This is a genomic window from Sinorhizobium mexicanum (assembly GCF_013488225.1).
GTDB classification, from domain to species: domain Bacteria; phylum Pseudomonadota; class Alphaproteobacteria; order Rhizobiales; family Rhizobiaceae; genus Sinorhizobium; species Sinorhizobium mexicanum.
Window position 1 is genome coordinate 940,034 of record NZ_CP041238.1, and the last position, 56,430, is coordinate 996,463.

Annotated in this window: 52 protein-coding genes (2 of these 52 only partly in view); 31 read left to right on the forward strand and 21 right to left on the reverse strand. The window is 61.4% G+C overall.

All coding sequences use genetic code 11. The features are described from left to right. Window positions 1-38, forward strand: partial view of a tetraacyldisaccharide 4'-kinase gene (gene lpxK / locus FKV68_RS04380; protein WP_180940311.1) — the end only. The gene continues 1,009 nt to the left of window position 1, outside the view; the window shows 38 of its 1,047 coding nt (coding positions 1,010-1,047); the start codon falls outside the window, past its left edge; it ends in the stop codon at window positions 36-38. Window positions 39-77: 39 nt separating this feature from the next. Here the strand turns inward: lpxK and FKV68_RS04385 are convergent, their stop codons facing one another. Beyond that, on the reverse strand, window positions 78-311 hold the full coding sequence (locus FKV68_RS04385) for a DUF2093 domain-containing protein (protein ID WP_180940312.1): 234 nt from the start codon (window positions 309-311) through the stop codon (window positions 78-80). Window positions 312-522: 211 nt separating this feature from the next. Beyond that, window positions 523-2,322 carry a DNA mismatch repair endonuclease MutL gene (gene mutL, locus FKV68_RS04390; RefSeq protein WP_180940313.1) on the reverse strand — a complete coding sequence of 600 codons (1,800 nt, stop codon included), beginning with the start codon at window positions 2,320-2,322 and terminating at the stop codon, window positions 523-525. A 359-nt stretch (window positions 2,323-2,681) separates the two neighbouring features. Here mutL and FKV68_RS04395 point away from each other — a divergent pair, with 359 nt between their 5' ends. Both FKV68_RS04395 and FKV68_RS04400 read left to right on the forward strand, forming a co-directional pair. Continuing rightward, complete coding sequence (locus FKV68_RS04395) at window positions 2,682-4,406, forward strand: response regulator (protein ID WP_180940314.1); 1,725 nt, start codon at window positions 2,682-2,684, stop codon at window positions 4,404-4,406. 272 nt (window positions 4,407-4,678) lie between these two features. After that, window positions 4,679-6,022, forward strand: coding sequence for a putative bifunctional diguanylate cyclase/phosphodiesterase (locus tag FKV68_RS04400; RefSeq protein ID WP_425347589.1), 1,344 nt, complete (start codon window positions 4,679-4,681; stop codon window positions 6,020-6,022). Here the strand turns inward: FKV68_RS04400 and FKV68_RS04405 are convergent. Further along, the gene (locus FKV68_RS04405) at window positions 5,995-6,966 is read right to left on the reverse strand and encodes a LysR substrate-binding domain-containing protein (RefSeq protein WP_180940316.1); all 972 of its coding nucleotides are present in this window, start codon (window positions 6,964-6,966) and stop codon (window positions 5,995-5,997) included. The genes FKV68_RS04400 and FKV68_RS04405 overlap by 28 nt on opposite strands. Window positions 6,967-7,056: 90 nt before the next feature. On the opposite strand from FKV68_RS04405, the gene FKV68_RS04410 reads away from it, so the two are divergent. Both FKV68_RS04410 and FKV68_RS04415 read left to right on the forward strand, forming a co-directional pair. Then, complete coding sequence (locus FKV68_RS04410) at window positions 7,057-8,604, forward strand: trimethylamine methyltransferase family protein (RefSeq protein WP_180940317.1); 1,548 nt, start codon at window positions 7,057-7,059, stop codon at window positions 8,602-8,604. 28 nt (window positions 8,605-8,632) lie between these two features. After that, window positions 8,633-10,681, forward strand: a complete 2,049-nt coding sequence (locus FKV68_RS04415) for an NADH:flavin oxidoreductase (protein ID WP_180940318.1) — start codon at window positions 8,633-8,635, stop codon at window positions 10,679-10,681. 73 nt (window positions 10,682-10,754) lie between these two features. Here the strand turns inward: FKV68_RS04415 and FKV68_RS04420 are convergent, their stop codons facing one another. The 6 genes from FKV68_RS04420 to FKV68_RS04445 form a co-directional block, all read right to left on the reverse strand. After that, window positions 10,755-11,390, reverse strand: coding sequence for a PRC-barrel domain-containing protein (locus tag FKV68_RS04420; RefSeq protein ID WP_180941403.1), 636 nt, complete (start codon window positions 11,388-11,390; stop codon window positions 10,755-10,757). A 580-nt stretch (window positions 11,391-11,970) separates the two neighbouring features. After that, window positions 11,971-13,695 (reverse strand): IlvD/Edd family dehydratase, encoded by a 1,725-nt coding sequence (locus FKV68_RS04425; RefSeq protein ID WP_180940319.1) that lies wholly within the window; start codon window positions 13,693-13,695, stop codon window positions 11,971-11,973. An 84-nt stretch (window positions 13,696-13,779) separates the two neighbouring features. Continuing rightward, complete coding sequence (locus tag FKV68_RS04430) at window positions 13,780-14,664, reverse strand: SMP-30/gluconolactonase/LRE family protein (protein WP_180940320.1); 885 nt, start codon at window positions 14,662-14,664, stop codon at window positions 13,780-13,782. Beyond that, window positions 14,664-15,299, reverse strand: coding sequence for a 2-dehydro-3-deoxy-6-phosphogalactonate aldolase (locus FKV68_RS04435; protein ID WP_180940321.1), 636 nt, complete (start codon window positions 15,297-15,299; stop codon window positions 14,664-14,666). The genes FKV68_RS04430 and FKV68_RS04435 overlap by 1 nt, the downstream gene beginning before the upstream one ends. A 13-nt stretch (window positions 15,300-15,312) precedes the next feature. Next, window positions 15,313-16,230 (reverse strand): 2-dehydro-3-deoxygalactonokinase, encoded by a 918-nt coding sequence (locus tag FKV68_RS04440; RefSeq protein WP_180940322.1) that lies wholly within the window; start codon window positions 16,228-16,230, stop codon window positions 15,313-15,315. Then, window positions 16,230-17,000: an SDR family NAD(P)-dependent oxidoreductase gene (locus FKV68_RS04445; protein WP_180940323.1), complete on the reverse strand. Its 771-nt coding sequence runs from the start codon at window positions 16,998-17,000 to the stop codon at window positions 16,230-16,232. Before FKV68_RS04445 ends, FKV68_RS04440 begins: the two co-directional genes overlap by 1 nt. Before the next feature lie 128 nt (window positions 17,001-17,128). Between FKV68_RS04445 and FKV68_RS04450 the strand changes: the two genes are divergently transcribed. From FKV68_RS04450 to FKV68_RS04505, 12 genes are all read left to right on the forward strand, one after another. Then, on the forward strand, window positions 17,129-17,941 hold the full coding sequence (locus tag FKV68_RS04450) for an IclR family transcriptional regulator (protein ID WP_180940324.1): 813 nt from the start codon (window positions 17,129-17,131) through the stop codon (window positions 17,939-17,941). 198 nt (window positions 17,942-18,139) lie between these two features. Then, the gene (locus FKV68_RS04455) at window positions 18,140-18,880 is read left to right on the forward strand and encodes a helix-turn-helix transcriptional regulator (protein WP_180940325.1); all 741 of its coding nucleotides are present in this window, start codon (window positions 18,140-18,142) and stop codon (window positions 18,878-18,880) included. A gap of 138 nt (window positions 18,881-19,018) precedes the next feature. Further along, window positions 19,019-19,792, forward strand: coding sequence for a LuxR family transcriptional regulator (locus FKV68_RS04460; protein WP_425347587.1), 774 nt, complete (start codon window positions 19,019-19,021; stop codon window positions 19,790-19,792). A gap of 593 nt (window positions 19,793-20,385) precedes the next feature. Continuing rightward, window positions 20,386-21,543 carry an iron-sulfur cluster carrier protein ApbC gene (apbC, locus tag FKV68_RS04465; protein ID WP_180940327.1) on the forward strand — a complete coding sequence of 386 codons (1,158 nt, stop codon included), beginning with the start codon at window positions 20,386-20,388 and terminating at the stop codon, window positions 21,541-21,543. Window positions 21,544-21,845: 302 nt separating this feature from the next. Further along, entirely contained in the window at window positions 21,846-22,823 is a 978-nt protein-coding gene (locus FKV68_RS04470; protein ID WP_180940328.1) for a magnesium transporter CorA family protein, read from the forward strand. 17 nt (window positions 22,824-22,840) lie between these two features. Further along, entirely contained in the window at window positions 22,841-24,742 is a 1,902-nt protein-coding gene (locus tag FKV68_RS04475; RefSeq protein WP_180940329.1) for a potassium transporter Kup, read from the forward strand. A 250-nt stretch (window positions 24,743-24,992) separates the two neighbouring features. Beyond that, complete coding sequence (locus tag FKV68_RS04480; protein ID WP_180940330.1) at window positions 24,993-26,135, forward strand: cell wall hydrolase; 1,143 nt, start codon at window positions 24,993-24,995, stop codon at window positions 26,133-26,135. 294 nt (window positions 26,136-26,429) lie between these two features. Next, window positions 26,430-26,789, forward strand: a complete 360-nt coding sequence (locus FKV68_RS04485) for an AtpZ/AtpI family protein (protein ID WP_180940331.1) — start codon at window positions 26,430-26,432, stop codon at window positions 26,787-26,789. Between the two features lie 60 nt (window positions 26,790-26,849). Beyond that, the gene (locus tag FKV68_RS04490; protein ID WP_180940332.1) at window positions 26,850-27,602 is read left to right on the forward strand and encodes a F0F1 ATP synthase subunit A; all 753 of its coding nucleotides are present in this window, start codon (window positions 26,850-26,852) and stop codon (window positions 27,600-27,602) included. 85 nt (window positions 27,603-27,687) lie between these two features. Further along, window positions 27,688-27,915: a F0F1 ATP synthase subunit C gene (locus tag FKV68_RS04495; protein WP_012707029.1), complete on the forward strand. Its 228-nt coding sequence runs from the start codon at window positions 27,688-27,690 to the stop codon at window positions 27,913-27,915. Window positions 27,916-27,992: 77 nt separating this feature from the next. Then, window positions 27,993-28,604, forward strand: a complete 612-nt coding sequence (locus FKV68_RS04500; RefSeq protein WP_180940333.1) for a F0F1 ATP synthase subunit B — start codon at window positions 27,993-27,995, stop codon at window positions 28,602-28,604. 13 nt (window positions 28,605-28,617) lie between these two features. Further along, window positions 28,618-29,103: a F0F1 ATP synthase subunit B gene (locus tag FKV68_RS04505; RefSeq protein WP_180940334.1), complete on the forward strand. Its 486-nt coding sequence runs from the start codon at window positions 28,618-28,620 to the stop codon at window positions 29,101-29,103. A gap of 365 nt (window positions 29,104-29,468) precedes the next feature. Here FKV68_RS04505 and FKV68_RS04510 read toward each other — a convergent pair whose 3' ends face one another. Beyond that, window positions 29,469-30,119 carry a ribonuclease HII gene (locus tag FKV68_RS04510; RefSeq protein ID WP_180940335.1) on the reverse strand — a complete coding sequence of 217 codons (651 nt, stop codon included), beginning with the start codon at window positions 30,117-30,119 and terminating at the stop codon, window positions 29,469-29,471. A 200-nt stretch (window positions 30,120-30,319) separates the two neighbouring features. After that, entirely contained in the window at window positions 30,320-31,477 is a 1,158-nt protein-coding gene (locus tag FKV68_RS04515; protein ID WP_180940336.1) for a PA0069 family radical SAM protein, read from the reverse strand. Window positions 31,478-31,656: 179 nt separating this feature from the next. On the opposite strand from FKV68_RS04515, the gene FKV68_RS04520 reads away from it, so the two are divergent. Further along, window positions 31,657-32,187: a glycosyltransferase family protein gene (locus FKV68_RS04520; RefSeq protein ID WP_180940337.1), complete on the forward strand. Its 531-nt coding sequence runs from the start codon at window positions 31,657-31,659 to the stop codon at window positions 32,185-32,187. 484 nt (window positions 32,188-32,671) lie between these two features. Here FKV68_RS04520 and moaB read toward each other — a convergent pair whose 3' ends face one another. The 4 genes from moaB to FKV68_RS04540 form a co-directional block, all read right to left on the reverse strand. Further along, a complete protein-coding gene (moaB, locus tag FKV68_RS04525) occupies window positions 32,672-33,214 on the reverse strand; it encodes a molybdenum cofactor biosynthesis protein B (protein ID WP_180940338.1) in 543 nt (180 codons plus the stop codon). Between the two features lie 81 nt (window positions 33,215-33,295). Beyond that, on the reverse strand, window positions 33,296-34,231 hold the full coding sequence (locus FKV68_RS04530; protein WP_180940339.1) for a 4-(cytidine 5'-diphospho)-2-C-methyl-D-erythritol kinase: 936 nt from the start codon (window positions 34,229-34,231) through the stop codon (window positions 33,296-33,298). A gap of 4 nt (window positions 34,232-34,235) precedes the next feature. Further along, window positions 34,236-36,059, reverse strand: a complete 1,824-nt coding sequence (locus FKV68_RS04535) for a tetratricopeptide repeat protein (RefSeq protein ID WP_180940340.1) — start codon at window positions 36,057-36,059, stop codon at window positions 34,236-34,238. Window positions 36,060-36,209: 150 nt separating this feature from the next. Beyond that, complete coding sequence (locus FKV68_RS04540) at window positions 36,210-37,226, reverse strand: polyprenyl synthetase family protein (RefSeq protein ID WP_180940341.1); 1,017 nt, start codon at window positions 37,224-37,226, stop codon at window positions 36,210-36,212. Window positions 37,227-37,335: 109 nt separating this feature from the next. On the opposite strand from FKV68_RS04540, the gene FKV68_RS04545 reads away from it, so the two are divergent. The 5 genes from FKV68_RS04545 (at window position 37,336) to FKV68_RS04565 (ending at window position 40,779) form a co-directional block, all read left to right on the forward strand. Continuing rightward, window positions 37,336-37,557, forward strand: a complete 222-nt coding sequence (locus tag FKV68_RS04545; protein WP_180940342.1) for a putative signal transducing protein — start codon at window positions 37,336-37,338, stop codon at window positions 37,555-37,557. Window positions 37,558-37,609: 52 nt separating this feature from the next. Further along, on the forward strand, window positions 37,610-38,383 hold the full coding sequence (locus FKV68_RS04550) for a tRNA1(Val) (adenine(37)-N6)-methyltransferase (RefSeq protein WP_180940343.1): 774 nt from the start codon (window positions 37,610-37,612) through the stop codon (window positions 38,381-38,383). An 85-nt stretch (window positions 38,384-38,468) separates the two neighbouring features. After that, a complete protein-coding gene (locus FKV68_RS04555; RefSeq protein WP_180940344.1) occupies window positions 38,469-39,335 on the forward strand; it encodes a S49 family peptidase in 867 nt (288 codons plus the stop codon). 198 nt (window positions 39,336-39,533) lie between these two features. After that, complete coding sequence (locus FKV68_RS04560; protein ID WP_180940345.1) at window positions 39,534-39,725, forward strand: hypothetical protein; 192 nt, start codon at window positions 39,534-39,536, stop codon at window positions 39,723-39,725. A 91-nt stretch (window positions 39,726-39,816) separates the two neighbouring features. After that, the gene (locus FKV68_RS04565) at window positions 39,817-40,779 is read left to right on the forward strand and encodes a glycine--tRNA ligase subunit alpha (protein ID WP_180940346.1); all 963 of its coding nucleotides are present in this window, start codon (window positions 39,817-39,819) and stop codon (window positions 40,777-40,779) included. A 37-nt stretch (window positions 40,780-40,816) separates the two neighbouring features. On the opposite strand, the gene FKV68_RS04570 is transcribed toward FKV68_RS04565, so the two are convergent. Next, entirely contained in the window at window positions 40,817-41,020 is a 204-nt protein-coding gene (locus FKV68_RS04570) for a hypothetical protein (protein ID WP_180940347.1), read from the reverse strand. A 248-nt stretch (window positions 41,021-41,268) separates the two neighbouring features. On the opposite strand from FKV68_RS04570, the gene FKV68_RS04575 reads away from it, so the two are divergent. From FKV68_RS04575 to FKV68_RS04605, 7 genes are all read left to right on the forward strand, one after another. Beyond that, window positions 41,269-41,817, forward strand: a complete 549-nt coding sequence (locus FKV68_RS04575) for a LemA family protein (RefSeq protein WP_180940348.1) — start codon at window positions 41,269-41,271, stop codon at window positions 41,815-41,817. A gap of 22 nt (window positions 41,818-41,839) precedes the next feature. Continuing rightward, on the forward strand, window positions 41,840-43,780 hold the full coding sequence (locus FKV68_RS04580; protein ID WP_180940349.1) for a DUF2207 domain-containing protein: 1,941 nt from the start codon (window positions 41,840-41,842) through the stop codon (window positions 43,778-43,780). Window positions 43,781-43,883: 103 nt separating this feature from the next. Continuing rightward, a complete protein-coding gene (glyS, locus tag FKV68_RS04585) occupies window positions 43,884-46,049 on the forward strand; it encodes a glycine--tRNA ligase subunit beta (RefSeq protein ID WP_180940350.1) in 2,166 nt (721 codons plus the stop codon). Between the two features lie 92 nt (window positions 46,050-46,141). Next, window positions 46,142-47,008 (forward strand): AraC family transcriptional regulator, encoded by an 867-nt coding sequence (locus FKV68_RS04590; protein ID WP_180940351.1) that lies wholly within the window; start codon window positions 46,142-46,144, stop codon window positions 47,006-47,008. 103 nt (window positions 47,009-47,111) lie between these two features. Continuing rightward, window positions 47,112-47,492 carry a cupin domain-containing protein gene (locus FKV68_RS04595; protein ID WP_180940352.1) on the forward strand — a complete coding sequence of 127 codons (381 nt, stop codon included), beginning with the start codon at window positions 47,112-47,114 and terminating at the stop codon, window positions 47,490-47,492. Between the two features lie 16 nt (window positions 47,493-47,508). After that, window positions 47,509-48,096 (forward strand): LysE family translocator, encoded by a 588-nt coding sequence (locus FKV68_RS04600; protein WP_180940353.1) that lies wholly within the window; start codon window positions 47,509-47,511, stop codon window positions 48,094-48,096. Between the two features lie 43 nt (window positions 48,097-48,139). Further along, a complete protein-coding gene (locus tag FKV68_RS04605; RefSeq protein ID WP_180940354.1) occupies window positions 48,140-48,625 on the forward strand; it encodes a 2-thiouracil desulfurase family protein in 486 nt (161 codons plus the stop codon). Between the two features lie 282 nt (window positions 48,626-48,907). On the opposite strand, the gene FKV68_RS04610 is transcribed toward FKV68_RS04605, so the two are convergent. From FKV68_RS04610 to FKV68_RS04630, 5 genes are all read right to left on the reverse strand, one after another. Then, the gene (locus FKV68_RS04610) at window positions 48,908-49,426 is read right to left on the reverse strand and encodes a plant virulence effector HPE1-like domain-containing protein (protein ID WP_180940355.1); all 519 of its coding nucleotides are present in this window, start codon (window positions 49,424-49,426) and stop codon (window positions 48,908-48,910) included. A gap of 299 nt (window positions 49,427-49,725) precedes the next feature. Further along, window positions 49,726-50,997, reverse strand: coding sequence for a phosphoribosylamine--glycine ligase (purD, locus tag FKV68_RS04615; protein WP_180940356.1), 1,272 nt, complete (start codon window positions 50,995-50,997; stop codon window positions 49,726-49,728). A 104-nt stretch (window positions 50,998-51,101) separates the two neighbouring features. Next, window positions 51,102-53,474 carry a putative bifunctional diguanylate cyclase/phosphodiesterase gene (locus tag FKV68_RS04620; protein ID WP_180940357.1) on the reverse strand — a complete coding sequence of 791 codons (2,373 nt, stop codon included), beginning with the start codon at window positions 53,472-53,474 and terminating at the stop codon, window positions 51,102-51,104. After that, window positions 53,471-54,511 (reverse strand): polyamine ABC transporter substrate-binding protein, encoded by a 1,041-nt coding sequence (locus tag FKV68_RS04625; protein ID WP_180940358.1) that lies wholly within the window; start codon window positions 54,509-54,511, stop codon window positions 53,471-53,473. Before FKV68_RS04625 ends, FKV68_RS04620 begins: the two co-directional genes overlap by 4 nt. Before the next feature lie 126 nt (window positions 54,512-54,637). Then, window positions 54,638-55,834 (reverse strand): MFS transporter, encoded by a 1,197-nt coding sequence (locus tag FKV68_RS04630; protein WP_180940359.1) that lies wholly within the window; start codon window positions 55,832-55,834, stop codon window positions 54,638-54,640. A gap of 109 nt (window positions 55,835-55,943) precedes the next feature. Here FKV68_RS04630 and FKV68_RS04635 point away from each other — a divergent pair, with 109 nt between their 5' ends. After that, window positions 55,944-56,430 carry the 5' portion of an AraC family transcriptional regulator gene (locus FKV68_RS04635; protein ID WP_180940360.1) on the forward strand. The gene runs 329 nt beyond the window's last position, so only the first 487 of its 816 coding nucleotides appear in the window; its start codon is at window positions 55,944-55,946; its stop codon lies beyond the right edge, outside the window.

Genomic DNA, 56,430 nt, shown 5'->3' on the forward strand with positions numbered 1-56,430 from the left:
CGCGCAAGCTGCGGGAGGCCAAGGCAATCACTCCGTGACGGGGTCTTTACCCACGATTTAAGGAAACATGCGGTAAATCAGCGTCGCTGATTGGGAAGCGCACCGGCGCGTTTTTCCGCGTCGAGGGAGGCAGCCGCGTCGACATAGGGTTCCTGCCGGGCAACGCTCCAGTAGCGCAATTCGTCCACGGGGATCGCTTTGCCCGTCATGGCACATACGACGTGTGATCCGGCGAGCACGATCTGGAAGTCGCCGTCGAGATAGCGGATCTTCGCCTCGCGCGAGGGACTTCCTTCAAATCGGTTCATCATTGCCAGTGTCTGCCTTCTCAATTCGATCGCTTCTTGGTCTAACCCAGTGCCCAGTAAAACTCCAGTGCCGGCAAGACATCACAGCGCCGCGCGTCTCACAAGACGCGCAAAGGACGCTGTAGCACTTTGAATTGCTGCATGGTCTTTGTCCTTAAATCGGCTACGATTTAAGGAAGCATGCAGTAGTGCAATTCGGCGGAACGACCGCCCGTCAGCTGCGGCCGAAGAGACGCTCGATGTCCGAGAGCTTCAGCTCGATATAGGTTGGCCGGCCATGATTGCACTGGCCGGATCCAGGTGTTGCTTCCATCTGGCGAAGCAGCGCGTTCATCTCCTCCGTCCGCATCCGGCGGCCTGAGCGAACCGAGCCGTGGCAGGCCATCGTCGCAGCGAGATATTCGAGGCGCCCCGCAAGGCCGTTCGCCGTATCCCATTCCGCAAGCTCGTCGGCGAGCTGTCGCACCAGGCCGACGGCATCCATTTCGCCCAGCATCGCCGGCGTTTCGCGTACGGCGATCGCCCCCGGCCCGAAGCGTTCGATCGCGAGGCCGAGGCGGGTGAATTCCTCCGCATGTGCCATCAGTCGCTCGCAGTCATCCTCGGGGAGATCGACGATCTCCGGGATGAGCAGGGTCTGTGCGGGCACCGGGCGGGAATGCAGCGCCGTCCGCATCGTCTCGAAGACGAGGCGCTCATGCGCGGCGTGCTGATCAACGATGACGAGGCCATCATCCGTCTGCGCGACGATGTAGTTCTCATGGAGCTGCGCACGCGCGGCGCCGAGCGGGAAGGATGGCGGAGTTACGTCAGAAACGCGTGTTTCTTCGGCCGGAGCGGTGGAACGCGCCGACGGCTGCGAGAATTCCACAAAGGCTCGCTGCGGGGCCTCTGCGAAGCCGTTCGCAGTTTCGCCGAAATCTATCGGCCGGTAGGGCGAGGCTGCAGGCGTCCAGGGTTGCGGCGGCCTCTGCATCTCCGGCCGGAAGGCACGCATCATCCCGCTCGCGCCGGTGGTCGCGGCACGGTCTCCGCCGCGCGCGAGCGCCTCGCGGATCGCGCCGATAAGCAACCCTCGGATCAAGCCCGGATCGCGAAACCTGACGTCCGACTTCGCCGGATGGACATTGACATCGACGAGCGCCGGCTCGAGTTCGATCGACAGGACGGCAACCGGGTAGCGTCCTTGGGGGATGGTTTCGGCATAGGCGGCGCGGATTGCAGACAGGATGAGCTTGTCCTGCACCGGGCGGCCGTTGACGAAGACATATTGCTGAAGCGAGTTGCCGCGATTGAAGGTCGGCACGCCGGCAAAACCCGTAAGCCGGGCATCCTCCCGTTCGGCGTCGATCTCGATCGCATTGTCGCGGAAATCCTTGCCGAGCACCTGCGCCATCCGCGCCAGCCGGTCCTCGCCGGTGGCCGGGAACTCAAGTGTCGTGCGATCGGAGCCGGAGAGTACGAAGCGCACCTTCGGGAAGGCGATCGCCATACGGCGGACGACCTCGGAAATCGCGGCAGCCTCGGCCTTTTCCGACTTCATGAATTTGAGCCGCGCGGGGGTCGCGAAGAAAAGATCGCGCACCTCGACGACGGTCCCGACATTGGCCGGTGACGGGCGCACGGCTTCGGTCTTCCCGCCTGCGATTGCGATCGCCGCGCCCTCGTTGGCGCCGGCCGTTCGCGTCGTGATCGACAGGCGCGCGACCGATCCGATCGAGGGCAGGGCCTCGCCGCGAAAGCCGAGGGTCCGGATATCCGTGAGGCTATCGCTGATCTTGGAGGTGCAATGGCGCTGAACGGCCAGGGCGAGGTCGGCGGGTGACATGCCGCCGCCGTTGTCGGTCACCCTGAGCAGCGTCTTGCCGCCGCCGGCCGTCGCGATCTCGATCCTGGTCGCGCCCGCGTCGAGCGCATTCTCGATCAATTCCTTGGCCGCGCTGGCAGGCCGCTCGAGGACCTCACCGGCCGCAATCTGGTTGATGAGCGTTTCTGAAAGTTGCTTGATGATCATGGCTCATTTTCCCGGATTCGGCGCGCGAGGGAAAGGGGTGTTTGCGATTGGTCCGCCGCGGTAAGAGCGGTCATGGGGAGATAAGTCTCGGGAAAAATGAGACCATGATTTAATTCCCCTTTAACGTTCTGCTGCGATTTTCCACAACAACCTGAATGAGCAGGGGTTTTGTCTTTGGAGCTCCGCGGCGTTGCTGGACGCCGCCCCGCATTCCGCCCGAAGAGACGCCTTCGGAGGCCAGCCAGCATGTCCCGGAATGAAACCGCCGCGCCGGCGCCGCGGGTCTTTTCAGACGCGCAAGGGCCGCTGTGAAACTTTAGATTGCTGCATCATGCAGACGGCGAAATGAGGACAGCGCAATGAGCGATGTGGCGTCGGGCGGCGCAGACATCAACAGGATCATTCTCGAGTCGAGCTGCGATGCACTTGGCCTCGCTTTGCTTGTCTGCGGTCGAGACGATACGATCTTGTTCGCCAGCCCCTCGATCCTGCAGTTCTTTCCGGTACCAGCCCGCCTGTTGACGCCCGGCACTCGCCTCCGCGACTTTCTCGGCGCAGTCTACGATACGGGTGTGCGCCCAGGGACATTGCCTGAGAACAGCCGAAGACGAGCGAACAGGGAAGACTGGATCGCCGAGCACATGGCGCTTCATTGGCGCGAGCGCTACGAGAGTGTCGAGCGGGCCGGTCGCACGCGCTGGGTCTCGTTGCGCAAGCGCCGGCTGTCGAGCGGTATCGGCATATTGTCCGTCATCGATGTTTCCGAACAGAAGAAGCGCGACGAACAGCTTCAGACCGACCTCGAACGCGTGGAATTGACGGAAGAAATCCTCGACGCGCAGCCCAACCCAATCTGCATCAAGGATCGAAACCTCAACTACATCGCCGTCAACAAGGCGTTCTGCACGATCCATGAGCTTTCCCAGGACGCGATTCTCGGGCGCTCCGCGTGGGATCTCGTCGATGCCGAACTGGCGGAGCGGTTCGAACAGTCGGACCGATCGGTGCTCGAAACCGGCAAGCCGCATTCGGAAGCCGAGCACATCGTTCGTGCCGACGGCAATGATCTTTGGGTCGTGACGCGCAAATATCGTATCGGCATGCCCGGCCGTCATTTTGTCGTGACCTGCATGAACGACGTCACCGATATCGCGGCCTGGTATCACGGTACGGGCGACAACACGGGTAGCAGCGGCCTCCAGATTCTGGACTACAGCATTTTTGCGCCGGCACAGAATTTCTACGATCCCTTCCGGGCGTTGAATGTACAGCAGCTGGTCGAGGCGGGTTCGATGATCGAGACCCTGCCCGCGCGCGGACTGCGCGTGCTGCTTGCGACAGGCGACCGAGACGCGGAGCAGCGGCTCGTGGCGCGCCTGCGCGGTTCCGGTCTCGACGCCTGCGCCGTGCGCAACGGCAACGAGCTTGAGGCTTTCGCGCTGGCCGCCGACCGTTCCGGGGTAAAGCTCGACATCCTGGTGCTCGATGGCGCATTCCCGGACGTCGAGCGTGTCCTTGCGGGCTGGCATGCAAGCCCCGTCCTCAAGGTTTCCACCGACATCGATGCCGGCAACCTGCTTGCGGAGATCTTTCGCGTTTGCGCCGAGCGTCCGCAGCCGCGGTCGTCGGTTCCGCAAGCGGACTGGGGGATCTCCTTCGAAGGCGACGTTGCGACCGGGACGCACGCGCCGGATATCGAAGTGTTGGTCGCCGAGGACAATCAGATCAATCAGTTCGTCTTCGCCCAGATACTGGAGGGGCTCGGGGTTTCGCACCGGATCGCCGCGAATGGCAGGGAGGCATTGGAGCTCTGGCACGAACTTCAGCCGGCATTGGTTCTCATGGACATATCGATGCCGGTGATGAACGGCTTCGACGCCGCAGTCGCCATCCGCGACGCCGAAAAGGGGACAGGGCGGCGGACTCCGATCATCGCGGTGACGGCGCAGGCGCTCGACATCGACCTTAGGCAATGCGAAGCGTCGGGGATGGATGACCACATCATGAAGCCGGTGAGCCCGGACATGATCGAGGCTGTACTTAGAAAATACATGCCGGCGGGGAACATGCGTGCCGCCGGCTAAGCCCTGGATCTTGTCAATTCGCTAGAATTGGGGAGGCTGGCGAAAGATTTGATAGTGCGTCGATATGGGATTGTTAACCCCCGATTGTCATCGTCTGCGTCGAACTGCCAGAAAGTGTAGAGCCTCGCAGCAATGTATGCGCTTCGTCCAGCCGCCCAGCCCCTTCCTACCCCGATGCGAGAGATGCGTCTCGACGGGCGAGAGCCGCGGCATCTTTGCGCATCTGATAAGACACGCGGCGCTGTAGTCTGCAGCGGGAGCTTGCGGCCATGATGTGGAGGCAGGTCGCGGGGCATGAGATCATTGACGTGCCGCACTCGGTGGCGCTTCTTGATGAACTCACCGGCCTCGGCAATGGCCGGCATTTGCGCCAGACGGTTTGTGAACTTGCCGCGGAACGCGCGAGCGACCCGGCACCCTTCACCATCGGCCTTGCCAATCTCGATGGTTTCAAGCCGATCAACGACCTGTTCGGGCCGGAGGCCGGCGATCAGATCCTCCGCCAGGTCGCGCACCGTCTCAAAGCCTGCGTTCCGGAAGGTGCGACCGTGACACGCACCAAGGATGACGAGTTCGCCTTCGTGCTACCGCTGATCTTCGAGCGCAAGGGCGCCGAAAAACTGGGCCGGGTGCTGAAAGAGGTACTATCGGCTCCCTTCGATCTCGGCGACCGGAACGTGCGCCTGTCTGCGTCGTTCGGTTTCGCGGTCTACCCTTTCGCGGGCAACAGCTTTGAAGACCTGCTGAAGAGCGCCGACACCGCACTCTATCGGTCGAAGCGGCGCGGGCGTGGCCAGATCACTGTCTACTCGCAGGAGATCGCCCAGGAAATGAAACGCGCGACGCAGATTGAACAGGCGCTGCGCAACGCGATCATCGCCGACCAGGTCGATGTGCATTTCCAGCCCATCGTCGATCTTCGCAGCGATTCGGTCGTCGGCTTCGAAGCACTGGCAAGATGGTGCGACGCGGATCTCGGCTATGTCTCGCCCTCGATTTTCGTGCCGCTTGCCGAAGAGCGCGGTTTCATCGAGTCGCTGGCGGAAACGTTGTTGCGCAAGGCAGCGCAGGCGGCCCTGTCCTGGCCGAAGGAACTCTTCCTCTCCTTCAACCTGTCCTCGGCACAGCTGATGGACCCAGCGACCAGCTCACGCCTGCTGTCGATCATCCATCAGGTCGGATTCGACCCCCGCCGACTGGAACTCGAGATTACCGAGACAGCGGTGATGGCGGACGCAGATGTGGCGCAGAAGATCGTTTCCGAATTGCGGGCGGCCGGCGTGCGCGTGTCGCTCGACGATTTCGGGACGGGGCAATCGAGCCTCGGCCGGTTGCGCGATTTTTCCTTCGACAAAGTGAAGATCGATCGCGCCTTCGTTTCCCGTATCTCGGCCGACCGCGCATCGGAGCATATCATCAAGGCCATCGTTTCGATGTGCGAGGGGCTGGAGCTTGAAGTCGTCGCCGAAGGCATCGAGGATTTCGCCGAAGCGCTGAAGTTGAAAGCGCTCGGCTGCGGCATGGGGCAGGGCTATTTCTACGGCAAGCCGGCGGACGCCGTGGCGACGATGCGCTATCTTTCGGATCGCTATCGGGACGTTGCAGCATCCCGCTGACGGTAGCTTTCATCGGCGCCGCCCGCATCGGAGCGGTCACGCAATCCCTCGTCCAAGAGCCAGTCCCTGATGCGCCGTGCCTGGCTGTTGAGTTCGCGCGATCGCGGCCAGACGACGTAGAATGCATGCCCGGTCTTCAGGACGTGCCCGCCCACCGGAACAAGCGCACCGGAACGGACCTGCCGCTCGATCAAGTGTTCCCAGCCGAGCGCGATTCCTTCGCCGGCAAGCACTGCCTGGATCACCAGCACGTAGTCGTTGATCGACAGCCGTCGTCCCTGGGCCGGGTAGGCAAGGCTCGCACTCGCGAACCACTCTGTCCAATCGCAAGCCCGCCGGACGGGTTCCTCGAGATGGATCAGATTGTGTCGCAACAGGTCGGCCGGCGTTTCCGGCAGGCCGTGCGCCTCGATATAGGCGGGTGTCGCGACGGCATTGACCACTTCCTCGGCCAGAAGAGCCGCATGATAGCGGGGCCAGTGACCAGGGTCACCGCCGCGGATGCCCAAGGGAATAGGCTCGTCATCGAGGTCGAGATCGCGCACGCTGGTCTGGATGCGGAGATCGATTTCCGGCAAGTCTTCCCGCAGCCGATTCAGCCGTGGAAGCATCCACATCGAGGTGAAAGCGGTGGAAGCTGCGAGCGTAACGTTCGTCTCGCGGCCCTTCGAGCGGATATCTTCGGCTGATTTCTGGATCCGCGACAGGCCGACCGAGACATCCGCATGGAATTTCTCGCCGGCCTCGGTCAATTCGACCGCCCGGTGCACGCGGTGAAACAGCGGCACGCCAAGTTGGTCCTCGAGGCCGCGGATGGCGTAGGATACGGCTGCTTGCGTCATCCCGAGTTCGTTGGCGGCACGGGTGAAATTCTGATGGCGGCCGGCCGCCTCGAAAACGATGAGGCTGGCGGCGGAGGGAAGGAGGCGGCGCAGGTTTTCCATAAATACAGCTTATAGCATGCGTCGAATTTTTCCACCGTTACAACGATCTTGATCGTCACTAGCATCACCGCAAATGATGGGAGGCTTGCAATGGAATCGACGTCGGGAGCAACGGTTGAGGCACCTCGGAGAACACGGGGTACGAGAGCACAGCGACGGGAAGGGGGCAGCAATCTCGGCGTTCCCTATATCGTCCGCAACATACCGACCTACGATATCCTCGGCGAGGAAAGCCTGCAGCGCGTCGAGCAGACCGCGGATCGCATCCTCGCCGAAGTCGGCATCGAGTTTCGCGATGATCCTGTAGTGCTCGACCATTGGAAGCGCGCCGGCGCGAAAATCGATGGTGTCCGCGTAACCTTCGAGCCGGGCATGCTGAACGAGATCGTCCGTTCCGCACCGTCGCAGTTCACCCAGCATGCCCGCAATCCCGCCCGCAGCGTCGAGATCGGCGGCCGCAACGTCGTCTTTTCCCCGGCCTATGGTTCGCCCTTCGTCATGGATCTGGACAAGGGCCGACGCTACGGCACGATCGAGGATTTCCGCAATCTGATCAAGCTCGCTCAGTCGAGTCCGTGGCTGCACCATTCGGGCGGAACGATCTGCGAGCCGGTCGACGTGCCGGTCAACAAGCGCCATCTCGATATGGTCTACAGCCACATCAAGTATTCCGACCGTGCCTTCATGGGCTCAATCACGGCCGAGGAGCGCGCCGAGGATTCGATTGAGATGGCGCGCATTCTCTTCGGCGTCGATTTCGTCGACAAAAATTGCGTTATCCTCGGCAACGTCAACGTCAATTCGCCGCTCGTCTGGGACGGGACGATGACGAAGTCGTTGCGCGCCTATGCGCGTGCCAATCAGGCGGCGGTCATCGTGCCCTTCATCCTGGGCGGGGCCATGGGGCCCGTGACCAATGCCGGCGCCATCGCCCAATCCTATGCCGAAACGCTCGCCGGCTGTGCGCTGACGCAACTCGAACGAAAAGGGGCGCCCGTAATCTTCGGCAACTTCCTTTCGTCAATGTCGCTTCGCTCCGGCTCGCCCACTTTCGGCACACCGGAGCCGGCGATCGGCAGCATGGTCGTCGGTCAGCTCGCCCGCCGGCTGGGCTTGCCGCTGCGTTGCGCCGGCAACTTCTCCAACTCGAAGAGGCCGGATGCGCAGGCGATGCAGGAAGGCGTCATGTCGATGCTGTCCGCGGTCCACTGCGGTGCCAATTTCATCCTGCATTCCGCCGGGTTCGTCGATGGCCTGCTCGCCATGTCTTACGAGAAATTCGTGATGGATACCGATTTCTGCGGGGCGCTCCATTCCTATCTTGCCGGCGTCGTCGTCGATGACAATGCGCTTGCCATGGACGCCTTCCTGGAGGTCGGGCCGGGCAGCCATTTTCTGGGCTGTGACCACACCATGCGCAACTATCAAACCGCTTTCTGGGACTCGGCACTTTCCGACAACGAGCCGTTCGAGAAATGGGTCGAACAGGGCGAGACGGACATGGCGACGCGCGCCAACCGGCACTGGAAAAAGACGCTTGCCGAATACGAAGCGCCGCCTCTGGATATAGCAATCGACGAGGCTCTGGTGGACTATGTCGCCAGACGGAAAAACAGCATGCCCGACGCTTGGTACTGACCGGCATGAAAGCCCCAAGGACCGTTGAATGACCCTCTCGAAGGACCCGCTGCTCCAGCCATATCGTCTAAAGCACTTGACCCTCAAGAACCGGATCATGTCGACGGCCCATGAGCCGGCCTATTCCGAGGACGGCATGCCGAAGGACCGCTATCGGCTCTATCATCTGGAAAAGGCCAAGGGTGGAATAGCGCTGACGATGACGGCCGGATCGGCGATCGTTTCCGAGGACTCTCCGCCGGCTTTCGGAAATCTCCACGCCTATGCCGATGAAATCGTGCCCTGGCTCAAGAAGATCGCCGACGACTGTCACGAGTACGGCACCGCGGTCATGATCCAGTTGACCCATCTCGGTCGCCGCACAAGCTGGAACAAGGGCGACTGGCTGCCGGTGCTGAGCGCCTCTCCCGTCCGGGAACCGGCGCACCGGTCGTTTCCGAAGGAGATCGAGGAATGGGATATCGAGCGGATCGTGAGCGACTATGCAACGGCCGCCAGCCGCATGCAGGCCGCCGGTCTCGATGGTATCGAAATCGAGGCCTATGGCCATCTGATCGATAGCTTCTGGTCGCCAGCCACCAACCATCGTGACGACGAATATGGTGGTTCGCTCGACAATCGCCTGCGCTTCATGAATCTGGTTGTTGACGCCGTGCGCAAGGCGGTGGGTCCGGATTTCATCGTCGGCACGCGCATGGTCGCGGACGAAGACTGGGACAAGGGCCTGTCGAAGGAAGAAGGTGTGGAGATCGCGAGGCGACTCGCCGGTTCTGGCAAGATCGACTTTCTGAACATCATTCGCGGCCATCTCGAGCACGACGCCCCGCTCACCAAGGTAATCCCGATCCAGGGCATGGCTGCCTCGCCGCACCTCGATTTTGCCGGAGAGGTTCGGGCAGCGACGAAATTTCCGGTGTTCCATGCCGCCCGTATCGCCGATGTGGCGACGGCGCGGCATGCGATCGCCGAGGGCAAGCTCGACATGGTCGGCATGACGCGCGCCCATATCGCCGACCCGTATATCGTCAGGAAGATCGAAGAGGGGCGCGAGGCCGAGATCCGTCCCTGCGTCGGCGCGACGTACTGTCTCGACCGCATCTATGAAGGCGGAGGCGCGCTTTGTATCCACAACGCGGCCACCGGACGCGAGGCGGTCGTGCCGCACATCATCTCGAGAAGTGATGGCGCCCGCCGGCGTGCGGTTGTCGTCGGGGCGGGACCAGCCGGCCTCGAGGCGGCGCGCGTGCTCGCCGAGCGTGGTCACTCGGTCGAGCTCCTGGAGGCGACTAGCGAGGCCGGCGGCCAGATCCTGCTTGCGGCACGAAACCCGCGTCGCAAGGAAATGATCGGCATTGTCGACTGGCGGCTTTCCGAACTTGAACGGCTCGGCGTTCCGATCCATTACAATGTCTTTGCCGGCTTGGAGGACGTGCTGGCACGCGAGCCGGATCTCGTTGTCGTTGCCACCGGCGGCATCGCCCAGAATCCGGCGCTTGAGACAGGCGGCGACCTCGTCGTTTCGAGCTGGGATATCATCGCGGGAGCAATGAAGCCCGAGGGACCGGTTCTGCTCTATGACGACAACGGCGCGCACAGCGGCATGACCGCTGCCGAACTGATAGCCAGGGCGGGCATCGAACTCGAAATCGTTTCGCCAGAGCGCATGTTCGCACCCGAGATCGGCGGCATGAACCATGTTCCCTATGCGAAGATCTTCGCCGAGAAGAATGTGCGGGTAACGATCAACACGCGGCTGAAGTCGGTAAGACGCGACGGCAATTCGCTAGTTGCGACCTTGTTTTCGGATTTTTCGGAGACCGTTTCGATTGAGCGTCGGGTGGCGCAGGTGGTGGTCGAGCATGGCACAGTGCCGATGGCCGACCTCTATCTCGATCTCAAGCCACTATCCCGCAACCTTGGCGCGGTCGACTACAAGGCTCTCATCCGTCGCGAAAACCCGATGGCCGTGCGCAATCCGGAGGGGACGTTCGACCTCATTCGGATCGGCGACGCGGTGGCGAGCCGCAATATCCATGCCGGCATCTACGATGCATTGAGATACGGCGTTCTGTTCTGAGGTGATTCTGTTTGACGCACGAGAAAAGCGGCGCAATGCGCCGCTTTTCAGGCTTGGGAGCAGGATGCTCAGTTTACTGCTGAGGTGACGGCTGCGTCGGTGCTGCCGGCGTTGTACCGGTCGAAGAAGTCGTCGATGTGTCTACCGGCTGCGCTGCATTGCGCTCGGCCATCATCTGCGATTTCGTCTTGAACTCCGGCGCTGCCTTCAGCGTGTCGGCCGTTTCGGTCGTGGTCAGCTTCAGCGCTGCTGTATCGGCCTGCTCGGAAATCTCGATCCGGTCGAATGGGACAGCAACGTTCTTCTCGCCAATCCCGAGGAAGCCGCCAACACCGATCACGGCTGCTTCGACACCACCATCCTTCTTGATGAGCAGATCGTCGATTTTGCCGATGCTTTCATCGGCCGCATTGTAAACCGATTGGCCTACATAATCACTGGTAGCGATCTGATCGTCCGCCTGCTCGGTGAGATAGTCCGATTTGGCCGTTTTATCCGCAGGTGCCTCATTGCCAGCCGGTGGAGGAGTCTGGGCCTGATCGGCCGGAGGCTCCGTGGCAGGCGGTGTAGTGCCGCCCGGCTGCGTCTGCGTGGGTGCTGCCGGATTGGCCGGAGGTGTTGTTGTCTGCTGCGCGAAACTTGTCGGGGCGAAGGTAACGCCCACGAGAAGCGCGCCAGCCGCAACGGAAGATACAAGTTTCTTTGTCATATCAGACTGCCTTTCGTTGACGTTGTCGACCACCCCGCGGCGTCGGGCGAGCGGCCTGCCCCACCGCGCTGGTGATACTCAAGCAACGTCCGGCAGCGAAATCAGTTCCGTAAAAAATGCAAACGTCCGTACTAGGCAATTGACGGCGATTCTACCTTAGGACGCTTTGTCTTGGCAGCATCGATCGGACGGTCACTGTATTTCGCAAAGTCGGCTAATAAAGTTGTTGCTTTGTTTAGATGTGGCTAAAACTAGCCAGGCTGGCATGTGTTCTCCGGTCATCCTTGCGAAATACTTGAGAGAGCGACGAAAATCACTTTATAGATCCCGGATAGAGATTGATCCGGGATCTTCAAGTGCTGCCGCAAATGGGGTCGCCGTGGTAGCGTCTGATGACGTTCTGGGTCACTATGACTTAGTCTAATACGCCAGAGCGGGATGCGGGCGGAAAACCGCACACACGGTTCCTCATCGCGCACCGGAGCAATTCCAGGAAAAGTGTGTAACGTTTTTCCGTCCGGAATTGAGTGGTTTCAAAGAGTTAGATCATTTCACTGCTTCAATGAAACAATGAAATGCTCTAATGGCTCTCGCGTTGCACGTCGCTGCCGCTCTTGCCGACGAGGAAGTCGAGGTCGGCGCCCTTATCGGCCTGCAGCACGGTCTCGTGATAAAGCTTGTAGTAGCCGCGTTGCCATCTCTGCTCCGGCGGCTGCCAGGCGGCCATGCGCGCCGCGAACTCCTCCTCGCTGACGAGAAGATTCAACTCGCCCTTCATGGCATCGAGACGGATGCGGTCGCCGGTCTTGACGATCGCAAGCGGACCGCCGGCATTGGCTTCCGGGCTCACGTGCAGGACCACGGTGCCGAAGGCAGTGCCCGACATGCGTGCATCCGAAACGCGCACCATGTCGCGAACGCCCTTTTCGACGAGCCGGCGCGGGATCGGCATGTTTCCGACTTCCGCCATGCCGGGATAACCCTTCGGGCCGCAGCCCTTGAGCACGAGGATCGTATCCTCGGTTACCGGCAGGTCCGGGTCATCGATCTTGGCCTTGAGGTCTTCAATTGTCTCGAAGACATAGGCCGGGCCCTCGTGCGCGAGCAGGTGCTCGCTCGCTGCCGACGGCTTTATGACCGCGCCGTTCGGGGCGAGGTTGCCCTTCAGCACGCGAATGCCGGCGGCGGCGCGCAGCGGGTTATCGAGCGGGCGGATGACGTCGTCATTGTAGACCTCGGCACCTTCCCAATATTTGCTGATCGGCACGCCAAAAACCGTCGGCGCGTCTGCATGAAGCAGATGCCGGATACGGTTCATCACCGCCGGGAGGCCGCCCGCATAGGCGAGATCCTCGATAAGATACTTACCCGACGGCATGCAGTTGACGATGCAGGGAACCCGGCCGCCGACGCGATCGAAGTCTTCAAGACAGAGGTCGACCCCGGCGCGTCCGGCAATTGCGAGCATGTGCACGACGGCGTTCGTCGATCCGCCGACGGCGGCGTTTGCGATGATGCCGTTTTCGAAGTTATGCTTCGTCAGGATTTTCGACAGTCGAAGATCCTCGTGCACCATCTCGACGATCCGCTTGCCGGTCATGTGTGCAAGCGCCATGCGGCGCGCGTCGACAGCGGGAAGGGCTGCGTTGGTCGGGAGCGAAAGACCCATCGCTTCCACCACCGAGGCCATGGTAGTCGCGGTGCCCATCGTCATGCAGACGCCGGGCGAACGCGACATTCCGCTTTCGGCAGCCATGAATTCCTGCAGGCTCATTTCGCCCGCCCGCACGGCTTCCGAGAATTTCCAGACATCCGTGCCCGAGCCGATGTCCTTGCCCTTCCACTTGCCGTTCAGCATCGGCCCGGAGGAAACGACGATCGTCGGGAGGTCGACGGAGGCGGCGCCCATCAACTGGCCCGGGGTTGTCTTGTCGCACCCGCCGAGTAGCACCACGCCGTCTATCCCGTGGGCGCGGATCGCTTCTTCGACGTCCATCGCCAGAAGGTTGCGGAAAAGCATGGCGGTCGGGCGCATCTGCGTCTCGCCGAGCGAGGAAACGGGAAACTCGACCGGAAAACCACCGGCCTCCCAGACGCCGCGTTTGACGCCTTCGGCCAGAACGCGCAGGTGGCTGTTGCAGGGGGTGAGCTCGGACCAGGTGTTGCAGATGCCTATGATCGGGCGCCCGTCGAAAGCATGATCCGGGAACCCCTGGTTTTTCATCCAGGACCGATGGATGAAGCCGTCCTTGTGCGTCCCGCCATACCAGTGGCGGCTTCTCAGTTCCTTTTTCTTTTCGCTCATCCGAGCCCTCCCTTCCATGGCGATTCATCGCATGGCGAAATTGTATGACTTTTTGGCGGCCCGAATACCAGCACTTGTTATAGGTCAGAGCAGAAACGCCGGCTCGAAACGGCCTTTGACCTCGATGCCGAGATCGAAAGTTTTTCCGGCATCGGGATCGGCCGCCCGCGCGGCCTCGTCCAACCCCTGCGAGGCCGAGGTTATGAGCAGCCGGTCAGCCTTCGCTCCGATGAAGGCCGGGCAGCTTGGTTGCGTCGCGGGAACGGCGTAGCGGGCGATCCTCTGGCCGTCCGGCTTATAGACGTCGACGGAGCTTGCGCCCCAGCGGGCGTTCCAGATCAGCCCGTCGGCATCGCAGACCGCGCCGTCGACGTCTCCGGGAGACGTGCTCTCGTCGGAAAGGATAACGGCATCCCCGATCGGAAGGGCGGTCGCGGGATCAATATCGACGCGCATCAGACGGTTGACGACCGAATCGGTGAAATAGGCCGTGGCGCCATCGGGCGAGAAACAAATGGCGTTTGGAATGCTGATATTGCTGTAGAGCTTGGTCACGCGATTGCCGGCGACATGGTAGATCGCACCCGAATTCCTTTCGGCCTTCCGTCCCATCGTGCCGATCCAGAGAGCGCCGGATGGATGGACGCGACCGTCATTGGAGCGGTTGACCGGCTTGTCTTCAAGCGTGGTGAAAAGGGAGAGCTTGCCAGTTTCCGTGTCGCGAAGGAAAAGCCCCTGGTCCGACGCGATCAACTGCCGGGCGGGATCGATGACGGCAAGCACACTGCCAAGAAAGGGCAGGGTGTGAACCGTCTTTCGGCCGCTTTCGACATGCAGCTCATGCAGTTCCCGGCCCGTGATATTGAACCACCAGGCGGTGCCGCTGCCGGGATCGAAGGTCGGACCTTCGCCGAGCTCGGAGCCGAAATCGCAGAGGACGCGGCCGGAGAAGGGAACGGGATCTGTCATCACCGGCCTCCATAAACAGTGTCATAGGCTTCGAGCGTCGCCTTCGCCCGCTGTTCAACCTCCGCTGCATTCATGCCAGGCTTGTAGAGGCTAGAGCCGAGGCCGAAGCTGCGAATGCCGATCTTGGCATAGTCGGCGAAGTTGCTCTCCGACACGCCGCCGACGGCTGCGACCTCGACATCGGTTGGAAGAACGGTGCGGATCGCCGCGATGCCCGAGGGGCCGAGTACGCTCGCAGGAAAGAACTTGAGAGCGGTCGCACCCGCGCCTGCGGCTGCCAGCGCCTCGGTCGGCGTGAACACGCCCGGCATCGTGACCATGCCTTTCGCCGCGGCAAGCCTGATCACCGACTGTTCGACATTGGGGCTCACCATCAACCGTCCGCCGATGTCGGCGAGTTGTTCCACCTGCGCTGTCGTCAGCACGGTTCCTGCGCCGATAAGGCAGCCGGCCGGTGCCATCTTCACGGCCATTTCGATGGAACGGAACGGGTCGGGCGAGTTCAGCGGGATTTCAATTGCAGTGAAGCCCGTCTCGATCAGCGCGCCGACGACGCCTTCAGTTTCGGTTGGTTTGAGCCCGCGCAAGATGGCGACCAGCGGATATTTCATCGGTGGGAGGGGGATGCGATTCATCTTCTTTCTTTCGTCAAAGGGGCCAAATGGCGCCGGCGGCGGCGGAGAGGCCGGCCCGCACCGCGTCATCGGCGTCGACATGCTGAACTTTGAGGCCCTGGCTTTCGAGGGCCGCATGATAGAGTGCGCCGAGCGGGCCCGATGCGACGAGGCAAATCCCGTCGATCGATCCCGCCGTTGCAAGGGCGCCTGCGATCTCGACGCCGATCATGGTGCCGGAGAGCCGCGCCTTGGCGTCGGTGGCGCTGATCCCGTGGAGAAGCTGTCCCGCCCGGACTGAAAAAAGCAGGTTCGTGGCGAGAGCCGGATTCCGCGTCGCCTCTGACACGGCTTCGAGAAAGGCGGGATCGTTGCCGGCGAGCGCGCCCCCGTCCGATACGGAATTGCTGAGAATTGAGTGACGCGAGACGACATCGAACAACTCGCCGGTCATGAAGGTGGAAAAGCCCTCGACCGTCTCGCCGCTCAAGCGGACCCATTTGCTGTGCGTACCTGGCATGCATACGAGGTGCCGACCGGTGCCGAGCGTACCGGCGGCGCCGAGAAGCTGGGTTTCTTCGCCGCGCATCACATCCGGATGGCGCATGTCGCGCTGGGCAAGGCCCGGTAGTATTCGGATATCGCGGTCGACGTCCGGGACGGAAATAGCGCTGCCGGCAATCGCGCTTAGGGCGGCCGGTGTATCGAGGTAACCCGCCTCCCTCCAACCCTGGCGGGCACCGGCCATTCCGCAAATGACGATCGGGAGATGGCCGGGAGCATCGGTCGCGGCGAGATGTGCGTCGAGAACTGCGTGGAAACCGACCTTCGCCGCCGTTGTCATGCCTTCCGCACTGCGGCGTTCCGCAAGGACGGCGCCATCTTCGCCGATGATCCACAGCCGGAAGCTCGTGGTTCCCCAATCGACCGCAGCATAATAGCCTGCCGTCATCAAAATACGCCTCCATCGATGATCATGGTCTGGGCCGTCATCGCCGCCGAGCAGTCCGAAGCCAGATAGAGGCAAGGCCCCACGAGGTCGTCGGCGGTCAACATGCGTTTCAGGCACTGTTTCTCTTGCATGCGCGCAATCGCGTCATCGTCCAGCCATAGCCGCTTCTGCCGTTCGGTAACGATCATGCCGGGCAGGATCGCGTTGACGCGAATATTGTCCGGGCCGAGTTTCCCGGCGAGCGACTTGGTGAGCCCGACGATGCCGGCTTTCGCCGTCGCGTAGGCGGGTACATCCGGCATGTTGAGCATGAAGGCGATGGACGAGAAGTTGATGATCGACCCGCCGCCGGCGCGCCGCATGTGGGGCGCCACTGCCTGGCTCATGAAGAAGAGGTGCCTGAGATTGACGGACAGGCTTTCGTCCCAGCTCTCTTCGGTGACCGCTTCCAATGGCTGGCGGTCGTCGCGTGCGGCATTGTTGACGAGCACACGGATCGAGCCGAGCGTGCTGGCCGCGGCATCGACGGCCGCTTTCAATGTGGGGACCTGTCTGAGATCGGCGCGAATGAACAGCGGTTTTCTTCCCGTTTCGGCGGCCAGCTTCTCGCAAAGCGCCAGGCTCTCTTCCTCTGCGATGTCGATGAAGGCGACGCGCGCACCTTGCCGCGAGAAAGCTTCCACCAGGGCGGCGCCTATGCCCGACCCTCCACCGGTTATGAGCACGCCGTTGTTTTGCAGGTCGGGAAACTGACCGCTCGGCAATGGCATGATTTCCCCCGTGTAGATATTGGGATGGAACAGTTCCATTATGTGGAACGCTGTTTTATTATCTGGAATTATCGCGCCATTGCTTTTATCCTGTCAAGCCGCGATGCCGCTGATCGAAGCCTGATGATATGAACGAAACCAAGATAACCGACGCAGAGATTGAAATCGCCGGAACCGGCACGCTCGGCAAGGCCATGGCGGTCCTCGAGGCGGTCGTGACGGCCGGCAACCCGCAGCGGTTCACGGATATCGTTCAGTCCGTCGGTCAGCCTCGCGGCACGGTGCACAGGCTGCTCAGTCACCTGGTCGAGGAGGGGCTGCTCGTCCAAGGGCGTGACCTCGCTTACGAGCCGGGCCTTCGCCTGTTGAAGCTCGCCTATCGTTCCTGGTCCGGCAACCGTTTCCGTGACGTCGCTGAACCGCATCTGTTGCGGTTGCATGAACTGACGGGCGAGACGGTTCACCTCGGCGTCCTGCAGGAAACGGAAATCATCTACGTCGACAAGGTCGAGAGCCGGCAGACGGTGCGGATGAGCTCGCAGATCGGCAAGGCATCGCCGGCCTATTGTACGGGCATCGGCAAGGCGGCGCTGTCGTCGCTGCCGCAGTCGGACTTGATGCGCATTGCCGCAAAAACGAGGTTCCACCCGTTCACGGCCCATACGCATCGTTCCGCCGCTGGCCTGCTTGCGGAAATCGACGAGATTCGCCGTGATGGGCACGCGTTCGACCGGGAGGAGCACGAGGCGGAAATCTGCTGTGTCGCCGCCCCGATCTTCGTTCCGGAACACGATCTGGTTGCGGGCGTATCTGTCACCGGCCCCGCGTATCGGGTCAACATGGCACAGCTGGCGGCCTGGGCCAACGTCGTCCGGGAGGCAGCAGGAAAGATCGAGGACGAGGTCCGAATGCGCCTCGGCCCTGGGCGCAATGGACGTTAACTCCGCTTTACGGTAAATTAGGAACCTCGACTGGACGAGGTGTTTCGAGATCGTTAGCTTGCGATATATCAGACACGCCGCTACGGCCGGTTGCAAGCACCGGCAGCGGAATTTGATTTTTGGCGGACGTTTTGACGTAGTTGTATCACGGCGAAAGCGGCCTCGCTCGATCGGGCGCGGGATGTGGGAGACGAGCGGGTGGTAGATTTCAGCGCGACTATATCCTCTTTGATTCTCCCGGGCGGGCGGTCAGTCGCGGGAGCGCTGGGCAATGAAGACGATATCAGGCGGGTTCTTGCTCAGATATCGGACGCTTACGGCTTTCGTGGATTCCTGGTTTTGTCGATCCCGGATGCCGGATGCCACAGCCTGGGCGCCCAGGCGCTGATGACGACCTGGCCGTCGGAGTTCCTCAGGCGCTACGACAGCGCCCGTCTGATCGATGGCAGCCCTGTCGTCCAGCGACTGCGCCGGAGCACCATTCCCTTCACCTACGATGCTCACCAGCTTGCGCGCAGGCGGCTCGACGGCAAGGGTGATGCCGCGGTTTGCGTGTTCGAAGCGGCCGGACTGCCGCGTGGTCTTTATCTGCCGGTTCACAACGCATCTGGACGCCGCGCCGCTATCGCCTTTGGCGGAAACAGAGAGCTGGTGTCCAATGACGAAATGCAGGCGCTCAACCTCTGGGCAGGCCTTCTCTACAGCCGGCTGAGCGAGGTGCGAGGGCGCGACAGCCGGGGAGCCGGCAGCCTTTCCCGTCGCGAGATCGAGTGCTTGCGCTGGGCTGCCGCGGGCAAGACGACGATGGAGATGGCGCGAATCATGGCGCTCTCCGAATACACGGTGAACCATTACCTCAATCGCGCGACGCGCAAACTGGATTCCGTCAACCGTGTTCAGACCGTTGCCAAGGCCATGCGTGCCGGGCTGATCAACTGAATTTCGTTTTCGGAGAGGTTCGACGGACTATGCGGCTCGCAAAGCAGGGAAATACACAGCCTTTTGCGCATGAATAGCGCCGAATGTCGATCGCCTGTTGGCATTGGTCGACTGCTCGGGCTATTTGATTGTTGATGAATGCCATGGAACGCGCGAATGCAAGATACGATGACGGCCGGGATGACTGACACCGATCTGCCCCGGGGCGGTGATTTCGCGTCTGAAATCGCAAGGCTTGAGACCCAGTTCGACATCATCCGCTACATGCGGCGGGTCACGCAGCTCTTCGGTTTCAAGGTTTTTCTTATCTGCTCGATTCCTGCGATCGAGGTGGAAAGGCTGGCGGCGACGACCGTCATATCCAACATGCCGGCCGAACTGCTCAACAAGTACGACAGCCTGTCGATGCTGCGCTTCAGCACGGGCGTCCGTCGCTTGAGGGAGACCACGACGCCGTTCCAGGTCATGCTCGAGGACTGGGAAAACGAGGGTGGGAAGCCGGCATCGGCCGCAGATTACATCGCCATGCTGCGCGAGAACGGCATTTTCCAGGCAAACTACTTCCCGGTCCACGACGCCGAAGGCGGTCGCGGTGCGGTCATTCTCATGGGACCGGAGATGGACTTGCCGATGACGGCGGCGATGGAATTGCAGATGATCGCGATCCACGTCTACAACCGATTGGCAGAGATCGGCTCCGTCTGGAAGAATACCAACACTGCCCTGTCCGAGCGGGAAATCCAGTGCCTGAGCTGGACGGCGGCCGGCAAGACCAGCGCCGAAATCGCCGGTATCCTCGGTCTCTCCGAGCACACCGTCAATCACTACCTCAATCACGTTACCAAGAAGCTCGACGCGGTAAACCGCACGCAGGCGGTCGTGAAGGCGATGAAAAAGGGCTACATCAGCTGATCGCTGGCGTGTGCTCTACAGCGCCGCGCCTCTAAACCAGGTAAGGCGCGCTCCGGTTCTGCAGCATGCCCCCATTGTGCGAAAATAGCATGCTTGCTCAGAAATAGTGCAGCCGACACGGTCTGCATATTCAATGCGCGCAAGCTTCATCCACTTGAAATGATTACATTTTCGAGCAAAGCGGGAATCTGGCACGCGTTGTGCATATGTGCTCTCGTGTCCAGAGGGGACTACAATAAAACAGCGCCCAAGAAGGTTGCGAGGAAGCAGGGCCGCCGCCAGTCGCTCGTGATCCCGGATGTACGGATGCGACGATCGGCTGGCGGCCCTGTTTTTCCTAATCTGTCGCATTGGCGAACCGCTCCGCCTCGACTATCTACAGCATAGTTCCTTAAATCGGGTCAGATTCTGGGATAGATTATCCACTGCATGTTTCCTTAAATCTTAGGCGATTTAAGGAAACAACATGCAGCAATTAAAAGTGCTACAGCGTCGTTTGCGCGTCTGAAGAGACGCGCGGCGCTGTGGTGGTTCAAAGTGTTACCGCCTGAACGACTCCAGGCGCCGTAACGAAGACAGATGAAGAGGGCGGCATGCCGGACGTAACCAGGGAAACGGTTCTTGAAAAGCTGCGGAGCGTGCGCGGCCCGGACATGGAGGGCAACATCGTCGACCTCGGCCTTGTCTCCGATGTCTTCATTTCCGACGGCAAGGCCTATTTTTCGATCACCGTGCCGGCCGATCGGGCGAAGGAACTCGAGCCGATGCGTGCCGCGGCGGAGAGGGTCGTGCGCGAAATACCCGGCGTCAAGGCGGCGATGGTCGCGCTGACGGCCGATCGCAAGGCAGCGCCGCAGGCGGCGCCGGTTCAGACACCGCGGCAGGTTCCGCCAGCGACCCACGGGCACGGTCAGCGTCCGGCCGGCGGCGCTCCGGCAAAGGCGGGTATCCCCGGCGTCGGCGCCATCATCGCTGTTGCTTCCGGCAAGGGCGGTGTCGGCAAATCGACGACATCGGTGAACCTGGCGCTCGCACTGCAGGCAAACGGCTTGAAGGTCGGTCTGCTGGACGCCGATATCTACGGCCCCTCCATGCCACGCCTGTTGAAAATCAGTGGCCGACCGCAACAGATCGAAGGGCGGCTCATTCGCCCGATGGAAAACTACGGGCTGACGGTCATGTCGATGGGATTCCTCGTCGACGAGGAGGTTGCCATGATATGGCGCGGTCCGATGATCCAGTCCGCCCTGCTGCAGATGCTGCGCGAAGTGGCCTGGGGCGAGCTCGACATTCTCGTCGTGGACATGCCGCCCGGCACCGGTGACGCACAACTGACCATGGCCCAACAGGTGCCGCTGGCCGGTGCCGTCATCGTCTCGACACCGCAGGACCTCGCACTCGTCGATGCACGCAAGGGCCTCACGATGTTCCGAAAGGTGGAAGTCCCGGTTCTCGGTATTGTCGAAAACATGAGCTACTTCGTGGCGCCCGACACGGGCAACCGTTACGACATCTTTGGTCACGGCGGCGCGCGCAAGGAAGCCGAACGCATCGGTGTGCCATTCCTCGGCGAGGTACCCTTGACCATGGGCATTCGCGAAACCTCCGACGCGGGCACGCCGGTGGTGGTTTCAGAACCCGAGGGCGAGGTCGCGCGCATCTACCGGAATATCGCAGCGAAGGTGTGGGAGCAGGTTTCGGCGGCCCGGCAGAGCAAGAGCAGAACCATGCCCGACATCGTCTTCGAATAGATTTGCGTCGCTCGGCCGCGCAGGCTAGTTTGCGCCGAAATGAAATCCTGCAGGGACAGGCATGCGCAAAGGAGCATTGATTTTGCGTGCGTGTTGCGCCATATGCCTTGCCGCCCCTGTGCAGGGTGATCGGCTCAGCGCCTCTCGCCGGAGACCATGGCCTCCCGCGACAAACGATTGAGGATTTGTCGTGCAGGGCGGACGCTTCATCTGATGAATCTGCATTATGGAAATCGTGTGGCGATTGATCGCTTCAGAGCCTCGTGGGTTGCTTTTGTCGGCCGCATGAAAAGGGCAGCGGCATGATCACGGGATACTGTAAGAACGGTGACGCCGTTGCCTTGTCGGCGGCAGAGCCGCCGGCGTCCCTGCGGCCCGATATCGTCTGGATCGATCTCGTCGAGCCGAGCAAGGCCGAAGATCTGATGATGGAGGAATTGCTGGGGATCTCCATCCCGACGCGGGACGACCTGAAGGATATCGAGCCGTCAAGCCGCCTCTATACCGAGAACGACACCGTGTTCATGACGGCGTCGCTGGTCTATCGCAGCGACACGGAAATTCCCGGCCTGACCGATGTCGGCTTCATTCTTTCGGGCGGCCGGCTGGTGACGATTCGTTACGCGGAACCCAGGGCGTTCGGCTTGTTCAAAACCGGCATGCATCGGATTCCCGGCGGCTGCCGCAACGGCGCCATGCTTCTCACCCGGCTGCTCGAGACGATTGCCGACCGGACGGCGGAAATCCTGGAACAGGCCGTGGACAAAATAGACGATCTGTCGATCGAGGTTTTCGGTGACAAGGCGGCAGCCAGACGCCGGCCACCGCACTTGCTCGAGGCTCGGCTACGCGATGTCGCGGGTCACCACAGGCTCGTCGCAAAAACGCGTGACAGCCTCGCCTCGCTTTCAAGGCTCCTGACCTTCGTCTACACTGTACCCGTCGTGCAGGAAGACAAGGACAGCCGCGAAATCTGCCGCTCGATATCTCGGGACATACAATCGCTCTCCGAGCACGCGGCGTTTATTTCCGGAAACATCACGTTTCTGCTGGATGCCTCGCTTGGTCTTATCAATGTCGAGCAGAATGCGATCATCAAGATCTTCTCGATCGCCTCGGTTGTCCTCTTGCCGCCCACTCTCGTGGCTTCCATTTATGGAATGAATTTCCGCGTGATGCCGGAGCTTGATTGGCAGCTCGGCTATCCGTGGGCGCTGGCGGCGATGGTGATTTCGGCCGTGATACCCTTCTTCTTTTTCCGTTGGAAAGGCTGGCTTTAAGAGCCTGTTGGACACGTATGTCTCAATCGTCTGCCCCTGCCGTACAAGGGTCCGAGAATGTGCGCCGCCTGCTCGTCCTCGGGCTCGGATCGATCGGCGTCGTCTATGGCGATATCGGCACCAGCCCCCTCTACGCATTCCGCGAGGCGCTGCGGCCCGTTTCGCACGACGGTGTCACGGACGTTGAGATCATCGGGTTGATCTCGTTGATGATCTGGACGCTGACGATCATCGTCACGATCAAGTACGTGCTCTTTCTGTTGCGTGCCGATAACCAGGGGGAGGGCGGCACGCTCTCGCTACTCGCTCTGCTGATGAAGACCGCCAATGGTCATGCGTCGATCCTTTTCTTCATGGGCATTGCCGGAGCGGCCCTTTTCATCGGTGATGCGATGATCACACCGGCATTGTCGGTTCTTTCGGCGGTTGAAGGGCTCAGGCTGGTGACGCCTGCGCTTACGGACTATGTCGTTCCGATCGCCGTGGTTATCATGCTGCTGCTGTTCGCCGTGCAGTCGAAAGGTACCGCCGCGGTTTCCAATTTCTTCGGGCCGATCACCCTCGTCTGGTTTCTGGTGATGGGCGCTGTCGGTCTGATGCACATCGCCGACGACATGTCGATCTTCGCAGCGTTCAATCCGCTTTATGCCGCCACGTTCATGCTGAACGAGGGCTTCGTCGGCATGATCGTGCTCGGCGCGGTCTTTCTGACCGTAACCGGCGCGGAGGCGCTCTATGCCGACCTCGGCCATTTCGGTCGCCGGCCGATCCAATGGGCATGGTTCACTGTCGTGTTCCCTGCACTCACGCTGAATTATCTCGGTCAGGGTGCGTTCGTGCTCAAGAACCCGGACGCGATGTCCGATCCGTTCTTCCTGATGTTTCCGAAATGGGCGCTGCTGCCGGCCGTCCTGCTGGCGACCGCAGCGACGATCATCGCCAGCCAGGCCGTGATCACCGGTGCTTTCTCCCTGACGCGTCAGGCAATCCATCTCGGCTTCCTGCCGCGGATGGCGATCTTCCATACGTCGGAAACCCACACCGGCCAGATCTATCTGCCGAACGTAAATACGCTGCTGATGTTCGGCGTCATGGCTCTGGTCTTCATGTTCGGCTCCTCCGAGGCCTTGGCGACCGCCTATGGTATCTCCGTCACGGGCGCCATGGTCGTGACGACGATCCTTTCCTTCGAGTTCCTGCGTGCTCGCTGGAACTGGTCGGCCTGGTGGGCAGCCGGCGCGCTGTTTCCGCTCTTCATGCTGGAGTTCTTCTTCCTCGGCGCCAACATGCTGAAAATCCATGATGGCGGCTACGTGCCGATATTGATCGCAGCGACCTTCATCATAGTCATGTGGACCTGGAAGCGAGGCACGGAACTGCTGCATGCCAAGACGCGGCATATCGACATTCCGCTGTCGAGCTTCATCAAATCGATCGAGCGCAAGAGCGAACATGCGCCGGTGGCCGTGCCCGGCACGGCGATCTTCCTGACGAGCGACCCGGACTCGACGCCGGCGGCGCTGCTTCACAACATCAAGCACAATCACGTGCTGCACATGCAGAACTTCATTCTGACGATCCGCACGGCCAATACACCGAAAGTGCCCAAGGAGGAACGCGTCAGTGTGAAGCCTCTGTCCGAACGCTTCACCCTTCTCGAGATGAAGTTCGGCTTCATGGAGACCCAGAACGTCTCCCAGGCGCTTGGTCTCTTCCGCAAGTCGGGGCTGAAATTCGACATCATGTCGACGTCGTTCTATCTCGGTCGCCGCAAGCTTGTGCCCGACGCCCAGTCCGGCATGCCGCACTGGCAGGATCGTCTGTTCATCGCGCTCGCCAGTGCGGCGATCGACCCGTCGGACTATTTCCGTCTGCCAACAAACCGCGTGGTCGAACTCGGCTCTCACGTGATCATCTGAGTGCGCCGAGACAGCATCTTCCTCCGACTGAAACGTCACAGCCGCATTAACCAAACATCAAGGTTAATGCTTCATTTTCTAAGCTCGAACGAAGCGGTTCCGGTGCCCTGTCCGGCCGCTTCCAAATCTTAGCTTCCTGCACGGAATCCTGGAGCTGGTCTTTCGCCGGCTTGCGAGAACGCGTGCCCGAGTAAGTGTTGCGTGGAGCCGTTTGGTGCGTAAGAGCCAGAAGTCGCGTTGCAAGTCTCGTATGTCTTTGCCGGCCTGGGCTGCGTCCGCGTTGATCGGCATTGCCATTTTCCTGAGCTTCCCTTCAGCGGTCGCCTATTCCGACCTGGCGACTTTCCTGTCGGGCATCAACCGCGGTGGCGAGCGCTGGCGGATGTATCTCACGCAGTCGCCTGCCGGTTCGCTGCATGAGGTCGAGATGGTGTTCGCCGATCCGATCACCACCGGTGCCCTGGACGGCGGTGCAGGCGTCACCATGCCCGACGGTAGCCATGTGGCGCTGACCGCGGAAACCAAACATGAGGGCGCGACGCCCGACGAAGACCGCGTGACCCGCAAGCTCAAGAAGGGTCGGATCATTGCCGTTACCCCGGTGACGCCGCCGAAGGACTTTACCGCCGGTTCGATTCTCCAGCGGACGAGCTCGCTGATGGAGCCGGACTTCGACGGGGCCGAGAAGATGGTTTTCGCCAAACCGCGCATCATGGGCAAGGAGATCGAGATCGCCACGGCTTTCTACCGAAAGAAGCCGCCAAAGGCCGAGCCCGGCGTTTCGCCGATGCTCGCCAAGCTGATCACCAACGACAAGGCCGATATTCTTGCGACCGCCTATGTCCGGCCCGAGCCGGACTATGCGCGTGAGTCGCCCTTCGATTCGATCCTCAGGCAAGACAAGAACGGCGGGCGCTTCATTCCGGACATCGCGCCCGACGACCATGCCTGGGCGGCCACCGTCTTGCCGGCTACGGTCTTCAGCAAGGAGGAGCAGACCTGCCTCGCCGAGGGGATCTACTTCGAGGCCCGCAGCGAGTCCGTTAAGGGCCAGGCGGCGGTTGCGCAGGTCATTCTCAATCGCGTGCGCAATCCGACCTACCCGAAGACGATTTGCGGCGTCGTCTACCAGAACAAGGCCTGGCGCAATCGCTGCCAGTTCTCGTTCGCCTGCGACATGATCCGTGACCTGATCTATTCGCGCTCCCACTGGAAGACCGCCAAGGAAGTCGCGATGGCCGTCACCGCCGGCAAGATCTGGTTGCCGGAGGTGGGGTCGGCCACGCACTATCACGCGACCTATGTGAAGCCAGCCTGGGCGAAAACCATGAAGCGGGTTGGCAAGATCGGGTTGCACGTCTTCTATCGCACTTACGGCGGCGGCTGGAGCTGATCGAACAGCCTCGATTCCGCCGGGTGACTTGGCGCCGAACGGCCAGCTGGAACCGTCCGGTCGCGGCCGATTCCCGTTGCCGCTTTGCCGCAGCTCGCCAAATTTGTGGCTAAGCCACTGAAATCCCGACGAAATATTGTCCACGTCGAAGGTGTTCCCATGCCTTGACTATGCGGGTGCCTAAAACTATGTTGCGCGCGACTTCAAATGGGGCCGAAGCGTGGCTTGAACACCGGCCGTTTGTATGACCGAGATCGCGTTTAAGACCGCGTGGGGGCTGCAAAGGGGAGCCATGTGACGGAGAAGCCGGAAGAAAGTCTGGAAGAGCGGCTGAAGCGCCTTGGCGACGACATCGCGTCCAAACGGACGGACAAGTCGGACGACGTCGAGACGCGCGCCGCGGAAAGCCGGCAAGGTTATGCGGCGGCGATGAAGCTCTCGAGCGAGTTCATCGCCGGGATCGTTGTCGGGGCGTTTCTGGGCTATCTTTTGGACCATTTTGCGGGTACAGGGCCGTGGGGCATGATCGTCTTGCTCCTCCTGGGGTTCTGTGCCGGCGTCTTGAACGTGCTGCGGTCGGCCGGGCTGGTGGCGACGCCGGATCAGGGACGACGCAGCCCTGGAAATGACAAGAAGGACGGGGATGGCGCCTGAGGCGCCGCCCGAAAGAACACGGTTTCCGCTTGCGGGCGGGCAAAATGAAAGAGAAGCGCGGTGTCAAACGATCCGACCCACCAGTTCCTGGTCAACAAGATTGTCCCGATCGAAATTGGCGGAATTGACTTTTCCTTCACCAATGCGTCGCTGTTCATGGTCGCGACCGTCGGTGCAGCCGCCGGCTTTCTCTATCTGACGACCTCGCAGCGCGGCCTGATCCCGACACGCATGCAGTCGGTTTCGGAAATGTCCTACGAATTTATCGCCTCGATGCTGCGCGAGGGCGCCGGCAGCCACGGGATGAAATTCTTCCCGATGGTGTTCTCGCTGTTCATGTTCATCCTGACCGCGAACCTGCTCGGCATGTTTCCGTATTTCTTCACGGTTACCAGCCAGATCATCGTGACCTTCGCTCTCGCCGTCTTCGTGATCGGCACGGTCCTCCTCTACGGCTTCTACAAGCACGGCCTCGGCTTCCTGAAGCTTTTCGTGCCGCATGGCGTGCCGGGCGCGCTGCTGCCGCTGGTGGTGTCGATCGAAATCATCTCGTTCCTTTCCCGTCCCATCAGCCTCTCGGTCCGTCTGTTCGCAAACATGCTGGCCGGCCATATCACGCTGAAGGTCTTCGCAGGCTTTGTCGCCTCGCTCAGCGCCTTCGGCGCGCTCGGCATCGGTGGCGCGATCCTGCCGCTCCTCATGACCGTCGCTCTCACCGGTCTTGAATTCCTGGTCGCCTTCCTCCAGGCCTATGTCTTTGCGGTGCTGACCTGCATGTACCTCAACGACGCCGTCCACCCGGGAAGCCACTAAGGAATAACAGTCGCTGGCTTCCGCCCGGGTCCCTCCGGCGGAGGCACAAATCCTAGCCGCAACACCATTTCGAAGGAGTTCAATCATGGAAGCGGAAGCAGCAAAGTTCATCGGTGCAGGTCTTGCATGCCTTGGTATGGCCGGCACGGCTCTCGGCCTCGGCAACATCTTCGGCAGCTACCTGTCCGGCGCGCTGCGCAACCCGTCGGCTGCTGACGGCCAGTTCGGCCGCCTCGTATTCGGCTTCGCCGTTACGGAAGCTCTGGGCATCTTCTCGCTGCTCGTAGCCCTGCTCCTCCTCTTCGCCGTCTAATACGGACCGAAGTTTTGGCCGCGGCCTCGCTCAGGGGCCGCGGTCGCGCATATTCTTGAGTGCACCTGGAGGTGAGCATGTTCGTGACCGCGGCTTATGCCCAGTCAACCACACCTGAAGGCGAAGCACACGATCCCGCTGCGGCCGGCGAGGTGCACACCGAAACGGGTGTGGCCCCCGAAGGCGAACACGGCACGGGCGTGTTCCCGCCTTTCGATTCGACCCATTTCGCATCGCAGCTGCTCTGGCTCGCGATCACCTTCGGCCTCTTCTATCTGTTGATGTCGAAGGTTATCATTCCGCGTATTGGTAGCATTCTTGAGACCCGCCACGACCGGATCGCTCAGGATCTGGATGAAGCGTCGCGCCTCAAAGGCGAAGCCGATGCTGCCATCGCGTCCTACGAGCAGGAACTGGCGAGCGCCAAGGCCAAGGGGCATTCGATCGCCGATACAGCGCGCGACGCCGCCAAGGCGAAGGCTACTGCTGACCGGACCGCGGTCGAGGCTGACCTGGCAAACAAGATCACCGCCGCTGAAACGCGCATTGCTGACATCAAGTCCAAGGCGCTCGCCGACGTCGGCGCGATCGCCGAGGAAACGGCAACCGCTGTCGTCAAGCAACTGATCGGTGGAACTGTCACCAAGGCTGAGATCACTGCCGCCGTCAAGGCATCGGCAGGCAACTGAGGACCAATGAACGATGGCTCTTGATGCTACTTTCTACGCCCTTATCGGCCTGATCCTCTTCCTTGCTCTCATCGCCTATCTCAAGGTTCCGGGCATGATGGCCAGCGCGCTCGACGCTCGCGCCGACAAGATCGGCAACGAACTGGCTGAAGCCAAGCGCCTGCGCGAAGAGGCCCAGAGCCTGGTCGCCGAGTATCAGCGCAAGCGCAAGGACGCCGAGGCCGAGGCGGCCAGCATCGTTGCCGCAGCCCAGCGGGAAGCGGAAATGCTGACGGCGGAAGCCAAGCAGAAGACCGAGGAATATGTCGCGCGCCGCACGGCCCTTTCCGAACAGAAGATCAAGCAGGCCGAAAGCGACGCGATCAATGCGGTCCGCTCGGCAGCCGTCGATCTGGCGATCAGCGCGGCGGAAAAGGTCTTGTCGGCCAAGACCGATGCCGGTGCGCAGGATACGCTGTTCAAGAAGGCGCTCGGCGAGGTCAAGTCTCGGCTCAACTGAGACGATGACAGTCTCTGAAATCCGAAGGAAGCCCCGCCTCGGCGGGGCTTTTTTTGTTGGCGGTACTGGTATTCGGCGCGGGATAGAGCGGGGACGCGCTCACGTGCGTTCGCACTGCCGCTCCATCTCCTTGTCTTTGCCGTGTTTGTGCGATGTGAGGTGATCCCACCTGACGGCAAATGCTCTACAGCGCCGCGCGTCTTTTCAGACGCACAAAGGTCGCTGTAGCACTTTGAATCACTGCGTGTTTTTGTCCTTAAATCGGACGATTTAAGGAAAGATACAGTAGCGCGGCGCGTGTCAGGTCTCACACACGCGCCACCACCGGGCAGCGCGCCTGCCGGTCTCAGGCGGAATGCGGAGCATCAGACCTGGCGAAAGGGGCGGAAGCTCATTCGATGCAGCGAGCACGGGCCGTGGCTGTCGATCGCGTTTCGATGCTTTACGGTGGCATAGCCGGCGTGAACGGCGAAGCCGTAGGCCGGGAACGTGGCATCGGCGCGGGCCATCATGCGATCACGGGTCACCTTGGCGACGATCGATGCGGCGGCGATCGACATCGATCGGGAATCGCCTTTGATGACCGCTTTGGCGTGACAGGAGATGCCCGGCGGAACATCACGACCGTCGACGAGCACAAAACGTGCGGTCGTGGAAAGACCGTCGACGGCCCGCCGCATCGCGTCGAGGCTTGCCTTGAGGATATCGGTCGTGTCGATGCGTGTCGCCGAAGACGAGGCGATCGACACCGTCGCCGTCGCAAGAATTTGCTCAAACAGTGCTTCGCGCTGCTCCGGGCTCAGGAGCTTGCTGTCGTTGAGACCGTCCGGAATGGCGTCCGGGTCGAGGATGACCGCGGCAGCAACGACCGGACCGGCCAAAGGACCGCGCCCAGCCTCGTCCGCACCGGCGACAGGCCAAAAGCCATCTCGCCGGGCAGCAAGCTCGAAGCCGAAATCAGGGACGGGCAGCTCGATGGGAAAAAGTGGGGAATCGGGCGACTTGCGACGTGACATGCGGGGGACCCTCGCATATTCGCCCGATTCCCTTCAAGCCCCCCCGGTACGAGTGCGGCGGTGACCGGGAGGAAAGCCAGCGCCATCACGAGGCAGGGGAGGGCGCCGGAACCGAAATTTTGCACGAACGATGCTATCGAACTCCTGTCGGGGAGGAGATCGGCTTGCATCTGGCGGGAAATCTCAGGGTGTTCGCTGACCTAAAGCAGCGACAGTTGGACCCCCATTCCGAGCGGCGGAACGAAGACATCATTCCGCAATTGCCGGCGCGTCAGGTTGAGCCCCAGGCGCTTGGCAGCAAGTTCGAAGCGCCGGCCGATCTGCCAGGCATAAGGACCCGCCCCCTTCATGCGCTTGCCAAACTCGGCGTCATAGTCCTTGCCGCCCCGCATGGAGCGGATCAGCGACATGACGTGGCGATAGCGGTCGGGATAATTGCGCAGCAGCCAGTCGCGAAAGAGCGGGCTCACCTCGAGCGGCAGCCGCAACAGCACGTAGCTCGCTTCCGACGCGCCCGCCGTCTTCGCCGAATCGAGCACGCGCTCGATCTCATGGTCGTTCAATGCCGGAATGATCGGTGAAACCAGAACACCGGCGGGAATACCCGCGTCGGAGATGGCGCGGATCGCCTCGAGCCGCTTTGTCGGCGTCGATGCCCGCGGCTCCATCGTGCGCGCCAGTTTTCGATCGAGCGTGGTCACCGAAATGCCGACCCGCGCTAGACCCATTTCCGCCATCGGGGCAAGCAGATCGATGTCGCGCGTCACCATTGCCGATTTGGTGACGATCATCACCGGGTGGTTCGCCGCCTTCAACACTTCGAGGATCTGGCGCATGATCCGCCATTCCTTCTCGATCGGCTGATAAGGGTCGGTATTGGTGCCGATCGCAATTGGGCGAACCTTGTAGTCGGGCCTTGCCAATTCACGCTCCAGCAAACGCGGAGCGTCCGGCTTGGCGAAAAGCTTGGACTCGAAGTCAAGGCCTGCCGAAAGGCCCATGTACGAGTGGGTCGGCCGTGCAAAACAATAGATGCAGCCGTGCTCGCAGCCGCGGTAAGGGTTGATCGAGCGGTCGAAACCGATGTCCGGGGACTCGTTGCGCGTGATGACCGCCCGGGGCTTCTCGACCTGGACCTCGGTCTTGAAAGGCGGCAGTTCCTCGATGCTCTCCCAACCGTCGTCGAAGACCTCGCGGGTTTGCGGTTCGAAGCGGCCCGTCATGTTGAGGCCGGCGCCGCGGCCGCGCCGACGATCGATGTCGATCCTCAGGCCCGTCCCCTTGATCATTGCTTCGGCCATATCCGCGGTGTTGGCGGGTGCAAAAGCACCCTGCCTCAATTGAGACAGCTCGGTCATCGATATCTCCTCGGAAACAGGCGGGGCTCGTTTCGTCCTGATTATTTTCCTATCGCAGAAAACAGAACAAAGCAAGAACAAAAGTTGAGAATGTGAGTGGGGGAGATCGCACCGGAGCGGCGAAGCGGGCAGGCCCGATGGCTGTAGCATTTGTAAGTGCAATGCGATAGGAACGACTGATGCTGACGATCATCATGGAAACGAGGGACAACGAGCCCGAACTCGCGCAGACGCTGTCGGTGCTTGTTGCCGGCGCCGTGGAGGGCCTTGTCAGCGATGTCATCATTCTCGATCACGGCTCGAAAGACGGTTCGCTGCGTGTCGCCGACGCAGCCGGCTGCCGTTTCTGCGTCGATTGGCACCTGGACGACATTGTCCGTTCGGCACGCGGCGAATGGCTGATGCTCCTGGAACCGGGCGCGCGGCCCACTGGGCGTTGGGTGGAAGAGCTTCTTGAATATGTGTCGCTCAACAGAAATCCGGCTCGGTTCTCTCCTTCACGCATGCATCGCCGCCCGCTGCTAAACCGCCTGTCGCGCAGGACACGCCCCCTTGAGACAGGCCTTCTGATGCAGAAGCGCGATGCGATTGCCGTCGCCCGCGCGAATATGCAGCTGAGCGACATGGCCAATGTTCGTGCCGTGCGCAAACTGGCGACCGAGCTCGTTCCCGCCTGGGTAGCGGCCGGCAATCGTTCGGCTGCGGAGTAGTGCTTATACTGTCAAGCATCCTTAAAATCGTCGCCGATTTAAGGATGAAAACATGCGCAATCGAAAGTTTTAAGCATCCCTTATGCGTCTGATAGGAGGCGCGGCGCTGTGGGTATCGGTCGCAAGAATGGGGTGCCTGTCTTGTCCGCGGCACCCCCCGAAGCGGCTCTCAAATGACCTTGCTAGCGAAAATGGCTTGCCATGCAATCCAAGGGACGGCATGTCGTATGCATCCTGCTCTTCCCCCGCCCGTGTCGTGGGATGATCTGTCTTCGCTGCGCCTGAGATGGATGGTCGGTCTAGCCTTAAGCCACCCCCACGCTGGCTGACACGAAAAAATCTACCGGGGTTGATCGAGGCTGGCTGTTTCGCTGGGAACAACCCGCAGCTGAAAGAGGAAAAATATCGAGGCGAGCTCGCTGCCGGACAACTTGAGAACGCGAGGGACGCAGTCACATGCTCTTTCAGTTAGACTTGCTCACATCTAGCCGCGTTGGAGGTGCTCGTCCAACCGCGGCATGATTTCAACGAAATTGCAGGGCATGTGCCGATAGTCGAGCTGTTGCTTCAGGATACCGTCCCAAGCGTCCTTGCAGGCGCCCGGCGATCCGGGCAGGACGAAGATGAAGGTAGCATTGGCGACACCGCCGGTGGCTCGCGACTGGATCGTGGACGTGCCGATCTTCTCGTAGGAGATCCGATGGAACACTTCGGAAAAGCCGTCCATGCGCTTTTCGAAGAGGGGCTCGAGCGCCTCCGGTGTCACGTCGCGGCCGGTGAAGCCGGTGCCTCCGGTGGTAATGATAACGTCGATCGCATCGTCCAGCGTCCAGGCCTTTACTTGATCGTAGATCTTCTGCCGGTCGTCCCGGACGATCGCCCGTGCTTCGAGCCGATGGCCGGCCTCGCGAATGCGCGCCTCAAGTGTGTCGCCTGACCTGTCGTCGGCGCGCGTGCGCGTGTCGGATACCGTAAGCACGGCAATGCCGACGGGAATGAAGCGGCGGCCTTCGTCGATGCCAGGCATTGGGTGCTATCCTCTCCCCTACTGCATGCTTCCTTAGATCGAAATCGATTTAAGGACAAAATCATGCAGCAATTCAAAGTGCTACAGCGACCTCTGCGCATCCGATTTGACGCGCGGCGCTGTGGTTCGCGCGGCGCAAACGTACCATTCCGGATGGCTGGCGGAAATACGCTCGACCGCCCGCTGCGCTCTTTCGTCGCTGTCGAACAGCCCGAAGCAGGTGGCGCCAGAGCCGGACATGCGCACAAGCCTGGCACCCCCCGCCTTCAGGCTGCTCGACACCTCCTCGATCGCAGGAACGAGCGCCCGCGCGGGCCTCTCCAGATCGTTGCGCATATCGGCCATCGCCGACAACCATTCCGCGACTGTGCTCATATCCTTCGGCAGGACGAGCGGGGGATTCCTCTTGTTCAGGAGCGTCCGGAAGATCATCGGTGTCGAAACGGCGACCAGCGGATTGACGAGGACGATCGCGAAGGACGGGAGATCGGGAAGGGCGGTGATCTTCTCGCCGATTCCCTCGGCCAGAAGCGGTCCTCCGTAGAGGCACATTGGCACATCCGCCCCGAGCGCGAGCGCAACGGTATCGAGCGTAGCCGGCTCCAAGGAAACACCCCACAGCATGAGGAGACCCCGAAGGGTTGCCGCCGCATCCGCCGAACCGCCGCCGATGCCGGAGGCGACGGGTAGGTTCTTTTGGAGATGGAGATGGACCGGACCGGCGGCGATGCCTCGTGACGTCAGTTCGCGCCGCAACAGGTCGCGTGCGCGCAACACCAGATTGCCACCCTGGTTCTCCGCCGAAAGCGGCAGCCCGTCCGAGAAGCGTCCGGACACGGTGAAGCTGTCGGCATCAGCCAACGCGAGACCGATCCGGTCGCCGCAATCCGCGAAAGTAACGAGGCTTTCCAGAAGATGGTGGCCGTCCGCGCGCTGGCCGACGACATGCAGTGCGAGATTGATCTTGGCGGGCGCCGCGCATGTCAGCGCGAAGCCCGGAATGCCGCCCTGATGCATATTCTCAGGATTTCTTGTCCGGCGTCGCGGGGCCCGTCTTCTTCGGCAACTCCTTGGCGTCGGCCGCGGCCGGAACCTGCGGCTTGAGCGGCGGCAAGCCGTTTTCGATCTTCGCCTTGATCTTCGGGATTTCCGCTTCCTCGGGCTTCAACTCCAGTGTCTGGTTCCACTGGAACACCGCTTCGAGCTTGCGTCCGACCCGCCAGTAAGCATCGCCCAGGTGGTCGTTGATCGTGGCGTCGCCGGCCATCAATTCGGCCGCACGCTCGAGTTCAGTCACGGCATCGTCGAACCGGTTCATGCGGAAATAGGCCCATCCGAGCGAGTCGACGATGTAGCCGTCGTCGGGCTTGAGCTCGACCGCCTTGCGGATCATGTCGAGGCCCTCGTCGAGATTTATGTTCATGTCGACCCAGGAATAGCCGAGATAGTTCAGGACCTGCGGTTGATCCGGATTGAGCTCCAGCGCCTTACGGAAGTTCGGCTCGGCCTTTTCCCAGATCTTCTGTCGCTCGTAGGCGATGCCGCGCTGGAAGAATACGGTCCAGTCGCCGCGCTTCGGGACGGGACCGATGGCGGCAACGGCCCGATCATAGAGCTCGCCCATCTCCTTGTAGTCTTTGGCGTCCGACAGCACGCTGCCATAGGCGAGATAGTTGCGGATATTCTTGGGATCGACGTCGATCAGCGCTCTAAGGTGCTTCTTGGCCTCATCGACCTTGCCGATGCTGGCAAGGCTAAGACCGAGCTGGAGCTCGGAGAGGCGGCGCATTGGCGAACCTTCCGGGACGCTCTTGTAAAGCGCGATCGCCTCGTCTTCCTTTTTCAGGTTTTCGGCAATCCCGCCAAGCATGACGAGGATGTCGGCACTTTCCGGATCGAGCTGGCGCGCCGTCTGCAGATAGAGCGAAACGACGTCTTCCGCGCCTTCGCGATTGAGTGCGCCTCCGACGGAAAAGAGCACGGCGGCGGCGCCCTGCACGGCGTTGCGAACCTGCTGCTCCTGGGGCTTGCCTTCCTCGATGCTCTTTCTCAGCGCTTCGAGCGGCGTGTAGTTGTTGACCATGCCTTCGCCGACGGCAATGGTGTCGAGCGCCTTTTGCTTGTTGCCCTCACGGGCCTCGAAGCGCGCCAGTGCCTCGACCGAGCGCATGAACGTGTCGGGAGCGGCGCTGCCGCCCTCGCGGTCGAGAATGGCGTCGTTGAGCCGTGCGCGTGCTGTTGCCTTGTCGCCGGCGGCAAGCGCGATCGCACCGGCATGATAGTTCTTGAAGACGCGGAACCATTCCGGGCCGTCGAGCGCCTTGATCTGCGCCAGCGCTTCCTTCGGTCGGCCCTGGCCGAACTTCGCCCAGGCGGACAGAAGCGTATTCATCATCCGGTCTAGATCGTTCGGGCCGTCATAGGCAAGCAGCTTCTGGGCGCTGCGGTATTCACGTTTGCGGATCGCTTCGATTGCGCGTACGACCGTCGTGATCCGTTCGACGGCCGGATCGGACTTGAGGTCCTCTGCGATCTTGACGCCCTCGTCAAGCTTGCCCGCCATGAGCAGCGTGATCATCAGCCGCTGCTTGACGTCGTTGTTGTCCGGCTCGAACTGCAGGGCAGTCTTGTAGAGCTCGGTTGCTGACGCGAAGTCGCGATCCACGTCGGCCGTGCGGGCGGCCAGAAAAGCGCCGGAAAAGGTGTCAACCGATCTGATGTCGAACGGCTTCGTGTCTTCGACCGCCGCCTTTTCCTCGGCAAAGGCCTGATAGCTGCCGGCCACCGATGCGAGGGCTATCAGTGCCGCGCCGCTAAGAAGGCGAAGAAGTGTGTTTTGCCGCATATCAAACCTTTCAATGCCGACGGTGCGTTTGCCGCACCGTCGCTGGTTGTTCCGGGTCGATGAGAGATTGCCGGAAGCAAGTCTTGAAGAACAGAATGGCTTTTTTGGCGCAACGCGGCAAGAAATTCCTAAAATGGAATATTCGCCGGTCTAGCTCACTCGATCGATGCAGAAATCGATCACCTCTATCAGCGCTGATTTCCAAGGAGAAACCGGCAACGGCGCCAAGGCGTCACGCGCGATCGTGCCATAATGCTGCGCACGCGCAATCGTGTCGGTAAGCCCGCCATAGCGCCGGATGAGCCCCAGCGCCTTTTCGAGATTGGCACCGTCATTGTTCCCGCCTTCGATGGCTTCGCGCCAGAAGGTGCGGTCCTCCGGCGTGCCGCGGCGATAGGAGAGGATGACCGGAAGCGTGATCTTGCCTTCACGGAAGTCATCGCCGACGTTCTTGCCGAGGTCGCTCGAAGAGCCGCCGTAGTCGAGGACGTCGTCGACCAATTGAAAGGCCAGTCCGAGGTTCATGCCGTACGACTTCAGCGCGTTGCGGTTCGCCTTGCTGGTAGCCGCAACGATCGGCCCGACTTCCGCCGCTGCGGCGAAGAGCGCCGCCGTCTTGGCGCGGATGACCTGCAGGTAGTCGTCTTCGGTCGTCTCCATGTTCTTGGCGACCGAAAGCTGCAGGACTTCGCCTTCGGCAATGACCGAGGCGGCCGTCGAAAGCACGTCGAGGGCTTCGAGCGAGCCGACATCGACCATCATGCGAAACGCTTGGCCAAGCAGGAAGTCGCCAACGAGCACGCTTGCCTGGTTGCCCCAGATCGTGCGTGCCGTCGATTTTCCACGCCTGAGATCGCTTTCGTCCACGACGTCGTCGTGCAGCAGCGTCGCCGTATGCATGAATTCGACGCTGGTCGCGAGCTTGACGTGGGCGTCGCCTTCGTAGCCGAACAGCGAGGCGGCGGCGAGCGTCAGCATGGGGCGCAGGCGTTTGCCGCCGGACGAAATCAGGTGGTTGGCGACCTCCGGGATCATCTGGACATCGGAGCCGGCTTTGGACAGGATGAGTTGGTTGACCCGCTCCATGTCGGACATGGTCAGGTCGACGAGCGGCTTCACAGACGCCTGTTTGTTTTTATTGTCTTCCAGCGGTATCACTACGCCCAACGCCCGGACTCCTGTTTCATCGTCGATTTCGACAATAGAAAGAGGGCTTTCAGGCGGCAAGAGGCGAATTGCCTCGCTTGCTTGAAATAAGACAGGAAAACCGAGCCCAATGAAGGAACTGATCCGTACCAACGACGCCGTTCTTCTCTCCTTCGCCGAAAGCCTTATGAAGGACGCCGGCATTGGCTGTCTCATTGCCGATCAGGGCATGAGCATCCTGGAGGGCTCGCTTGGGCTATTGCCGCGCCGTTTCCTGGTCGCGGAGGATGATGCCGAGAAGGCGCGGCGGATCCTGATCGATGCGGGCCTCGGAAGGGAATTGCGGCAGTGATTTCGGCTTTTCTGCGAACCGCTTGCGCCCTTTCCTTCGGAGGGGCCGCGCAATGACGACGATGCCGGAAACCGTGGACGCCTTCCACCGGGGCAGGTTTCATTTGATTCAGCCGCTGGGCCAGGGGCATCGCTCCGGGATGGATGCGATGCTCCTCGCCTCCCTCGTTTCCTGCCGCGATCGTTGCCGCGTGGCCGATCTCGGCGCCGGTGCGGGTGCCGCCGGCATGGCGGTCGCCTCCAGGCTCGAGGAGGCTGATGTGCTCTTGGTGGAGCGTTCGGCGATCATGGCCGGCTTCGCACGCCGCAGCCTCGCACTGCCGCAGAATTCACACTTCGCGTCGCGGGTTTCGGTGCTTGAGGCGGACGTGTCGCTGAACGGCAAGGCGCGCGCCGCCGCGGGCCTGCCGGACGATGCCTTCGATCATGTTATCATGAACCCGCCGTTCAACGACGCGGCGGACCGGAAGACGCCGGACAGCCTTAAGGCCGAGGCTCACGCGATGACCGGCGATCTTTTCGAGGCCTGGATCAAGACCGCTGGGGCGATCATGAAGCCGGGCGGGCAGCTGTCTCTGATCGCCCGGCCGGAATCGATCGCCGAGATCATCGCGGCATGCGGTCGGCGTTTCGGCGGTATCGAGATCACACCGCTTCTTCCGCGCGCGGGCGAGAATGCCGTGCGTATCCTCGTGACAGCGATCAAGCAGAGCCGCAAGCGATTGGTTCTGCGCGCGCCGCTCATCATGCATGACGAGGGAACGCACCGGTTTTCCCCGGAAGTGGACGACCTCAACAATGGGCGCGCGGCATACCGCCGCCGGTGATAAAGGGTAACGGATGAGAACGGGCATTGCGTTTGCGACGGCAGTGCATACATGCAAAGCAGGATTATGACGGGCAGGAGTTGAAATGGCCGGATTCTTGAAAAGGCTGATGCCGAGACGGTTCCGCGGGGAGGGGTTGACGATCCCGGCGATCCGGCTTCACGGCACGATCATGGCCGGTGGCGGCCAATTTCGTCCGGTTCTCAACCTTGCGACCGTGGCCCCGCTTCTGGACAAGGCGTTTTCGGTCAAGGAGGCGCCGGCGATTGCCATATCCATCAATTCGCCGGGCGGCTCGCCGGTACAGTCGCGCCTGATTTACCAGCGTATTCGCGACCTTGCTGAAGAAAAGAAGAAGCGCGTCCTCATCTTCGTCGAGGACGTGGCCGCGTCCGGCGGTTACATGATCGCGCTTGCCGGCGACGAGATCATCGCCGATCCGACCTCGATCGTTGGTTCGATCGGCGTTGTTTCCGGTGGCTTCGGTTTCCCGGAACTGCTCAAGAAGATCGGCGTCGAACGGCGCGTCTATACGGCCGGCGAGAACAAGGTAGTGCTCGATCCGTTCCAGCCGGAAAAAGAGCGCGACGTCGAGTTCCTCAAGAGCCTGCAACTCGAGATCCACGACACGTTCATCCAGATGGTCAAGACCCGCCGGGGATCTCTTCTGGCCGACCATCCTGACATTTTCTCCGGCCTTTTCTGGACCGGCCGGCGCGGGCAGGAACTCGGCCTTGTCGATGCTCTCGGCGACATGCGTGGAGAGGTGAAGAGGCGTTATGGCGCAAAAACGCGCCTCGAATTGATCCAGCCGGCCCGTAGTCTCTTCGGTCGCCGCCAGCCGGGCGCCGCCGTTGCCGCGGCAGTCGCCGCGCCCCTGGCTGCGTCCGCGGCCGCCGGGCTTGTCGAAGCAATCGAGGAAAAGGCACTGTGGGCGCGATACGGGCTCTGAGGCGCGCCGCGTTATACGGCCTCATGTGACGCGCTTTAAGTCTTTGTTTTCATGTATGTCACCACCAAAACCGCTGCACAGTTTTGGGCGACATGCATTAGATGATTCCTCCACCCGCGTCTGGCAGGCGCATGAGGTCGCTGTTACACTTTGAAAGGCTGCATCGCTTCGATTGGAGGAGCGTGCAGAGGAGGAACAATGCCGCAGCTTATCCTGCTCGTGATCATCGCTGTTGTCGCCTGGATCGGCTATCGGAAATTCATTGCCGATGCCGAGAAGCTGGCGCGGCAGCGCGAGCGCCTGCGCCGCGAGCAACAGACCGGCGCCAATGGAACGCTTGTCAAGGATCCGAAGACCGGAGAATACCGCCTGAAGCGCGACGACGAGTGAAGGCTCCGACGTGGATCGGGCAAGACGCTTGACCCTCGCCGTGCGGCGTGGCACCTGTCCGGAAAATCTTGAAGAATTCGGACGTGATCCCATGACCACCGCCTCCCTCCCGGACCATATGAACCCGAAGCGCTCGTTTCAGGCCCTGATTCTGACGCTGCACAACTATTGGGCTGACAAGGGCTGCGCTGTGCTCCAGCCATACGACATGGAGGTTGGCGCCGGTACCTTTCATCCGGCGACGACGCTCCGCGCGCTCGGGCCGAGGCCGTGGCGAGCGGCGTACGTCCAGCCGTCACGCCGCCCGACCGACGGGCGCTACGGCGAGAACCCGAACCGGCTCCAGCACTACTACCAGTACCAGGTGCTCCTGAAGCCGAACCCATCCAACCTGCAGGAACTCTATCTCGGCTCGCTGCGCGCGATCGGCCTCGACCCGCTGCTGCACGACATCCGCTTCGTCGAAGATGACTGGGAGAGCCCGACGCTCGGCGCCTGGGGTCTCGGCTGGGAGTGCTGGTGCGACGGCATGGAAGTGTCGCAGTTCACCTATTTCCAGCAGGTCTGCGGCATCGAGTGCTCGCCGGTGTCGGGCGAGCTGACCTATGGTCTCGAGCGCCTCGCCATGTATGTCCAGGGCGTCGACAATGTTTACGACCTGAACTTCAATGGTCGCGAGGGCGCCGAGAAGATCAACTATGGCGACGTTTTCCTGCAGGCCGAGCAGGAATATTCGCGGCATAATTTCGAATATGCCAACACGGCGATGCTCCATCAGCATTTCATCGACGCGGAAAAGGAGTGCCTCGCACTTCTGGCAGCCGGCGCACCCGGCGACAGCAGCAACAATCGCCTGCATAAATGCGTCTTCCCCGCCTACGACCAGTGCATCAAGGCGAGCCACGTCTTCAATCTGCTGGATGCGCGAGGTGTGATTTCCGTGACAGAACGCCAGAGCTATATTCTGCGCGTCCGTACGCTGGCAAAGGCTTGCGGGGAGGCGTTCCTGCTCACCGATGCAGGCGGTGCGAACTGGAACAGGGAAGCGGCATAATCGACGGGTTGCACCCTCCGTTTCGATAGACAGACCGTCAGCGGCAAGGGCCTCGCGCGCATCGGCGGGTATCCGTCAGAAGAAGACCGGCAACCGGAAATGCCTCCAGCGACAACTGGCCGCCATAGGTCTGCAATGCCCGGCGTACGCCGTTCGGTCTGTCGGCCTGGGCTCCACTCGCATAGGCAAAGAAAAGGGCCAGGAAGGCGATTACGTTGATGGGAGTTGCGAGCGTTTTCATGGTCCTGGCTCTGCGTCTTGAGTTGTTCGATGAAGTGACTTTCGCCTATCTTTAGTTTCAGCGCCGTTCCCGGCGGAACAGCTTTGTAGTTGCAGCCAGTCGTCGATTCCGATGCAAGGAAATCGATCTCGCGCGAGCCAGACGAGTTGCCCGCATCTTTGCGGTCGCCGTTGCTTTGATTGAAAAAAATGCCTTTCAAGCTGGAAAGCCGGTGCTAATCTCTGGCGGATTCTCAAGGAGGGGCTTTCATGATCGGACTGGCAATCGGCGTCGCGGTGATCCTTTATCTGGTTTTCGTCTACAACGGCCTCGTCAAGGCACGACAGGTCGCCGAAGAGGCCTGGTCCGGCATCGATGTGCAATTGAAGCGGCGCGCTGATCTGATCCCCAATCTGATCGAGACGGTGAAGGGCTATGCGGCGCACGAAAAGTCGACGCTTGAAGAAGTCGTCTCATTGCGCAATCGAGCGCAAGCCATGCCGCAGGGCGATGTCGCAGGCAGGGCGGCGGTTGAAGGAGCGCTGTCACAGGCGCTCGGCAAGCTCTTTGCGCTCGCGGAAGCCTATCCGGACCTCAAGGCCAACGAGAATTTTGCGGAGCTCCAGCAGACACTGGAGACGATCGAAGGCGAGATCCAGATGTCGCGACGCTATTATAATGGCGCTGCCCGTGATCTCAACGTCAAGGTCGAAAGCTTCCCGTCCAATCTGATCGCCAATGCCTTCCGCTTTGCCAAGGCCGGCTATTTCGAGATTGCCAATGAAGCGGACCGGGCGGTGCCATCGGTCAAGTTCTGACGATGCGGAGAAGGGAATTGCGATGAAGCGGCTTTCCGCAGCGGTTGCGCTTGTTCTTCTCGTTCTTGTCTGGCCACTTACTGCAGCCGCGCAAGAGATCATCTCCTCCTTCCACTCGGTCATCGAGGTTGCGAAGGACGGCACGCTCACCGTTACCGAGACGATCGCCGCCAATGTCGAAGGCAGCCAGATCAGGCGTGGCATCTACCGCGATTTTCCGCTGACCTTCATCGACGCAAACGGCCGCCGCAGCAAGGTGGATTTCGATCTCATCTCCGTGGAACGCGACGGCGAGGAGGAAAGCTACCGCACCGAAACGATCGACGGCGGTATCCGCATCTATACCGGCAAAGCCGATGTGTTTCTGCCGCGCGGCGAGCACACGTTCCAGATCACGTACGAGACAAGCCGGCAGATCCGTTTTTTCGACGACCATGACGAACTCTATTGGAACGTGACCGGGACCGAATGGGTGTTCCCGATCGAGGAGGCGACGGCCACCGTCACCTTGCCGGAAGGCGTGAAGGCGCAGGCGCTGGACGTGTTTACCGGCGGTTATGGTGCGACGGGCAAGGATGCGCGGGCGGTGGAGGAGGGCGACGAGATCTTCTTCGCCACCACGCGGCGACTTCGCCCACAGGAGGGCCTGACGATCGCGGTCAAGATGCCGAAGGGCAGCATCGATCGGCCAAGCGCATCCCAAGAAAACATCTGGTGGCTGCGTGACCATCTGGCCCTGGTCATTGCCGGTGCGGGCCTCGTCCTTGTCGCGCTCTACTACGGACGCGCCTGGGTGCGCGTCGGTCGCGATCCGGCGCGCGGGGTGATGGTACCGCGCTGGGATGCGCCGGATGGCATTTCGCCGGCGCTCGTCAATTACATCGACAACAAGGGGTTTTCCGGCGAGGGGTGGACGGCCCTGTCGGCCGCCGCGCTCAACCTCGCGGTCAAGGGGCACGTCGTTCTCGAAGACCTGAAGAAGGCGATCGTCATCACCGCGACAGGCAAGGGAGGAGCAGAAAAGCTGCCGACCGGCGAGGCGACGCTGATGAAGGCGATCGGAACGGCCGGCGGCAAACTCACGATCGACCGGGCGAACGGCAAGAAGGTCGCGGCGGCGGGGTCCGCCTTCCGCAGTTCGATGGAGCGGGAACACCGCGGCAAATACTACCGCGCCAACACGGCATATATTGTCGGTGGCGTCTTGCTTTCGCTGCTTGCCATGGCGGCGCTCTTCATCTTCGGCGATCTCAGCGAGGAAAGCATTCCGCTGGTCATGGTGCCGGTCTTCATCGCCTTTTTCGTCTCGATTTTCGCCGTTTCGTTCGGCAAGTCGTTGCGGCGCGGATCGAGCCTCGCGCGCCGCATCATGTCGATCGTGGTCCTGGCCTTTTTCGCATTCGTGTTCCTCACGATATTTTCCGGGGTCCTGGCTGCCATCGTCTTCTCGGCGACCGGGGCGGACGACCTGCCGCTGCTCTTCGCGGTTGGCGGCATCGTGCTCGTCAATGTGCTTTTCTTCTTCCTGATGGGAGCTCCGACGCCACTCGGCACACGGATGATGGACGGCATCGACGGGCTGCGGCAATACATGACGCTCGCAGAGCAGGACCGGATGAACCTCCAGGGCGCGCCGGAAATGTCGCCCCGACATTTCGAGACGCTGCTGCCCTATGCCGTGGCGCTCGGCGTGGAAAAGCCGTGGACGGAGACGTTCGACCGCTGGCTGCTTGCCGCGTCCGCGGGCGCCGCTGCTGCCGCTGCCTATCACCCGAGCTGGTATCACGGCGATTCCTTTGGCCCGGGTTCCTTCGGCGACCGGATCGGGGGGTTCGCCGGTTCGATGGCGGATACCATGACGTCGTCCCTGCCACCCCCGCCCAAAAGCTCGTCCTCGGGGTTTTCCACGGGAGGCGGCTTTTCCGGTGGTGGCGGCGGCGGCGGTGGTGGTGGTGGCTGGTAGTCGCGCCGCAACCAGCCAATTTCCTTGCCGGGCTTGGTGACTTTTTCATCGGAGCTTGCTAAGTCCGCCGCAACCGTCCGAACAGAACAAAGTCCAGAGTCCCATGCCTGATCTTCTTATCGAACTGCGCTCCGAAGAAATCCCCGCCCGCATGCAGCGCAAGGCGGCGGGCGACCTGAAGAAGCTTGTGACGGATGCGTTGGTCGAGGCAGGTCTGACCTATGAAGGCGCGCGTGAATATTGGACGCCGCGCCGGCTGACGCTCGATATCCGCGGCCTGAATGCGCGCTCTGCCGATATTCGCGAAGAGCGCAAGGGACCGCGCACCGATGCGAACGAAAGGGCGATCGAAGGCTTCCTGCGCGGCGCGGGCCTTTCCTCGATCAGCGAGGCGCATGTCTACAGCGATCCGAAAAAGGGGGATTTTTACGTCGCCCATATCCTCAAGCCCGGCCGGGCCGCCGAGGAAATCATCGCCGAGGTAATGCCAGGGATCATCCGCAATTTCCCCTGGCCGAAATCCATGCGCTCCGGTGCCGCCTCCGCGAGGCCCGGCAGCCTGCGTTGGGTGCGCCCGCTCCAGTCGATCGTCTGCACCTTCGGTTCCGAGACGGAGGAAACCAAGGTCATTCCATTCGAGGTCGACGGCATCGTCGCTTCAAATGTCACCTATGGCCATCGTTTCCATGCGCCCGAGGCGATTACCGTCCGCCGGTTTGCCGATTATGCCGAGAAGCTCGAGAGGGCGAAGGTCGCGATCGATGCCGAGCGCCGCAAACAGATCATCTCCGCCGACGCCCACAATGTCGCCTTCGCCAGCGGCCTCGAACTCGTCGAGGACGAGGTTCTGCTCGAGGAAGTGTCGGGCCTCGTCGAGTGGCCGCAGGTGCTGATGGGAAGTTTTGAGGAGAGCTATCTCGAAATCCCGTCGGAAATCATCCGCCTGACGATCAAGACCAACCAGAAGTGCTTCGTCACCCGCGAGCCGGGCGCCGAGACGCTGTCGAACAAATTCATCCTCGTATCGAACATCGAGGCCAAGGACGGCGGCAAGGAAATCGTCCACGGCAACGGCAAGGTCGTGCGCGCGCGCCTCTCGGACGCGGCGCATTTCTGGAAGCGGGACCAGGGCAACTTGCCGGATCTGGAAACGCTCGAGCCGTCCGCGAAGAAATTCGGGCTCGACCTAAAGAAGCCGCTCGACCAGCGCATGGCAAAGCTGGATGCATTGAACGTGACATTCCACGCCAAGCTCGGAACGCAGGGCGAACGCGTCGCCCGCATCCGGTCGCTGGCCGCAGAATTCGCCAGGGTGACGGGCGCGGACGTCGCTGAGGTCGACCGCGCCACAGTGCTCGCCAAGGCGGACCTGCGCACCGAGGCTGTCGGGGAATTCCCCGAGCTTCAGGGCATCATGGGTCACAAATACGCGGTGCTGCAGGGCGAAACATCCGCCGTCGCCAATGCGATCGAGGATCACTACAAGCCCCAGGGACCGTCCGACCGCGTTCCGGCCGATCCCGTTGCCGTGGCTGTTGCGCTCGCCGACAAGCTCGATACGCTCGTTGGCTTCTGGGCGATCGATGAAAAGCCGACGGGTTCGAAGGATCCCTACGCGCTGCGCCGCGCCGCGCTCGGCGTCATCCGGCTCATTCTGGAAGGCAAGGCGCGCCTGCCACTTCGGCCGCTTTTCGAAATCGCGCTCGCGGGTCTCAAGGAGCAGAGGCCCGAGGTCGCCGGCGATATTTCTGCCGATCTGCTTGCCTTTTTCCATGATCGGCTGAAGGTCTATCTGCGTGATCTTGGAGCACGCTACGATCTGATCGACGCCGTATTGGCGCCGGACGCCGACGATTTGCTGCTGATCGCGCGACGTGTCGAGGCGCTGACGGCCTTCATTACCGCCGAGGAGGGCAAGAACCTGCTGGCGGGCACCAAGCGCGCAACGCAGATTCTGGCGGCCGAGGAGAAAAAGGGCACGGAAGTCGCCGCTTCCGTCGACGAGCGGCTCTTCAGGCTCGATGCGGAAAGGACGCTCCATGCATCCATCAAGGTCGCGACCGGCGATGCCCGTGACGCGATCGTCAAGGAGGACTTCCGCTCGGCCATGGCGGCGTTGTCGAAACTGCGTGAGCCGGTCGATCAATTCTTCGATGATGTCCTCGTGAATGACGAGGACACGGCGATCCGTGCCAACCGCCTGGCATTGCTGGGGCTCATTCGCTCCGCCACGGGGGCGGTTGCGGATTTCTCGAAGATTGCGGGATAACGATCGCGTTCTCGTGCGGTTGCGCGCTCCGACCGGCCGCATGGGGCGGCATTGGATCGACAATCGAAAGCAGTTGCCCTATCTCGTAGGGCATGACGAGTGACCATACGAGTGCAGGTGAAGGCATCATCGAGCCGGCGTCCCGTGAGCGTCGAGGCGACTGGATAGCGGTCGCCGAGGACGATGTGCCGTTCGAACGCATCGAGGCCTTCTTCGCCGGGCCAGCCTACGAGCCGCACCGGCACGATACCTATGCCATCGGGCAGACGCTTTCGGGCGTCCAGAGCTTCAGCTATCGCGGCGCCGATCGCTTCAGCCTTCCCGGCAGGACGATGGTGCTCCATCCCGACGAACTGCATGACGGCCATGCGGGCAGCGATGACGGCTTCCGCTATCGCATGATCTACATCGAACCGGCCGCCATTCAGAGCGTCCTAGGTGGCCGTCCGCTGCCCTTCATCAGTGGCGGCATTTCACCCGATCCGAGGCTCTTTGCAGCGGTTGGCGCGTTGTTGCCTGCGACGGACGCCCGGATTGAAGCGCTGGAGTTCGAGGACGGCCTTTTCGAGCTTGCCCATGCGCTTGAAGCCGCGGCCGGCGGCACTTCGCCCAGCCGTCGGGCCTTGGACTACCGTGCGGCGGAACGCGCGCGGCTCTACCTGCACGATTTGCCGGAGGGTACGGTGACGCTCGAAACGCTTGAGACGATCAGCGGTCGGGACCGCTGGGGGCTGAGCCGCGACTTCCGGCGGCTGTTCGGCACAAGTCCATACCGTTATCTCGTTCAACGCCGCCTGGAGGCGGTGAAAACCGATCTTCGGCGGGGGGTGTCGCCCGCAGAGGCCGCGCTGGATGCCGGTTTTGCCGACCAGGCGCATATGAACCGCCATTTCAAGAAGGCGTTCGGTCTTTCGCCCGGACGCTGGCTGCGGATAGCGTGCAAGCCCATCCCACGTTAGAGCGCGTCGCGTTCAAACGGCCTCATGCCTGCCTCGCACAAATGTTCAATACCGTCTGTCCTGATCGCCGTAACCTCGCCCGAAGTGACAGGAGGAAGAGGCAATGGATGCGTCGAAGCGAACCTATGCGCCGGTCAATTTTCAGGGCAAGCTCGCGTCATTTTCCGACCAGTGGCAGCCGCGCGTGATCGCCGAAATCAACGACTACCAGGTCAAGATCGTTCGTATCGAGGGCGATTTCGTCTGGCATGACCATCCGGAAACGGATGAGGCCTTCATCGTACTGGACGGCACCCTTCGGATCGATTTCCGCGACGGTTCCGTCACTGTCGGACCGGGCGAGATGTACGTCGTGCCGAAGGGAGTCGAGCACAAGCCCTATGCGCAAGGTGAAGTGAAGATGCTGCTCATCGAACCGCGCGGCATCCTGAACACCGGCCGTGAGGGTGGCAGCCGCACGGCTGAAAACGACGTCTGGGTCTGACATCGGAGATGCGGCCATGGCCGGAGATCTCGCTCTCCTCGTTCTTGCGGCGCTGCCGCTGATGGGCAGCCCGGGCCCGGCGACGCTCAGCCTCGCCGGAATGGGCGCGGCGCACGGCATGCGCCTGAGTGTGCACTACGCCGCGGGCGTCAATATTGGTACCATTGCCGTCGTGCTGGCGATCGCCGCGGGCGTAACCGCTATCGTTCTCGAACTGCCGGGTATGAAGCCGGCGCTCATGATCCTCGCCGGCGTGTATATGATCTATCTCGCATGGCATATCGCCACCGCGCCGCCCGTTGCCGCTCAGGAACAGGGCTCAGGCGCTCCCTCCTTCCTGAGCGGCCTGATGCTCGCGATCGCCAATCCCAAGGCCTATGCCGCGATCGGCGCCGTTTATGCGGGTAGCGCTACCGACGCGGACGAAGGCGGCATTGCGAAGATTATCGCCCTCAGCATCCTCGCAATCGCCGTCAATACGACCTGGCTCTGGTTCGGCGCCGCTATCGCGGCGATCCTCTATGATCCGCAAAAGGCGCGCGTCGCCAACTTGATCTTCGCTTTTCTTTTGCTGGCCTCCATCGCCTTGCCGTTGCTTCGGTAGATTCGCCCTTGAAAGGATCTATGGCGACCGTTTATGAAGCGGCATGACCGCCAAAATCCTCGTCAGTGCCTGTCTCATGGGCCATGCGGTGCGCTATGACGGCGCGTCGAAGCCGCTTTTTCACCCGGCGATCGATCGCTGGCGCAACGAGGGCCGGCTTGTGACGATCTGCCCGGAGATGTCAGCCGGCATGCCGGTGCCACGCCCGCCGGCGGAGATCGCGGGCGGGCAGGCGGGATCCGACGTGCTCTCAGGAAGGGCCCGTGTGGTTGAAAAGACTGGCCGCGACGTGACGGACGAGTTTGTTCAAGCCGCCGAAAATGCCCTGGCGCTTGCGCTCGAAACTGGCTGTCGCTTCGCGCTGCTGATCGACGGCAGTCCATCCTGCGGTTCAGGCTTCATCTATGATGGCAGTTTCAGCGGCGCGCGGCATTCGGGCATGGGCGTGACCGCCGCATTGCTGCGTCAGAACGGCATCGAGGTTTATTCCGACAGCGAAATAGACCGTCTGGTAGACAAAGCAGGATGAAGACTACAGCACCGCGCGTCTAGCGCATCGGGCCGAAGATCGGAATCAATTTTCGGAAAGCACGATGCGTAGATTCAAAGACTTACAGCGTCCTTTGTGTGTCCTGAAGGACGCACCGCGCTGTAGTCAGGCAGGGGCGAAGAATGCGGCCTGCCGAGTACCCCGCAAAAGATTACGCCCCTGCTTCTCTCAGGGGCGCAATCTCTCGCCATTGCAGCGAAGGCCCGCCAGCCGTGAATCAGGGGTCAGCTGGACGGGGCAGGGAACTGTATTTATATGGTTTTAGTCTAGCCGAAGTTCGAATCCAGCCGGATCAAATTCCTGTGAGTTGCCCGCCATAGAGGCGGCAACCGGTTGCGCGCGCGGGACCGCATGAACGGCGGCGGTTTTGGCCGTCTCATCGATCTCCGAGGAAACGACTTCATGCGTGGCGGGTTGGCTTAGATCGACGCTTGCGGAGGCATTCGCCGTTGCCGGCTCGACTTTCATCGCCGCCGCTCTCACGACTTCCTCGGGTGCCTTGCTGACGAAGACGACCGGCGATCCGCCGAGCCAGGCTTCCGTGCGCACCAGCTTCACCTCGCCGTCGATTTGCTTCAGTTCGACCTTGTCGGTGCCGGGCGCGATCTCGGGGACGACATAGGAGGACTTCTTCTTCGGCTGCAGCGGCGGGCAGTCCGCGCAGGAAACCGCAGCGACACTGGAATTGACCGCCTTGCCGGAGACGACGTCCTCGATCGAGGACGCAGCGGCCGTACCGGCGAGAAGCGCGAAAGCGGCGGAGATAAGCAGGGAGCGCATGGGATTCTCCTCGAAACTATCGAGAGCGACAGTATGCGTCTTCCGTTACCTTCCCGTCAGGCGGATTGGTAAAAATTGATTGATGCGGCGTTTTTCGCCGAGATCATTTCATTGTTTCATTGAAACACTGAAATGATCTAACTCGTTGAAACCACGCAATTCCGGACGGAAAACCGTTACACACTTTTCCTGGAATTGCTCTAATGTCGCCCAAGGTGTGCGGCGGTTTTGGGACAACGACATGCATAAAAGCAATGACCTAACGCGCGTCGCAGGAGTCCGATTGAACGGCGCCCACTTTAGGCGGTTTCCCGCGCGACGGCGCGCCAGCCGATGTCGCGACGATAGAATCCGTTTTCCCATGAGACGCCGCGCAGGGCTTCATAGGCGGCGTCCTTGGCCTTGCTGACGCTTTCGCCCATGGCCGTGACGTTTAATACGCGGCCGCCCGTCGCTACCAGTTGATCGTCCTTCACCGCCGTGCCGGCATGAAACACCTTGGTCGTCGCGGACTCGCCGGGAAGGGCTGTGATCGGCGTGTTCTTCGCGTAAGCCCCTGGGTAGCCCCGCGAGGCCATGACGACCGTCAGCGCCGCCTCGTCCCGCCATTCAATGCTCATCTCGCCAAGCGTTCCGGTCGCTGCCCCGTAGAGCAGCGGCAACAGATCGCTCTTCATACGCATCATCAGCACCTGGCACTCCGGGTCGCCGAAGCGGACATTATACTCGATGAGTTCCGGGCCCTTCCCGGTGATCATCAGCCCGGCGAAAAAGACGCCGCTGAACGGATAACCGCTTTCGGCCATGCCGCGCATCGTCGGCTCGATAATCTCCTTCATCGTGCGCTCGACCATTTCGGCCGTCATCACCGGCGCGGGCGAATAGGCGCCCATGCCTCCGGTATTCGGGCCCGTGTCGCCGTCACCGACACGCTTGTGATCCTGTGCCGAAGCGAGCGGCAGGGCGTTCTTGCCGTCGCAGAGACAGAAGAAGCTCGCCTCCTCGCCGTCGAGATAGGCCTCGACGACAACTTCGGCGCCGGCGGACCCGAACGCGCCTGCAAAGCACTCGTCGACGGCGGCCAGCGCCTCGTCAAGCGTCATCGCAACGGTCACGCCCTTGCCGGCGGCGAGCCCGTCTGCCTTGATCACGATCGGCGCACCCTGTTCGCGCACATAGGTCTTGGCCGCTTCCGCTTCGGTGAACCGTTTGTAGGCGCCGGTCGGAATGCCGTATTTCGCGCAGAGATCCTTGGTGAAGCCCTTGGAGCCTTCGAGCTGGGCAGCGGCTGCGGACGGACCGAAGACCGCAATGCCTGCGGCGCGGAGCGTGTCCGCAAGCCCCGCGACAAGCGGTGCCTCCGGGCCGACGACGACGAAATCGATCGCCGTCCGCTGGCAGAAATCGACCACAGCCTTTTGGTTGTCGACATCAAGGGCGACAATTGTCGCTTCTTCGGCGATACCCGGATTTCCCGGCGCGGCATAAAGCGCGGTCAGTTTCGGAGATTGTGCGATTTTCCACGCAAGCGCATGTTCGCGTCCGCCCGATCCGATCAGAAGAACCTTCATTGCCACCCTCGCCATCAGGTAATTGCTGCGCTGCGGTTAGGACGGCAGGCGGGGTAAGGTCAAGGAAAAAGCGGCGTCCGCGGCGGATTCAAATGGACACCGGGTCAGCGGGCGGCCGAGCGCCACTCCTCGGCATTGCCTTCAACCGTTTCGGCCGCGGGTCGTGCCGTTCGCGTCAGTGCCCAGATCGCGAGATCGTCGAGCGAAAGCGGCTTGCTGATCAGATAGCCTTGAAAACGGTCGCAACCGGCTGCGGTCAGCATCGCAAGCTTTTCCGGCCTATCCACGCCTTCGCCAACCACGGCCATATCCTTCGCGTGGCAGAGCGCGACGACGGCCTTGAGGACCGGCAGGGACTGTGACGCGGTCAGGTTGGAGACGAGCGCTCTGTCGAGTTTGATCGTGTCCGCGGCATAGTCGATGATTTGCTGAACCGAAGTGTAGCCTGCGCCAAAGTCGTCGATGGAGAGGCGGAAGCCCTTTTGGCGCAGTTCCTCGATGTTCCGCCGCAGCTGATCGCTCACTTTGACCGCGAAGGTCTCCGTCAGTTCGATATCGATCGACTGCGGCTGAAGTCCATGGCGTTCGACACAATCGGAAAAATAGTCACTGATCGAGCGCGAGTGCAGTTCGGCGGAGGAAATGTTGACTGCCAGCACGGTGTCGGGGCCGAAAAGGGCTTTCAACTGACAGCAATCGGACATCGCCTTGTTGATGACCCACCAGTCGATCTTGGAAAACAGGCCGGAGCTTTCCGCAATCGGCACGAATTCGTCCGGAGTGACGTTGCCGAGGATGGGGGAGTGCCAGCGCAGCAGGGCCTCGCAGCCGGTGACGCGGCCTTTCGTGTCGACGATCGGCATGTACACCAGGTGAAACTGCTCATCCGGGTCGAGAGAGCGCAGTTCCTCCTGAATTTGGCGCAACCGCGTGCGTCTGTCATGGAGGGCGCGCGAGAAGCGGCTGGAGCGGTTCTTGCCGGCGCTCTTGGCCTGATACATGGCGGCGTCGGCATTGGAGATCAGTTCGGCGACATTGCTCGCGTCGTCCGGACAGATCGCCGCCCCGATGCTCGCCGTCACCGGATAGCGCTTGCCGGACACCTCGAAGCCGTCATCGAACAGAGCGAGAATTGCTGCGGCGATTTCCCTGACGGTGCCGTCACCCGGTCTCGATCGCACCAGCACGGCGAATTCGTCGCCGGACAGGCGGGCGAAGATCGCCGGTTTCTGTCCTCGCCTCCGGGTGATGGCGTCGACATGGTCTGCAAGCCGGGCGGCAAGCGTCTTCAGGAGCTCGTCGCCGACTTCGTGGCCATGCTTGTCGTTGACAAATTTGAAGTTGTCGATGTCGATGAACAGCAAGCTGCATTTTTCGCCGGACGACATGGCGTCCTGAACGACACCGGTAGCAAGCGTGTTGAAGTGTGCGCGATTGCTGATGCCGGTAAGCGTGTCCGTCCAGGAGCTTTTTTGCACGAGCTCCAGCGAATGGACCGACTGGCGATGCAATTCACGGATGTTCTGGGTCAGACGGCCGATTTCGCCCGCTTCGTCGTGATCGACGATTTCGTCGCGTGCTCCGACCATGACCGCCATGACATTGGCGTCGAGCGTGGCGATCGGCTCGGTAATGAAGCGGCGGATCAGGACAACGATCAGCCAAATGGAGAAAAGGCCCATGGCCACCGCACCAAGCGCAAGCAACGTCTTCTGGCGCAGCATCTGGCTGTCGAAATGTGCGTCCGAAATGGTCAGCGTCGCATAGAGCGCTGGCCCGAGAGGTGCACTTGCCGAAAGGTCATCGGTAACGGCGAGAGGCCAGGGCTGGAGAACGATGTCGGACTCATATTCCTTCTTCAGCGCAGTCTGCATCTGAAGGAACCGATCGGGCTGCACGGCCACCTGCATCAGAAGCGCGTTCGCCTTGTTGCTGGGCAGGGGGCGGCCCAAGGTGATTGGATCGATGAACTGGGAGTAGACGATTCTGGGCCGTCGGCCGACGTCGTGAAGGTAGGCCCAATCCGTAAGCTTGCTGCCCTTGACGAGTTGCCTGGCGAGTTCGACCTGTGCCTGGTCGACTTCCGCGAACGGATCCCAGCTGTTTTCAAAGTAATATTCCGTTTCCAGCTTGGAGGTCAGGATGACCAGCGAGACGAAGCCCATTGGGTCGTCCGAGAGCGACTTTACGCTTTCCTGCAGACGCACGCCGACCGCGTTGGCGCGATAAGTTTTGTCCGTTTCGGATACGAACTGGCGCAGCGCATTGCTGTTCAGCAGAGCGTTGAGGAAGCTTTTGCTCCGTCGGACTTCGTTCTGAAAGACCGCGGCCGCATGCTCGAGCCTTTGCGACAGCTTGGCGTGTTCCAGCGCCCGGATCGATCGGCTTTGGGCGACGTGAACCGAAAAGGCAGCGAGGAGGTAGCCAGCAAGCACCACAGGGAAGATGAGGATGAGCGCGCGCTTGCCGAGTGTCACTGGAAATTCGCCAACGTACTGATGATGCGTCGGCGTGCTTGGACCGACTGGACAGAGAGTTCTTGCTGATATTGGCTTTTCGCCAGTATTTCCGCAGGCGGATAGACCGCAGGGTCGGAGCGCATCGCTTCGGGCAGAAGTTTGAGCGCTGCGCTGCTTGCTGTAGGCATGTTCAGTGCCACCGCGTTTGCGGCAGCGCTGTCCGCGGAACCGATGAAGTGGAGAAATTCCAGCGCCCGTCGCTTGTTCGGCGACCCTGCCGTCGCGGCCATGCAATCAAGCCAGGAAAGCGTGCCTTCCTTCGGGACCGAGTAGTGCCAGAGATCGGGAGCGCCAACCTTGTCGTTGAGCACAAGCTGATCACCGCTGTAGCCAAGCGCCATGTGAATGTTTCTGCCGATCGCCGGGTTCTGGATTGAGGTGATCACATAATCGTAGGTCAACACGGACGATGCCTGTTCCTTCATGAGATCGAAGGCGGCCTTCAGCGTCTCGTTGTCGTTGGCATTGATGGACGCGCCGAGCAGCATCAAAGGGGCCACGAAGGTCTCGTTGTGGTCGTCGAACATGGCGATGTGCTTCTTCAACGCCGGTTTAGGGCGCATCAGGTCCTGCCAGGAGGTCGGGCGCTCCTTCACGACATCGGAGCGGTAGAGAATGCCCATCGTGCCCCAAAAATAGGGCAGGCCGTGTCCGGCACAGCGCTTGCGCCATTCGGGCGCATAGTCCTTGAGGGAGGGGACATTCGCCTCGGTGAGCGGTTCGAGAACACCCTTCCTGCCGAAAAGCGCCGCACCGTTTTCTCCGACGACGACGATATCTATGTTGCTGCCCGGATCCGCCAGGATCTCGTCGCGGGCGTCCCCGCTGTCATAGTTGACCTGATGGATCGCGACGCCGGTCTTTGCCGTCCAGCGGTCGATGATTTCCTGGTCGATGTAGGATTCCCAGATGAGTAGGTTGAGGGTTTCGGCGCGAGCAATGGATGCGTATGCCAGCGTCGCCAGGAAGACGGAAAAGACCGCGCGCCCTCTCATTTCATGCCTCTACCCAAGCCCCCATCCGATAACGCTACCGCGCAATAATTTATGAATGATTACAGAGGGTCGCGTCGGCGGACACCGATTTCGACGCGACGGGTAACCGGACCGCATGGAAGGCGTCTATCGTGCCGGAAGTCTGGGCAGCAGGACCGTCAGGATGCCGAGCAGCGGCAGGTAGGAGCAGATCTCGTAGACGAACGCGATGCCCTGCCGGTCGGCGAAGATGCCGAGCACCGCGGCGCCCATGCCGCCGAAGCCGAAGGCAAAGCCGAAAAAGACACCCGCAATCAGGCCCACGCGGCCGGGAACGAGCTCCTGCGCGAAGACGACGATGGCGGAGAAGGCGGACGAGAAGATGAGGCCGATGAGAACGCTGAGGACGCACGTCCAAAACAGATTTGCATAAGGCAGCATGAGCGCGAACGGAATGACGCCGAGGATCGAGAACCAGATGACGAAGCGTGCGCCATATCGGTCGCCGATCGGGCCGCCGAGGAAGGTTCCGACGGCCGCCGAGCCGAGGAACAGAAACAGCATCAGTTGGGCTTGCTGCACGCTCGTGCCGAACTTCTCGATCACGAAGAAGGTAAAGTAGCTGGATATGGAGGCGAGATAGACGTTCTTCGTCGCGGTCAGCAGGACGAGGATAGCGATTGCCCAGAGCACCCGGCCTTTCGGCAAGGGAAGCGTCCGGTTCGGAGCGGGCCGGTTCATGGTCAGGCGGCGGTGCCGCACGTACCACGTGCTGACCCAGGAAAGCACGAAGAAGCCGGTAATCGCCACGATCGAGAACCAGGCGAGACTACCCTGGCCGAACGGAATGACGATGAAGGCTGCAAGCAGCGGTCCCAGCGCGCTGCCGGCATTCCCGCCGACCTGGAAGAGCGATTGCGCCAGCCCGTGGCGGCCACCGGACGCGAGCCGGGCCACGCGCGAAGATTCGGGATGAAAGATCGCGGAACCGACGCCGATCAGGCTCGCCGCCAAAAGAAGAACCCAGAAGTGACTGGCGTTTGCGAGGAGAATGAGCCCCGAGCAGGTTGAAAGCATGGCCAGCGGCAGGGAATAAGGCAGTGCCCATCGATCAGTAACAATGCCCACAGCCGGCTGCAGCATAGATGCGGTCAATTGAAACGTGAAGGTCAAGAGACCGATCTGGACGAAGTCGAGTGCGTAATTCGCCTTCAGCAACGGGTACAGAGCGGTGAGCAGCGACTGCATGATGTCGTTCAGCATGTGGCAGAAGCTGACCGCAAGAATGACGGAGAAGGCGGTCTTTTCGGGACTGATGCTGCCCGTCGACGTTACTGAAGCCATGAGATGTTTCCCTGCGAACGGCCCATCTGTTGAACTGCCGGTCATCTCTAGACGGCTTGTTGCTGGCCTGCTTTTGTGATTTGGTCCAATTCTTTCGCGAGTGGGCCAAATGCCGAAAACGAGAAGAAATTACCTGGCGCAATTGCCGGATGCGGATCATTTCAGAAGCCTGGAGTGGATCGAGAGCGCGAACGCTTCCGTCCTGGCGATTGGCAAGGACTACGCCGCGGGCTTGAGGATCCCTCCCCACAGCCATAGCCGCACGCAGTTGTGGTGGGCGCGCTGCGGAGTCGTCCTTGTACATACGCCAAGGGGACGCTGGATGATCCCTCCTGGGCACGCCTTGCTCATTCCCGCCGGCACCGACCACTCGGCGGAAATGGTGAGCGATGTCCGGATGCATTCGATCTACATTTCCGCGGCCGCCAGCCGCGCCGCTCGGCCGCTCGTGGTCGAGATCACCGCGCTCGTCGGCAGCCTTATCGATGCTTTGGTCTGTGCTCGGGACGAAGCGTCGTCCGAGCAACGGGAGCAATTGATCATGGATCTGTTGCTCGCGGAGATTCCGCGGCTCTCGGAGCGGCCGTTGGGCTTGC

What these genes read in the sequence shown, in the direction of transcription:
- FKV68_RS04385 (WP_180940312.1), bottom strand. Translation starts at nt 311, where the DNA reads ATGATGAACCGATTTGAAGGAAGTCCCTCGCGCGAGGCGAAGATCCGC.
- mutL (WP_180940313.1), bottom strand. Translation starts at nt 2,322, where the DNA reads ATGATCATCAAGCAACTTTCAGAAACGCTCATCAACCAGATTGCGGCC.
- FKV68_RS04395 (WP_180940314.1), top strand. Translation starts at nt 2,682, where the DNA reads ATGAGCGATGTGGCGTCGGGCGGCGCAGACATCAACAGGATCATTCTC.
- FKV68_RS04400 (WP_425347589.1), top strand. Translation starts at nt 4,679, where the DNA reads ATGTGGAGGCAGGTCGCGGGGCATGAGATCATTGACGTGCCGCACTCG.
- FKV68_RS04405 (WP_180940316.1), bottom strand. Translation starts at nt 6,966, where the DNA reads ATGGAAAACCTGCGCCGCCTCCTTCCCTCCGCCGCCAGCCTCATCGTT.
- FKV68_RS04410 (WP_180940317.1), top strand. Translation starts at nt 7,057, where the DNA reads ATGGAATCGACGTCGGGAGCAACGGTTGAGGCACCTCGGAGAACACGG.
- FKV68_RS04415 (WP_180940318.1), top strand. Translation starts at nt 8,633, where the DNA reads ATGACCCTCTCGAAGGACCCGCTGCTCCAGCCATATCGTCTAAAGCAC.
- FKV68_RS04420 (WP_180941403.1), bottom strand. Translation starts at nt 11,390, where the DNA reads ATGACAAAGAAACTTGTATCTTCCGTTGCGGCTGGCGCGCTTCTCGTG.
- FKV68_RS04425 (WP_180940319.1), bottom strand. Translation starts at nt 13,695, where the DNA reads ATGAGCGAAAAGAAAAAGGAACTGAGAAGCCGCCACTGGTATGGCGGG.
- FKV68_RS04430 (WP_180940320.1), bottom strand. Translation starts at nt 14,664, where the DNA reads ATGACAGATCCCGTTCCCTTCTCCGGCCGCGTCCTCTGCGATTTCGGC.
- FKV68_RS04435 (WP_180940321.1), bottom strand. Translation starts at nt 15,299, where the DNA reads ATGAATCGCATCCCCCTCCCACCGATGAAATATCCGCTGGTCGCCATC.
- FKV68_RS04440 (WP_180940322.1), bottom strand. Translation starts at nt 16,230, where the DNA reads ATGACGGCAGGCTATTATGCTGCGGTCGATTGGGGAACCACGAGCTTC.
- FKV68_RS04445 (WP_180940323.1), bottom strand. Translation starts at nt 17,000, where the DNA reads ATGCCATTGCCGAGCGGTCAGTTTCCCGACCTGCAAAACAACGGCGTG.
- FKV68_RS04450 (WP_180940324.1), top strand. Translation starts at nt 17,129, where the DNA reads ATGAACGAAACCAAGATAACCGACGCAGAGATTGAAATCGCCGGAACC.
- FKV68_RS04460 (WP_425347587.1), top strand. Translation starts at nt 19,019, where the DNA reads ATGCCATGGAACGCGCGAATGCAAGATACGATGACGGCCGGGATGACT.
- apbC (WP_180940327.1), top strand. Translation starts at nt 20,386, where the DNA reads ATGCCGGACGTAACCAGGGAAACGGTTCTTGAAAAGCTGCGGAGCGTG.
- FKV68_RS04470 (WP_180940328.1), top strand. Translation starts at nt 21,846, where the DNA reads ATGATCACGGGATACTGTAAGAACGGTGACGCCGTTGCCTTGTCGGCG.
- FKV68_RS04475 (WP_180940329.1), top strand. Translation starts at nt 22,841, where the DNA reads ATGTCTCAATCGTCTGCCCCTGCCGTACAAGGGTCCGAGAATGTGCGC.
- FKV68_RS04480 (WP_180940330.1), top strand. Translation starts at nt 24,993, where the DNA reads ATGTCTTTGCCGGCCTGGGCTGCGTCCGCGTTGATCGGCATTGCCATT.
- FKV68_RS04495 (WP_012707029.1), top strand. Translation starts at nt 27,688, where the DNA reads ATGGAAGCGGAAGCAGCAAAGTTCATCGGTGCAGGTCTTGCATGCCTT.
- FKV68_RS04500 (WP_180940333.1), top strand. Translation starts at nt 27,993, where the DNA reads ATGTTCGTGACCGCGGCTTATGCCCAGTCAACCACACCTGAAGGCGAA.
- FKV68_RS04505 (WP_180940334.1), top strand. Translation starts at nt 28,618, where the DNA reads ATGGCTCTTGATGCTACTTTCTACGCCCTTATCGGCCTGATCCTCTTC.
- FKV68_RS04510 (WP_180940335.1), bottom strand. Translation starts at nt 30,119, where the DNA reads ATGTCACGTCGCAAGTCGCCCGATTCCCCACTTTTTCCCATCGAGCTG.
- FKV68_RS04515 (WP_180940336.1), bottom strand. Translation starts at nt 31,477, where the DNA reads ATGACCGAGCTGTCTCAATTGAGGCAGGGTGCTTTTGCACCCGCCAAC.
- FKV68_RS04520 (WP_180940337.1), top strand. Translation starts at nt 31,657, where the DNA reads ATGCTGACGATCATCATGGAAACGAGGGACAACGAGCCCGAACTCGCG.
- moaB (WP_180940338.1), bottom strand. Translation starts at nt 33,214, where the DNA reads ATGCCTGGCATCGACGAAGGCCGCCGCTTCATTCCCGTCGGCATTGCC.
- FKV68_RS04530 (WP_180940339.1), bottom strand. Translation starts at nt 34,231, where the DNA reads ATGCATCAGGGCGGCATTCCGGGCTTCGCGCTGACATGCGCGGCGCCC.
- FKV68_RS04535 (WP_180940340.1), bottom strand. Translation starts at nt 36,059, where the DNA reads ATGCGGCAAAACACACTTCTTCGCCTTCTTAGCGGCGCGGCACTGATA.
- FKV68_RS04545 (WP_180940342.1), top strand. Translation starts at nt 37,336, where the DNA reads ATGAAGGAACTGATCCGTACCAACGACGCCGTTCTTCTCTCCTTCGCC.
- FKV68_RS04550 (WP_180940343.1), top strand. Translation starts at nt 37,610, where the DNA reads ATGACGACGATGCCGGAAACCGTGGACGCCTTCCACCGGGGCAGGTTT.
- FKV68_RS04555 (WP_180940344.1), top strand. Translation starts at nt 38,469, where the DNA reads ATGGCCGGATTCTTGAAAAGGCTGATGCCGAGACGGTTCCGCGGGGAG.
- FKV68_RS04560 (WP_180940345.1), top strand. Translation starts at nt 39,534, where the DNA reads ATGCCGCAGCTTATCCTGCTCGTGATCATCGCTGTTGTCGCCTGGATC.
- FKV68_RS04565 (WP_180940346.1), top strand. Translation starts at nt 39,817, where the DNA reads ATGACCACCGCCTCCCTCCCGGACCATATGAACCCGAAGCGCTCGTTT.
- FKV68_RS04570 (WP_180940347.1), bottom strand. Translation starts at nt 41,020, where the DNA reads ATGAAAACGCTCGCAACTCCCATCAACGTAATCGCCTTCCTGGCCCTT.
- FKV68_RS04575 (WP_180940348.1), top strand. Translation starts at nt 41,269, where the DNA reads ATGATCGGACTGGCAATCGGCGTCGCGGTGATCCTTTATCTGGTTTTC.
- FKV68_RS04580 (WP_180940349.1), top strand. Translation starts at nt 41,840, where the DNA reads ATGAAGCGGCTTTCCGCAGCGGTTGCGCTTGTTCTTCTCGTTCTTGTC.
- glyS (WP_180940350.1), top strand. Translation starts at nt 43,884, where the DNA reads ATGCCTGATCTTCTTATCGAACTGCGCTCCGAAGAAATCCCCGCCCGC.
- FKV68_RS04590 (WP_180940351.1), top strand. Translation starts at nt 46,142, where the DNA reads ATGACGAGTGACCATACGAGTGCAGGTGAAGGCATCATCGAGCCGGCG.
- FKV68_RS04595 (WP_180940352.1), top strand. Translation starts at nt 47,112, where the DNA reads ATGGATGCGTCGAAGCGAACCTATGCGCCGGTCAATTTTCAGGGCAAG.
- FKV68_RS04600 (WP_180940353.1), top strand. Translation starts at nt 47,509, where the DNA reads ATGGCCGGAGATCTCGCTCTCCTCGTTCTTGCGGCGCTGCCGCTGATG.
- FKV68_RS04605 (WP_180940354.1), top strand. Translation starts at nt 48,140, where the DNA reads ATGACCGCCAAAATCCTCGTCAGTGCCTGTCTCATGGGCCATGCGGTG.
- FKV68_RS04610 (WP_180940355.1), bottom strand. Translation starts at nt 49,426, where the DNA reads ATGCGCTCCCTGCTTATCTCCGCCGCTTTCGCGCTTCTCGCCGGTACG.
- purD (WP_180940356.1), bottom strand. Translation starts at nt 50,997, where the DNA reads ATGAAGGTTCTTCTGATCGGATCGGGCGGACGCGAACATGCGCTTGCG.
- FKV68_RS04625 (WP_180940358.1), bottom strand. Translation starts at nt 54,511, where the DNA reads ATGAGAGGGCGCGCGGTCTTTTCCGTCTTCCTGGCGACGCTGGCATAC.
- FKV68_RS04630 (WP_180940359.1), bottom strand. Translation starts at nt 55,834, where the DNA reads ATGGCTTCAGTAACGTCGACGGGCAGCATCAGTCCCGAAAAGACCGCC.